Raw genomic sequence first — 57671 nt, forward strand, 5'->3', positions numbered from 1 at the left:
TACGTTTTGGACGATCATCACCACCGCCGAACGCTGGACGCTCACCACGTGGTTTATCATCGAAGCTACGACGCGGACGGTCTTCACCACCAAAGCTACGTTTTGGACGATCATCACCACCGCCGAACGCTGGACGCTCACCACGTGGTTTGTCATCAAAACTACGACGCGGACGATCTTCACCACCGAAGCTACGTTTTGGACGGTCACCAAAACCACTTTCGCGACGTGGTTTATAATCTACACGATTACCACGGTTGTCATCATTCGAGTCAAAACGCGGTTTATCATTGAAACCACCTTCACGACGTGGACGATCTGAACCGAACTCACGACGTGGACGATCTTCAAAACCACCTTCACGACGTGGACGGTCTGAATTGAACTCGCGACGCGGACGATCTTCACCGCCAAACGCTGGACGTTCACCACGTGGTTTATCATCGAAGCTACGACGTGGACGGTCATCACGACCACCTTCACGGCGTTTGAAGTTACTTTCGCCTTCAAAACGACGACCGCCACCGAAACCACCGCCACTACGACGACCATCACGGCTACCGCCATTACCACCACGACCACGACCACCGCCATCACGACCTGAACGAGCAGGAGGTGGAGATGGCTCTAAGCCTTCAATTTCAGAAACACTTAAACGCGCTTCTAAATATTCTTCAAGTGCACGAATCTTACCGCGTTCACGATAAGTCGCTAAAGTAATTGCTTGACCAGTACGACCAGCACGACCAGTACGACCAATACGGTGTACATAATCTTCATGCTTCATCGGAAGACCGAAGTTAATTACGTGAGAAATAGTCGGTACGTCAAGACCACGAGCAGCAACGTCAGTTGCAACTAAGATTTTTGCACGACCTTCACGAATACTACGTAAACGACGGTTACGAACCGTTTGTGGCATTGCACCATGAAGCGCAACTACAGAATGACCTGCTTCAGCAAGTTCTTCTGCCAACATATCTGTATCTTCTTGCGTGCTAGCAAAAACAACAGCTTGATCTAAGTTTTCATCACTTAACCAATGGGTAAGTAATTTTTTCTTATGTTCAAAGCCATCAGTCCAATGCAATGTTTGCGTAATATCTGTATTGGTTGAATGACCTGTTTCAATTGCGATACGCATAGGATCTTTCATCATGCATGATGCAAGACGAATGATACGATCAGCAAATGTTGCAGAGAACATTAATGTTTGTTTACGGTTAGCCGCTAATTCGCTAATTGCTTCTAAGTCTTCAGAGAAACCTAGGTCAAGCATACGGTCCGCTTCATCAACGATTAAAGCATCTACTTGATCTAATTTAATTTGACGACGATTCACCAAGTCAAGTAAACGACCAGGTGTCGCAACAACAACTTGCGCGCCTTTTAATTGTTGAATTTGTTTTGCAAATGGCATACCGCCCATAATGGCAGCAATACGAACACCTTTCATGTGACGTACAAGTGCAATTGCGTCTTGGCTTACTTGCTGTGCCAATTCACGAGTTGGTGAAATTACCAAGATATTCGGTTGAGTCACTGCTTTCATACGGTCTTTGAACGGTACGACAGTCTCTTGACCAGCTAAAGCATTTAATGTTGGGAGTAAGAATGCAGCAGTTTTACCAGAGCCAGTTTGGCTTGATACGAGAAGGTCTTTACCTTCTAAAGCAGCAGGAATTGCTTGTTCTTGCACAGGAGTCGGGGCAGTAAAACCTAAACCTTCAAGCGCTTGTTGTAAGGTTTCATGCAAAGAAAATTCGGCAAAAGTTTTGCTCATAGAGAGTTTCACCCTTGTGGGTGCTCCATTTTTAATAAATACAAAAAAATAGACATCGGCAAAAAGCGGCAAAGCAAAATTAGCTGAAACGTTTTTTCAGCAGCAATCCGAGTAACGACGATGTGGACTAAACGCACGCTTGATTACGGCCGAACCTGAAGAATCGCTGAGCGATTGGGGCGCAAGTAATGGTCCTCTCTATGGACAGCGTGCGCTTACAATGAATAGAACAGAATGTTCAGGTAATGAACGGAAATTTAAGTGCGTTGGCGGATTATAGCAGAAATAATTTAAAAGTCACCTATTTTAATCAACTTTGTTTATATTTCTTAAATTAATTTAATTTACTCTTTACTTAAAACACAAAACCCTCTGATTAAAGAGGGTTTTATTTATATATAATAAGCTAAATTATTTTGCAGCTTTGTCCCAAGCCGGAACAACAGTTTGCATTAATGGTTTTAGCAGTTTAAGTGAACATGCGAGTACTTGACCATTTTCAAGTGAGTTATTACCACCACGCGCATCAACCACTACACCGCCTGCTTCTTTAAGAATAAGTTCACCAGCAGCGATATCCCATGGTTTTAAACCAAGCTCAAAGAAACCATCAAAACGACCAGCAGCTACATATGCTAAATCTAGAGCAGCTGAACCGCCACGACGAATTTGTGCTCCAGCTTGAGTAACTGCTAATAATGATGCGAAGTGCTGCTCTGCATAAGATACGATTTCACCAGCACGTTTGGCACGGTAAGGATGGCCTACAGCCAAGAATGTATTCTCTAAAGTATCTTTTACATTAGCACGGATACGGCGTTGATTCATAACTGCACCGCGACCACGGCTAGCAGAGAATAACTCATCACGTACTGGATCGTAGATTACGCCGTGTTGAGTAACACCTTTGTGTTGAACTGCAATAGAAATACAGAAATGAGGAAAACCATTAATAAAGTTTTGTGTGCCATCAAGCGGGTCAATTACCCAGCACCACTCTGCATCATGGCCTTTGCCTTCTTGCAGACCAAATTCTTCACCTAAGAAGCTATGGTTCTTATAACTTTTACGTAACGTATCAATCGCTAATTGTTCTAAATAACGATCTACACGTGTTACCGGGCCATCAATGCCTTTCTCTTCAACTTGTAAATCGAGTTTATGACGATTTTGATGCGCTTTTAAAAGCTCTTGACCAACTGTTTGAGCCGCACGCGCAGCCATAACCACCATAGGTTCCATTGAACACCCACTAGACAAATTTGAAGATTTTGACAAAGAATAATGCATAAAAGCGCAGATATTTTAGCAAATATCTGCGCTTTTAGGGGGAAAATGTTTCAAAAATTTTATTGAGGCTTAAACGACCTGATTTAACTTGAGCCAAGCTCGCTCAATTGAGTTCAAAATACCTTTAGCATCTAACCCACAATCTTGTAGCATTTGTCCGTGTGAGGCCTGTTGTAAAAACAAATCTGGCAAGCCTAAGTTAATAATAGGCTTCACAATTTGTTCTTGTGCCATAAATTCATTAACAGCACTGCCTGCCCCGCCCATTACAGCATGTTCTTCAACAGTGACAAATAAATGAGTGTGCTCGGCCAGATCACGAATAATTTTTTCATCTAGCGGTTTCACAAAACGCATATTTACAACACGCACGCCCACATCATGTTTTTGTGCAAATTGTTCAGCAGCTTCTATGGCAACCATAACACGACTACCAAACGCTAAAATTGTAATCTGCTCTTCACAGCCCGTCTTTATTTCAGCAACGATTTCAGCTTTCCCTAATTCAATAGCAGTCAACTCTTGCTGAATTTCAACACCTACACCTGCACCACGTGGGTAACGTACCGCAGCTGGTCCATTATAGGCATAGGCTGTATGAAGCATCTGACGGCATTCATTTTCATCTTTTGGCGCCATAATGACGATGTTTGGAACTGTACGCATGTATGCATAATCATATGCACCTGCATGCGTTGGGCCATCTTCACCCACCAAACCTGCACGGTCAATCCCGAAAGTCACATCAAGGTTTTGTAATGCAACATCATGAATAAGCTGATCGTAGCCACGCTGCAAGAAGGTCGAATAAATTGCAACAACAGGTTTTAAACCTTCACAAGCCATTCCTGCTGCAAGTGTCACAGCATGCTGTTCAGCAATTGCAACATCGAAGAATCTGTGTGGAAATTCTTTAGCAAACTGAACCATGCCTGAACCTTCACACATCGCAGGTGTAATCGCGAGTAGACGCTCATCTTGGGTCGCCTCATCACATAACCACTGACCAAATACATCAGAGTATTTAGGTGGTGTTTTACCAGCTGAGGTTGCATTAATTTTGCTAATTGCATGATAGGTAATCGGATCTGCTTCTGCAGGAATAAAACCTTTACCTTTTTTAGTATAGACGTGTACTAAACGTGGACCTTTACGCTTTTTCAGAGCGTTAAATACTTGAGCCAATTGATTTACGTCATGTCCGTCGAAGGGACCAAAGTAATCAAAACCAATTGCTTTAAATAAGTTATCGGCTGCATCAGTTGCTGATTGATGCAAACGAGAGTTATACGTCCATTTTGGATGTGGCTGTATATACGCTTCGCCATCTTCATTAAGGTTAACTAAATGGCCTTTTTCCCAGATTGCAGCCAAATGCTTAGCAAAGCCACCTGTACTACAAGAAATCGACATGTCATTGTCATTGAGCACAACAATTAAGTCAGCATTATGTGCCACAGCATCGTTCATGGCTTCAAATGCCATACCCGCTGTCATTGCACCATCACCGACAATACAAACCACTTCACATGGATCGTTTTGATAACGACGTGCTAATGACATCCCTAAACCAGCCGAAATTGCTGTTGATGAATGCCCTACGCCGAATGTATCGAAAACTGATTCTTCTCTGGCTGGAAATGCTGCTAAACCATTTTTAGAACGAATCGTCGTCATTTGTTCGCGACGACCTGTCAGAACTTTATGCGGATACGCCTGATGGCCCACATCCCAAACTAATCGGTCATTTGGAGTATTAAAGCAATAATGCAGCGCAACCGTCAGCTCAACCACGCCGAGATTAGCACCGAAATGGCCACCACTCTGGCCTGCTGCATATAAAATATATTGACGCAACTCATCAGCCACTTGAACCAATTGGCTATGCTCGAGCTGACGTAATTGTTGAGGATGATCAATTGCATCTAACAATGGCGTAACAGGGCGTTGAGTTGGAATTTCGGTATACAACATATGTGGCAAAGCCTTTATAAGCCTGGCAAATCCTAAGCTGGGTCAAAATGGGTCGATCATACAATCGAATGAAGTCACCTTCAATCAGCCACATTTGCGAACGAGGTCATGCAAAGCAGTCTCTCATACAGTATGGGTATGGTTGGCAGATTATCCTGAATAATCTGACTATTTATCAACTATTATCGTCTTCTTTATACAAAAAAGAAAACCTTCATGCGCAAAATCATTATGACAATTCGACCAATCTCCCAGCATTACGCTATACTTTAAACCGTTTTCGGTTAAAAGATGAGTTAATCTGTGCCTATAGAGTTCATTGCAACATCAAAACTCCCGACCGCTTTTGGTGAATTCAATATTTCTGTGTTTCAAGATCCAGTATCAGGTGAAGAACATGTGGCACTTTCTAAGGGGTTAGAAAATCCACCCACAGGTCCTGTTTTGGTTCGTGTACATTCAGAATGCTTAACAGGTGATGCTTTTGCGTCATTAAAATGCGACTGTGGTCCTCAATTACAGGCAACTCAAAAGCTCATCAACGAGGCAGGACAAGGCGTTATTTTATATTTACGTCAAGAAGGCCGTGGCATTGGACTGACCAACAAAATTCGCGCCTATGCATTACAAGATCAGGGTCATGACACTGTAGATGCTAATTTACTTTTAAATTTACCTGCCGATGCACGTCGTTATGACATGTGTAGCATCATGCTAGATCACTTAGCAGTAAAAGAAGTTAAATTAATTACCAATAATCCTTTGAAAATTCAGGCACTCAAAGATCAGGGGATTAATGTGGTGGGCCGTGTTCCATTAACGGTTGGACGCAACCCTTTTAACGAACAATATTTAAAAACCAAACGTGAACGTATGGATCACCTTTATCAAAAAGATGATTTTTAAGCCAAAATTATAAATTTAAAATCATTGAAAGGGATTTTTGAGACATTTCTTAAAAATCCCTTACTTTTTTTATGGTTTTGTGTTTTGATGTATCTATCTCCTATCTCAATCATCTTTGAGGGTCACTATGCAACATCCGACTTCAACAGATATTCAACGTGTCCGCGAATTTCTCCTCGATTTACAAGCTCGTATATGTGCTGGTTTAGAACAACAAGAAAAAGCTGGCGGTGGTACGAGTGAATTTATTATTGATGATTGGGAACGTCCTGAAGGCGGTGGTGGTCGTTCGCGTGTTTTGCAAAATGGTACGGTAATTGAAAAAGGCGGTGTGATGTTTTCTCACATCAACATTAGTAAATTGCCCGCTTCTGCTACAGAAAGACACCCTCAAATTGCTGGTGCTAAAGCTCAAGCGCTTGGTGTCTCATTAGTCATTCATCCTAAAAACCCCAATATTCCAACTTCTCATGCCAATGTACGTTTATTCGTTGCAGAACGTGAAGGTCAAGATCCGATTTGGTGGTTTGGTGGTGGTTTTGACTTAACTCCATTTTATCCAGATGAACAAGATGTTATCGATTGGCATCAAGCGGCTTACGACCTATGTCAGCCTTTTGGTGACAATGTTTATGCTGAACATAAAAAATGGTGTGATGATTATTTCTATTTAAAACATCGTGATGAGCAACGCGGTGTTGGCGGTTTATTTTTTGATGACCTCAATGGCTGGGATTTCGAAACTTGCTTTAAATATATTCAAGCTGTAGGCAATGGTTATTTAAATGCCATCTTGCCAATTTTTGAAAAACACCGTGAACAGCCTTACACCGAAGCTCAACGCGAATTTCAGCTTTACCGCCGCGGCAGATATGTCGAATACAACTTAGTGTATGACCGCGGAACATTGTTTGGTTTACAAACAGGTGGACGTATTGAATCTATTTTAGTGAGTCTACCGAATCTTGCAGGTTGGTCGTATCGTCCAGAATGGGATGAAGACTCACCAGAGAAACGTTTAACCGACTATTACCTAAAACCTCGTGACTGGTTAAATCTAAAAGAAAAGGTCGCTTAATTTTTTGCTTTTCAGAGATTCTTTGGCTTCCACCCTAAAGAATCTCCTTTTTATTTTCATTTTTCTGTACCTCATTCAAATATTTTTTCTTATTCCAATTTGGCTTATAGTGAGGCCTGCTGAATATTCAGCACACGTTTTTAACTGCTTCATGCCATTTTAAAATTTTGGATATAAGAATGACCAAACAGTTTGCAGTAATTGGCAACCCGATCGAACAATCACGCTCTCCTGAATTGCATCATGCTTTCGCTCAAAAAACAGGTGTTGATCTCGACTATCAAAAACGTCTTGCCCCACTCGACGGTTTTGAGTCAAGCATGCGTAGTTTCTTTGCAAATGGCGGAAGTGGCATGAACGTTACCGTGCCGTTTAAAGAACAAGCTTTTGCTTTATGTGATGTGTTAACCGAACGTGCCCAGATTGCGAAAGCAGTGAATACGTTATGGATGGAAAATGGCAAATTGCACGGTGATAATACTGATGGCCAAGGCTTAGTAGCTGCAATTCAAGCTTTGGATTGGAAGCTAGAAAATACAAATATTTTAATTTTGGGGGCTGGTGGTGCGACTCGTGGTGTTATTTACCCGCTTGTACAGACTGGTGCAAAAAAAATTGTGATTGCAAACCGAACTCTCGCTCGTGCTGAACAACTTGTAGATGACTTAAAAGCAGCAGTTCCACAAGCTCAATTACAAGCAATTTCTCTAAATGCATTAGAAGGGAATTTTGACCTTGTCATTAATGCAACATCTGCAAGTCTTTCAGGAGATGCTCTACAACTCCCTGAAAAACTACAATTCAAACATGCTTATGAGATGGCTTATGGCAAGCCATCTAGCTTCCTTGATCAAGCTAAACAGCGCGATATCCCTTATGCGGAAGGTTTTGGCATGCTAGTTGGCCAAGCCATTGAAGCCTTCTATATCTGGAATGGCGTAAAGCCAGAATTAAAAGATTTTCTATAAGTCAAAAAAGAACCTACACGAAGTAGGTTCTTTTTTTATCTCATCTATTATTTTTTAGCTGTAACCATCTGCTTATAAACATCTCGGAAAATCTCATAATCAATAAATTCATTATGTTCAGGTTTTAAATTCTGAATTGTTTTTTCCGTAAGCTGCTGTTTACGTGCAGCAGCATAAGCCTTCCCTAAAATATCAGCTGTTTCTGACAACAATGGTTTTTCTTCAGCAGAAGCACCATTTTGTTGTTCAAATTTTAATTGATATTGTTTTGAGAAGAGTTGCTCAGGTTGCTTATATTGTTTCTGTAATTTTTGCCATTCTTCACGCCCTGCTTTACTTTGTATTGTTGTAATCACAATATGGTCCACAGCTCGGCCTAAATCATTATCAAATTGGTCTTCTTGTTCAAGATGATGCTTTTTCTGCAATGCCTCAATACGCTCTAAAGCCTTACCTTGAGGGTTATAGGTTTCTTCTTCAGAGAACCAATAAGCATAAACTTCAGCAATTTCTTGCAACTGTTGAACTGAATAATAATGAATATATGACGGTTTTTCGGCAGTCAATTTTGCAATAAACACAGCCTTATACGTTTTATCGTAGGCACTTGTTGCATCATAAGTTTTATCAGCCAATAACGCTAAATTCGAATCTAGATCTTGTATATCGCTATGTAAGCCAACTGGATGTTCAGAAATATCACTCTGCCCAAGTTTTTCACTAAAGCCTTTTACGAAGTTTTCAAATAGCGAACCCTTACTTGCCTCTGCAACTGATTTAGCTTGTTTAAGTTGCTGCTGGTCAATTGAAGTTGCTTTACCATAATTTAAAATTTGCATATCTGCTTTAATATTAAAGCGATGGTTAAATTCAGCTGGTGTATATGCAACATCGTAATCAGCATTGACTAGACGGCCTTTTTCATCAAGTCCCACATCAATCGTAATTGGATTTCTTTGTTTTGGTAAAGCTTGTTCAATCTCTGCTTTATGTTTTAACCATAAAGCTTTGAATGCATCCTCATTAATGAACTGATTCTGATCATAAGCTGCAAAAGTTTGTTTTAGTGCAGCTCGACGAGCTTTAATTTGAGTTTTTTCAGTATTTACAGCGCTCCGATCAAGCACATCAATACCGTAAATTTGACAGTAATTGATATCACCTAACGCGACTGGTTTCTTAAAAGACTGCAATTCAACACACTGATCTTCTGTAAGTGTGGCCACTTCTTCATCTTGTGTAGTTGGTTCAGCATCTGCTACAGCAACGTCTTCTGCTTGAGCTGAATCAGTAGCCTCATCTGCTGCTGTTTCTTGTTCTGCACTCGCTTGTTCTTCATCACCTTCCAAAGCAAATGTATTGCCAAAATGAGCATTAATGAGTGAATAAAGTTGCTGGCTGACTGCCGCTGCATCTTCAGAAGAAACCTTCTGTCCCTCAGTACCATTCGCCTTCTTCTTAGCTTCAGAAGCAGCAAGTTCAGTTGCTATAGTTTCGGCAATCTTTTGGTCATCAACCCCTAAAACATTTTTTTGCAAATATTTTTCATTGACTTGACCATAGAGTTCCGATTGCAGCAATAACCCTTCAACCGTATCTTTTAAACGAATTTTTTCTACAATTCCGGCTTTACGGTCAGCATCGGTAACTAGTAACCGCTGTAAATTTTGTGGTTCAGCTAAACGATAAGATACCGCACTAGAAGCCTTCGCATATTCAACAAACTTCTTCATATCGACGTTTGTAAACAGATTTTTATATTTTGAAAAATCGACATACGCCAAGTTATTTTGATTATCTTTATTCACCAAATAAGGCATTAATCCGAAATAGTTAACGTAAAATTTATAGTCTTTCAGATCAAGCACCATTGGCAATTTTGCCTGCACCAAAAGCGTTGGTTTCTCATATCTTGCAGTGAGGTTTAAAGACCCCATTTTTTGACGGTAATGAACTGAACCATCGTAACTAAATTGGAGATCATTTAATAAATTAATTAATACGGCATTTACTTTTTCTGAACGTGATTCGTCAGATACACCCGAAATAGATTGCTCATTTGCAATTGCGGCATAAAGCGCCTGCTTCTGTTTTTTATTCAAATTAGTTTTTTGTTCACGTAAATATTGATCTACTTTTTTTTGCACTTCAGCATCAAGCTGAACCGTTTTCTCTACAGCGCCTGTTTTCTTGGGCTGATTTGGATCAACATTAACTTTAAAATGCCCACGGTAGTCATAGCTTGGGTACTCATACATTGCATTCATACCCTGAATGACTTTTTGATCTAAGTTGGCAGATCCTACTGATGGACGTAGGTTATGCTGCGCACATGCGGTCAAACCCAAACTAAATAAACATAAACTGAGATATTTTAAATGCATAACCTTTTTTAAAACCTTATAGCTTTATCTTTTTAACAAAACTTGCTAAAAATAAGAAAATAGTTGTTTTTTCACATAAAAGTATAAGTCCTGAATGTAGCAGAAAATGTATTTTCAGGTGTATTTATTTTCGACAAAATTCGCTTTTCTGACATTTCTTTCGGATGTGATTATCATTGTATTTTTATCAAGTGAGTGAATAATCAAATCATCGATTCAGATAATCCCACAATGATTCAAAATTAGGATTAAAGCCATGCCAGCATATAAAGCTCCGCTACATGATATTCGTTTCTTAATGAATGAAGTATTAGATTACCCTGCTCACTATAAAACTTTATCAAATGGTGAAAATGCAGATCCAGATACAGTTGATATGATTCTTGAAGGTGCGGCAGATTATTGTGAAAACGTGTTGTCGCCACTTAACCAATCTGGTGATGAAGAAGGTTGCCATTTTGACAACGGTGAAGTAACCACACCTAAAGGCTTTAAAGAAGCTTATGACCAATTCGTAATGGGCGGTTGGCAAGGTCTTTCTTATCCAGAAGAATTTGGTGGTCAAGGCCTACCAATGTCATTAAACCTGATTAAATCGGAAATGATGGGTACTGCAAACTGGTCATTTACGATGTACCCAGGCTTAAGTTCGGGTTGTATGAATACCATTTTGCAATTCGGTACTGATGAGCAAAAACAAACGTATATGCCTAAGCTTGTGGAAGGAACTTGGAGCGGCACAATGTGCTTAACCGAACCTCAATGTGGTACAGACTTGGGACAAGTTAAAACTAAAGCTGAACCTCAAGCAGATGGCACTTATAAAATCACTGGTACAAAAATCTTCATTTCTGCTGGTGAACATGATTTAACTGAAAATATTATTCATATTGTTCTTGCTCGTCTTCCAGATGCACCTGCTGGTACTCGTGGTATTTCATTATTCATCGTACCTAAGTTCATGCCTACAGCCGAAGGTGGTGTCGGTGAACGTAATACAGTGACTTGTGGTTCAATCGAACACAAAATGGGAATCCGTGCTTCTGCAACTGCTGTCTTAAACTTTGATAATGCAACTGGTTATTTAATTGGTGAAGTTAACAAAGGTCTACATGCGATGTTTACCTTCATGAATACAGCACGTATTGGTACTGCTGTTCAAGGTATTGCACATGCCGAGTTATCTTTCCAAGGCGCATTACCTTATGCCAAAGATCGTATGTCAATGCGTGCACTTTCTGGTAAAAAAGATCCAGATAAAGTTGCTGATGCCATCATTCATCATGCAGACGTACGTCGTATGCTATTAACTCAAAAAGCAATCGCTGAAGGCGGTCGCTCAATGATTTACTACGCTGCTCAAATCGCTGACAAAATGACAGATGCATTAGCACGTGGTGACCAAGCTGCTTACGAAGACTATGATGATAAACTTGGTTTCTATACGCCAATTTTAAAAGGTTTCTTAACTGAACTTGGTTTAGAAGCTGCTAACCATGGTATGCAAGTTTACGGCGGCCATGGTTATATTAAAGAATGGGGCATGGAACAAATCGCACGTGATGCACGTATTGCGACTTTATACGAGGGAACAACTGGTGTTCAGGCACTCGACTTAATCGGCCGTAAAGTGTTGTTAAGCTCAAAAGGTAAAGTCGTTCGTGAATACACTGCTGAAATCTTAAAATTCTGCGCTACACATGCACGTAATAAATACTTACGCCGTTTCGCTTGGGACTTAACTAAGCTTTGCGCACAATGGAACACTTTAACAGTTCGTATTATGCTTGCTGCGCGTAAAGACCGTGACATCGTATCTTCTGCTTCTGTAGATTTCTTGATGTTCTCAGGCTACGTGATGATGGCTTATTTCTGGGCTCAACAAGCTGTGGTTGCTTCTGAGAAATTAGAAGCGGGTAATGGTCAAGAAACTGCTGAATTCTATAAAGCAAAAATCAAAGTTGCTGATTTCTACTTTGACCGTTTATTACCACGTGCCCAAGGCCATGCAGAATCAATGGTGACAACTTCACGCACATTAACTTCGTTACCGGTTGAACACTTTAGCTTCGATTACTAATAATTTTTAAATAGTAATGTGAAAAGAGCGCAATTTATATTGCGCTCTTTTTTATTCCAGTAAAATTTAATATTTATTCTTTAGTTAAAACATAAGGCTGGTTTGGAACAAAATAATTTTGCTCTAAAAATTCACGATTTTTACCATAGTCCCTATAAAAAAGTTTTTCCAGATTTACGACCAATCTTTTGTTTGAATCAAAATTAAAATAAAAATTAACGTTAGATAAAGGACATTGAATGGTTAACTCATGCTCTTTTTCATCTACCGTCCAATTTAAAGAAGGACACAATTCATTTACAGCGGCACTTTTTGCCCCATCTTTGCTTCCCACACGGCCAAAATGTACAACATTCCAATAAGCCGATCCATTAGGTAATAAATTTAAAATGTATTCCGCTTCTCCCGACTCACAATCAGCAAAAGCATCCTCACATGAAATTCGGGTGTGATACCGCCCTACATATTGCAATGAGGTTCCACTTAATTTTTTGGTTTGATCTACATTTTCTTCAGGTAAAAAAGTACGTCCTGCTACATAATCTAATGTTTTTGTAGATGTGCTAGTTTTTATTAAATTTTCTTCATGTGCGGAATTAGAACTTGCACTAGAGTGTTCTTTTGAGTTGGTATGGTTTATGTCGCAAGCACTCAGTGACAGGCACATAATAGCACCTACAACCAAATGCTTAACTAAAAACCCAGACCGTTTCAAAGACATATACATGATTCACAGATAACAGCAACAGCCACATTTATATTCATTTCAGGCACTGACCAATTACTGCCATAAACCTTTAAGCCCTGAAAAGGTGCATTTTAGTTGATGTTGGATTCGTTCATTCCAATCCTTTACATATTTTAACCATTTTACTTTTAAGAGGACTTTAAACCCTTTATTTCGTCTCCATATTTTTATTAAGCAAGAGAGCAATAGCTTCTTGTAACTTTTTATCTTTAAGGAGAATTAGATGGCCAGTTCTGGTTTATATCGCTCGAACCGACATAGCATGATCGCCGGTGTAATGGGTGGTATTGCTGAACGTTTTGGTTGGAACGTGACTTTATTACGCATCATTTTTGTTGTTATCTCCGTTATGAGTGCGGCCTTTCCAGGAATTTTAGTTTACTTAGTTTTATGGTTAGTCATTCCGAAAAAACAGCCAGAACATATTGAAGGCTATAGCTCCTCCGTTCGAACAGTAAATGAAGAACAAGTACGTTAATTAATAACTTTGGTCGCTACGGTTGCATCCCCCTAATCAACCGTAGCTTTTTTTTATTCTTAAAATTCTAACTTACGATTTAACTGTTGCTGTAACGCAGCAATCATATCTGCACGGCTAATCATTCCAATTAGCTTACGCTCTTCAACCACAGGAATATAGTTAAAAGACTTTTCAACAAAGTATGGCACCAGATCTTGAATAGGTTGGGTAGGCAGTACTGTAACCACTCGACGGCTCATAATTTGCTTTACATAGTGCTGCCAAGAGTTTCTTGGGTCAGCTGCACCTTTAAACCATTCAACAACCTCATATAAAGCTAAAGTGCCCACCAAATGATTTTCAGCATTGACCACAGGTAAGCTCATTAAGTTCACTTGTTTAAATTTATCTAATGCCTGATGAATATCATCATCTTCATGTAACTTGATTACATCACGGCTCATAATATCCTGACAGGTATATTGATTCACCATACGTTCATTGGCATGCTCTTGAGCTTCTAAAATGATTTTTTCTAAGTCGTATTGACTGATATCTAATAGTTCTGTGTGATGTCCTAATGCGTATTCAATATCTTTCGGCTGAATGGATACTTTTTGAGTTGGTGTAGGGTCTTTACTCCGCTCATTAAGATGTGCAGTAACTGGATAATGTCTACCAATTAATCTATTAAAAAAGACGGCGAAACCGAGTAAGAGTAAAGAGTTAAGTAAAACTGGATAAAAAATGAAATAAAAGCCTAATTTATGAATTGCTGCCCCACCCAAAACAGCCGTAATGGCTACAGCACCACTCGGTGGATGAAGGGAGTCTGTGGTCATCATCAAAAATATGGCAAAACCCACCGCAACACTAAAAGCCGTGGTTAAATCAGGAATCCACTGTGCGCAGGCAACCCCAATAATTCCGGCTAAAGTATTACCAACAATGACATTCCATGGTTGAGCCAAAGGACTGGTTGGCACAGCAAATAATAAAACAGATGAGGCACCCATGGGTGCAATGTACCAAGCATTAATTCCGCCTAGAACATACCAGCTAATTAAGGAAGAAATTGCTAAACCACACAGTGCTCCAATACCGCAAAGCAACCGCTCTTTTAAAGGTAAAACCTTAAAATTTGGTTTTAAAATCTGTAACCATTCTCGCTGTATAACACTCACAGTACACCTTTGGGGATATGCCGTCATTTATAACGGGCAAAAGTATACGCCCAAAGCCACATAAAGTGCATTTAAATTATATCTTTGAACAATAAGAAAACCTGCTGAACTATTTTTTATGAATTTAAAACTTTAATATTCCATCAATTTTTCATTTAAATAGCGCCAGTAACGTTTTGGTAAATATTGCACGTGAAGTTTTATATTTTGGCGTTCAGTAATATTTACGCTGTTAAAATAATCCTTCCAAAGTTGGTCATACAAAACTTCTTGCTCATCTAACTCAAGCTGAAAGCTTTGACTCATTCCATTTTTTAAATTACGGTCAACCTCGGAAGCTTCGAGTGAAACTTCATGTATTTCTTGCAAATCATAATACAGCCCGAACTTACGTTTCTCATCATAAATTAGCCAACGTTGATCTTGATACCGTCTTTTAAAATGGGGCTGAATAAGTGGTAAAACATTAAAATCGGGACGAACTAAACTTAAAAAAAGCTCATCTTTGGTTTTCTTAAAACGAATAAAAGCCTCCATCCGATGCTTCTCTCGCCCGACCTTTTTCGTCCACTGCGCAATCGCCAAAACACTAGGATTTGAATAATCTTTTTCTACGGAAAAATGGCTAGTAAACACATAAATACAGTAATTAAATAAATGCTGATAGGCATCTAAAGACTCAGATAAAGAGGCAAAATAAAATTGTCTTAACGAAGAAGATGACAGCTTTTTTTGTAGCGCAGACCAAACACGCTCGGCATGATGCTCGTTATTTGAAATCTCAATTTTATCGGCAAATAACCCATGTTGAGCTGCATCATATAAACAGAGTTTGACCTGTAATTCTTTAAATTGAAATGCGCGAAAAACACAGCTCAGCAGCCCAACCATTGAACCATCAAAATAGTAAGCCACCTCATCATTAAACATGACTAAAACCCAAGGCTTAATTGTGGCGAAAGCTGCTGCACATATTTCGATGAACCCTGCATTAAAATCTGCTGCCGAATAAAACTTGAAGATAATTCTTTTTGAAATTTTGGGCTGTCTTCACAGCGAATAAAGAACCTTGCACGCTGATAGGCCACGCCGAGTTTTTTAAGTAAATCGATATGGATTTTTCCAAAACGTCGAGCTTGCACAATTTTTTTAGCCGATTTCACTCCAATACCTGGTACACGCAAAATCATTTGATAATCGGCACGATTTAAATCTACCGGAAACTGCTCAGGATGCCTTAAAGCCCAGCTTAATTTGGGGTCTACATCAAGATCTAAGTTTGGGTGTTTTTCATTGACGATTTCATTGACCTGAAAGCCATAAAAACGCATCAACCAATCGCTTTGATAGAGACGATTTTCACGAAGTAATGGCGGTGCAGAACCTACTGCGGGTAAGTAATTATTTTCGGTATTAATTGGGATATAACCCGAAAAATAGACGCGTTTGAGCTTAAATTCTTTGTAGTGCTTGTCTGCCATAAACAAGACATCTTGGTCTGACTCTTGATGAGCACCTACCACCATTTGCGTAGTCTGCCCCGCTGGTACATATTTCGGCACATGCTTAATGATTTGTCGCTCATCTTTAAGCTGAATGAGCCTGTCGCGAACCAAACCTAAATCTTTTTGTACTTCCTGATGTGATTTTTCTGGTGCAAAAGTTTTTAGCCCAATCTCAGTTGGCATCTCTAAATTAATACTCATTCGGTCAGCATATAAACCTGCTTCATGAATCAGTTCAGGCGATGCTCCCGGAATGGTTTTTAAATGAATATAGCCATTAAAGTTTTCTTCAAGACGCAGCTTCTTCACAACTTGAAGCATACGTTCCATCGTGTGATCGGCCGATTTAAAAATGCCTGAGCTTAAAAATAAGCCTTCAATATAATTACGGCGGTAAAAATTAATGGTTAAGTCTACGACTTCTTGCACTGTAAATGCTGCACGCTGAACGTCATTAGAACGGCGTGAAACACAGTAAGCGCAGTCAAAAATACAAACATTACTAAATAGAATTTTTAAGAGAGATACACAGCGGCCATCTTCGGTATAGCTATGGCAAATTCCTGAATGACTGGCATCACCTAGACCTTTGTCTTTATTTTTACGGTCACTGCCACTTGATGAACAAGACACATCATATTTAGCAGCATCGGCAAGAATCTGTAGTTTTTCTCGAATGCGATCAGACATATCAAACGACTCATTTATGGCATCGTTTAAAAAATATCATTTTGCATGCTTAAATTTAATCTAGTGAAGTACGCTCGGCGTCATGAGGTGACGTTTAAAATAATCCGTCTTAATTAACGTATTCTTCTAGCTGCTTTACACGCGCTGCATACTCTTGCATTGGGCAATATGAATACATCGGTGAGCCAATATATGAGCCTGCATTATTACATTCCTGATCTACATAAGCTTTCCAAAGTCGCTGAGATTTTAAAATATCTTGATAACGTTCTGGTTGTTTGTATTCTTCGCTTTGTGTTCGAATTTGATCAATGAGAGCAACAATTTTTTCTTCATAAGTCTTTTTAGCTTGTTCAGAACAACTATGTACGACCATGTTATTAATGCTTTCAAGCTGCATTTCCTTAATGGTCTGATCTACACATTGATTATATTCATCTTGCTGATCAGCATCGGTCTGTGCATAAAGCCATGTACTACAAAAAAGGCTGGATAAAACAATGAGCTTGCAGCAAAATTTCAGCATAATTTATTCTCGATTCTATAATTTTTAATATGCCTCAATATAACAAAAAAACGATTATTCGCGCACTTGCGCTTGCTCCAATCCCTTTGCTGAGTTTATCTGCCTTAGGGGTAATGATATTAAATGCAGAATTTAGCCTTTATTCGATTGGAGTTATTTTTCTAGCCCACTTCTTATTTTATTTACTTTTTTATGGCCTTCTGGTTATTCCTTTTGTATATATCATTGCCTATTTTCTCGCCCGTAAAAATCGTTTAAATCTGATGAGTATTTTCATCAGCGCAACTGCGATCTGGATTTTGATAAGCCCTATTGCACGCTTATTTTTTGTCGGATCATTCCCTTCTCCTTGGTGGCATATTTATAAGATTTACAGTTTTTATCTGATGATTTTATTTACCAGCTTTTGCTATTGGCTAGGCTTGAAATGGCTGAGTCGAAAACAAATAGGCTAATCACACATTCCTATGATTAAGCCTTTGCCACTCCCCCACAAAATCCTTATACTTAGGGGCAATTTTTCTCATAAATTCGTGGATGCTACATGAGTCGCGCCATCTCGCACATTGATACATTTCAGGGCTTAATTCTTGCCCTACAAAACTATTGGGCCGAACAAGGCTGCGTCGTATTACAACCTTACGACATGGAAATGGGCGCTGGAACATTCCACACCGCAACATTCTTACGTGCTTTAGGGCCTGAGACTTGGAACGCGGCATACGTTCAACCTTCACGTCGTCCAAAAGATGGCCGCTATGGTGAAAACCCGAACCGTTTGCAACACTACTACCAGTTCCAAGTGGTACTTAAGCCAAACCCAGATAACATCCAACAGCTTTATCTTGATTCTTTAAAAGCAATCGGGATTGATACACTTACTCACGACATCCGTTTCGTAGAAGACAACTGGGAGTCTCCAACTCTCGGTGCTTGGGGCTTAGGTTGGGAAGTTTGGCTTAATGGTATGGAAGTGACTCAGTTCACTTACTTCCAACAAGTCGGTGGTGTTGAATGTTACCCAGTAACAGGTGAAATCACTTACGGTTTAGAACGTCTTGCAATGTACCTTCAAGGCGTTGACTCGGTTTATGACCTTGTTTGGACCAAAGGCCAATTCGGTACTGTAACTTATGGCGACGTATTCCATCAAAATGAAGTTGAGCAATCGACTTATAACTTTGAATACGCTCCAGTTGAAAAATTATTTGAACTCTTTGACTTCTATGAATCAGAAGCAAACCGTTTAATTGAAGCAAAACTTTCTCTTCCTGCTTATGAGCAAGTGGTTAAAGCGTCTCATACCTTTAACTTGCTTGATGCACGTGGCGCAATTTCTGTAACTGAGCGTCAACGCTACATTTTACGTGTACGTACTTTAGCGCGTGCTATTGCACAAAGTTATGTACAAGCACGTGCAGAGCTTGGCTTCCCAATGGCAGAACCACACTTACGTGATGAAGTATTGGCACAGCTAAAAGCACAAGCTGAAAGTGAAGCAGCAAAGGCGGAGAAAAACTAATGAGCAAACATACTGTTTTATTCGAACTTGGCTGTGAAGAGCTTCCACCAAAAAGCTTAAAAACGTTACGTGATGCTTTACAAGCAGAAACGGTAAAAGGCTTAAAAGATGCGGGCTTAAACTTCGCATCAATCGAAGCTTATGCTGCTCCACGTCGTTTAGCGCTTAAAATTGTAGATATCGATGCTGCGCAAGCTGATACACAAAAACGTTTTGACGGCCCTGCTGTTCAAGCGGCTTACGATGCAGAAGGCAAACCGACTAAAGCACTTGAAGGCTTTATGCGTGGTCAAGGCATTACAGTTGATCAGCTTTCTACTTTCCAAGCTGGTAAAGTTGAAAAAGTTTGCTATTTAAAAGATGTAAAAGGTCAAAGCCTTGACGCTTTACTTCCACAGATTTTACAAACTGCGTTAGACAACTTACCAATTGCTAAGCGTATGCGCTCTGCTGCAAGCCGTACCGAATTTGTACGTCCTGTGAAATGGGTTCTTTTACTCAAAGACGACCAAATTGTTGATGCGACTATTCAAGATCATAAAGCTGGTAATGTGACTTATGGTCACCGTTTCCATGCACCTGAAGCTGTGACTTTAGCCCATGCAAATGACTATTTAGCGGCTTTAGAAAAAGCTTACGTCGTTGCTAACTTTGAAAAACGTCAAGCAACCATTCAAGAACAAGTAAAGAAATTGGCTGATGAAGTTAACGCGACTGCCATCGTTCCAGCGGATTTACTTGATGAAGTAACAAGTCTGGTTGAATGGCCTGTGGCTTTACGTGCAAATTTTGAAGAGCGCTTCCTTGCCGTTCCTCAAGAAGCACTCATTACGACGATGCAAGACAACCAGAAGTATTTCTGCTTGATTAATAGCGAAGGTAAATTACAACCTTACTTTATTACTGTTTCAAATATTGAGTCTAAAGATCCGATTCAAATTATTGAAGGTAACGAAAAAGTTGTTCGTCCTCGTTTATCAGATGCCGAATTCTTCTTCTTACAAGATCAAAAGCAACCGCTTGCATCTCGTAAAGAAAAACTAGCAAACATGGTGTTCCAAGCACAACTTGGTACGCTTTGGGACAAATCAACGCGTATTGCAAAACTTGCTGTTGCATTATCTGCAATCACTGGTGCAAACCCAGCCGATGCTGAAAAAGCTGCATTACTTGCTAAATGCGACTTAACCTCAGAGCTTGTAGGTGAATTCCCAGAGCTCCAAGGTATTGCGGGTACTTACTATGCACGTATTGAAGGTGAAAACACTGAAGTTTCAGAAGCTTTAGGTGAGCAATATTTACCAAAATTTGCTGGTGATGTTTTACCAAAAACCAAAACAGGTACAACGATTGCCCTTGCTGACCGTTTAGATACGCTTGTTGGTATTTTCGGTATTGGACAAGCGCCTACAGGTTCTAAAGACCCGTTTGCTCTTCGTCGTTCAGCAATTGGTATCTTACGTTTAATCATTGAAAATGAATTAGATGTAACCATTGAAGAGTTAGTGAATCTTGCACTTCAAGGTTATGGCAACATCGTTAAAGACCATGACAAAACTCGCGCTGATGCTGTTGCATTCTTGGAAGGTCGTTACCGTGCTAAGTATGAAGACCAAGGTGTTGCTGTTGACGTACTTCAAGCTGTTCAAGCACTTGCACCGAAGTCTCCACTTGATTTTGACAAGCGCGTAAATGCAGTTAATCACTTCCGCACATTACCTGAAGCTGCTGCACTTGCTGCTGCAAACAAACGTGTTGCTAATATTCTTGCAAAAGAAGCGGCACCAGAAGGTTCTGTGGTTGAAGCAAACTTGGTTGAAGATGCTGAAAAAGCATTATTTACTGAGCTTCAAGCAGTTACACCTGTGGTTGAACCATTACTCGCAGCAAAAGACTACACTGCTGCCCTTTCTAAGCTTGCAGCACTTCGCGCGCCGATTGATGCATTCTTTGATGGTGTAATGGTTATGGCAGATGACGCTGACCTGAAAGCAAACCGTTTACGCTTATTGGCTCAGTTACGTAACTTGTTTACTGCTGTGGCTGATGTGAGTGTATTGCAGGGTTAAGCTCTGTAATTCATTGAAATAACTTAAAAACCCTGCTAATAATAGTGGGGTTTTCTTTTTAAACAGATCTACTCAAGTATGTCTAAGTTATCACAAACGCAAAAAGTCGCAGAATTCTTAAAAACGTATCCAAATAAAAAATTTAATGCCCGAGAGATTGCCGAATCCATCATTCAAAAATATCCAGAAGATTATGACCAAAAAAGGAAAAACAATCGTTTTGAATCAGAAGCAGACTTCTTACAACAAATTGTCCGTGAAATTAGTAGTGGAGCAAAAACCAATATTCTAAAAGTATCCCCTCATATTCACATACAAGATCAACCCCGTCCAAGACAATTCTGGTTTGATCCCCACACCATTTATGAAGCAAACCATAATATAAATTCAGATATTAACGAATCTCTTTTAGATAGTTTAGAACCTGAAATTAATTTGCCAATTATAAAGTCTGGGAATTTATCTGAGCATGATTTATACCCGATTCTTACCGAATTTCTAAAATCAGAACTCAATTTATATTGCCTCAGAATAGATGAAAAACGATCTAAAAATTCTCGAGGACAAAATGGTAATCAATGGTTGCATCCCGATATTGTTGCCATGCAACCTTTAGACAAACACTGGAATGAACTAGTTAAAAGTTGCGTTAAACACGGTTCTGGACAAAATGTTCGCTTATGGTCATTTGAAGTAAAAAAAGAACTCAATAGCACAAATATTCGTAGTAGCTTCTTTCAAGCTGTAAGTAACTCAAGCTGGGCAAATGAAGGATATTTAGTTGCAACCTCGATTTCTACAAGTGATGTTGAAGATGAACTCCGTATGTTATCTGCATTACACGGTATTGGTGTCATTTTATTAACACCAGAAAACCCAACTGAAAGTGAAATTTTATTGCCCGCACGCAGACGAACAGAAGTTGATTGGCAATCTATTAATCGTATTGTGAATGAAAATGCTGACTTCAAAAATTTTATTGAGCTTGTATCTATCTATTATCAAACTGGCCGTATTCGTACACAGGATTGGAACCATTAATAAGAAAGGAGAAGGGTTCCCATCACCCCCCTTTCTTTCGCCCCCAATTCATCCACACCAAACTCCCCACAATAATTACTCCACCCAGCAGCACAATTATTGTGGGTTTTTCATTTAAGAAAACAACAGCCAAACTCATTGCGACAATAGGTGAGCAATACAAAAAATTCGATGCTATCGTTAACGGCATATTTTTAAGTACATAACCCCACAGCACATAAGCCATCGCACTTGGGAAAATACCCAATAAGACAACTGACGTATTGGCTTGCCAAGTAGCATGTAAAATCTCATCAGGCAAATGAGCGTTATAAAAAAGTAAAGGAATTGTTCCGAACCAAATGATGTAGCACATCATGCTCAAAGCATCATAATTTAAAGCAAACTTTTTATATAAATTAAAATAAAGTCCCCATGCAATTGCGGCTAAAACAATCAACAGGCTATAGGGGCTCGGCACACCAAAACCATGGTCGCCACTAACCACCAATACGGCGCCACAAAGTCCCAGCAAAATACATAACCATTGTTTAAAACGGATTTGTTCCTTAAAAAGCAAAGCCGAAATAATAAAGGTAAATAGTGGAATGGATTGGCTCAAAATACTGGATGCAACCGCACTCACATATTGCTGTCCGGTATTTATAAGTAAGTGATGTAGCGTTACAGAGAAAAATCCTAATACAGCAAGCGCAGGAACATCTTTCCACTTTAAAGGCTGAATTCCTTTTTTCATAATCAGTAAAAATAAGAAAACAGATGCAATTAAAAAACGGAGCAAGGCAATATGCTGCGGCGTATATGAATGCAGAGCACTATGTACGCCAATAGGTGAATAGCCCCAACAAAAGACGGTCACGGCAATACATAAATAGAGCTTAAATGCCAGAGGCTGAGTTTCGGCAGCAAGAGAAATTGCCATGTTAAATCTACACTAATGAAATGGAACTCTTTCATCATATGCGCATAGATAGTTGAATAAAATTAACTTATATTGAGTCAAATATTCATTAAAAGTGAATGATAAAACATGGATATCGCACAGTTAAAAATGTTTCAGACAGTGGTTGAATGCGGAACAATGGCCAGGGCATCACTGCAACTACATTGCGTACCATCCAACGTTACGACACGTATTAAGCAACTTGAAGAAGAACTGGGTTCACCTTTGTTTTATCGTGAAGGGAAAATTTTAAAACTCACTTCATCCGGTGAGATCTTTCTTAATTATTGTCATAAAATTTTAGCGCTGTGTGATGAAGCAAAACGTAGTATTCACCCTGATGCTCCCCCCTCTGGTCCATTAAAAATTGGGGCTATTGAATCTTCTGCCACAACTCGTTTGCCTAATTTACTTGCGAAATATCATCAACGTTTTCCCGAGGTTTCCATTCAAATTATTACAGGCACATGGAAACAGCTATTAGTCGATATTTCTCAGCACAAACTTGATGGTGCAATTGTCGCGGGTAATATCGAGTTTCCTATGTTAAATAAACTGAGTATTTATCAAGAAGACATGGTCTTGATTGCATCTCATTCTTTGGGAGAAATTAATTGCCAAGAAGGCCTGATTGGTAAAGAAATTTTTATGTGGACTGAAGGTTGTCCTTACCGCGCAGCCCTCGAAGAATGGCTTAAGCTCAAAAATATCTCTCTTCCTATCACCAGCATTACTAGTTATGCAACCATTATTGGCTGTGTCAGTGCAGGTTCTGGTGTGGCTTTAGTACCTAAAAGTATTTATGAACAATATAAAAATTTAGCCCATATTCAGAGTTATAAATTTGAACACCTTGCCTTTATGCAAAATCATTTTTTCTGGCATAAAAATGTGAGTAACCATAAAGCTCGAGATATGTTTTTAGAATTGATGAAATCTGAATTTTGCTTATGAGTAATCGGGATAATTACTTTATTGCGATCAAGTGATGATTTATCGTAATCAAATCGTATGGGTTTTATCTCATTGCGGTACAAGCTTTATTTTTAACAGTAAGATCACCACTTCATCTTTTGATTCTGGTCGGGGAGATTTATCCAAAATGAAAACCATACACATTTTATGTATTGCGACCTCTATGTTGGCTTCATCAACCTTATTTGCAGAAACAACGCAACCACAACAAGTGGGTGAAACAACTTCTAAAGCACAACCTTATGGTGATAACCCAAGTTTAGGCCGTGTATTGTTATATAAAACAGGAAAAGGTATACAAAATTTAGGAGATTCTATTCAAGGAGCTTCTGAAAAAACATCAAATAAAATTAGTGAAAAATGGCAAAATACTAAAGAATTTACGGCTGAAAAAGCAGAAGTTGTTCAACAAAAAGCAGATACAGCCAAAGCTTTTACAGAAAATAAAATAGATCAGGCAAAGCAAAATATTACCAGTAGCCGAAATGGTGAAAACATTCCGATTGAGCAAGGTGAGTTAAGTAAATCAAGCACAACAACGAACTAATTTTTTGGATAGCGCGAGAACTTCGCGCTTTAATACAAACACTGATACTCATCTACAAATAATGTTCATTAACTATAAAGAGCTAGGAATCTGCCTTATGAATAGTCAAAAACTTCTCTTTTCAACACTATGCTGCTTGGCATTAACTGCATGTGCAACATCAGCACCTCTGTCTGCTTATTCTCAGGCACAAGTTCTAGAGCAAGATACGAATATTGAAGCTTATCCATCAACTACAGGTAATGTAGCCAAACTCATTAAACAAGATAAGCAAGCTTGTATGGTTGAATTTACAGGATATTTAGGCGGCGGACACGTTACTGAACATTGGGTATTTAATGATAAAGGTCTAATTTCAGCCACATCATTCACCCAACAATATCCTGATGAGTCTGGCATATTAAATCAGGCAACTAACTCTACAACCAAAAGCTCGACCACTTTTAATATTCAAGATCCAGAAATTCAAAATAATTTCAAAAAACTCCAAAGCAACTTTAATCCAGCTAATTTAGCAAAGTGTCATTAATACTTATCCATAAAAAAACCCGTTGCAGAAGCTATCTTTTGCAACGGGCTATAGCTATTTTAAAATTTCTTGGACCAAATTTAAAAAATTATAAATAAGCTATTTAGTTAGCGATCAAACCATTGGTTGCTGCCAGTAAATCAATACGCGGGAAAACCAAGCCCGTTCTTGAGTCCGTAATTGGTTTACCTGTCGTTTTTAAACGGCTAATGGTTTGATCTATACTTTCAGTCGGAGTCACACTATTCGCTCGTAATAAAGCAATCGCGCCAGCCACATGCGGTGTCGCTTGAGATGTACCTCCCATGGTGTAACCACCCGCAGTAATCATTGCTCCCGGTGCCAATAAAGTCACAAGGCTACCACCATTACTAAAGCAAGCTACCTTGTCTGCTGCGGTTGTCGGGTCAGAACATTTCACCGGATTACCCCATGACACGCCGCCAATATTACTGTCATAAACAGCGCCGACTCTTACAGCACCAGCAACACAGGCAGGTGATGAAATCCCATCTGAAAATGCATCATTACCTGAAGCGACTACTGGAACCACACCCGCAGCTCTGGCATTGGCAAAGGCGGTTGCATAACTGCTATTACTACACTCTGAAGTGTATTTAACACCTGGCACGCCAAGGCTTAAATTAACCGCTTTGATGTTATAAGTCTGAGCATTATTCACAGTCCAATTTAAAGCCGCCAGAATATCACTATCATAGGCAGTACTCCCCCACTGACCATTCACCCGAACACGTCGAAAGGTATCAATACCAATAATTTTAGTCTTAGATGCAACTTTAGACACAATGCCTGAAACATTACTACCATGCCCATCATCATCTAAAGTGCCATCATCTGGTGCACTATCAAATGAGTAAACCACCCGACATGTGTTTGAGGGTGTGTTTATTGCCGTACAACCAAAATCAGAGTGGAGGTAATTCACCCCTGTATCAATCACTGCCACACTAGAACCTTCACCCGTAAAACCATTGGTATTTGCTTGTGGTTGATTGATTAAAGGTAAACTTTCATTGGTCGTGGTTTGATTAATACGATTTGGATAAACCGCTTTAACATTCGGATCATTTAATAAAGAGACCAAAGCTTCGCGGTTACTAATCCGATAAAAAGCTAAAGGTAAATTATTGTAGTCTCGCAGTACTTGCACACCGCCTGCCCGATTAAACCTTGCCTGTATATTCTTTTTATTTGTTGCAATATAACTCCGCCGTTCTAAACCGGAAGGTGCACTCGCCGAAGGAATGTTGTATTCAACAATTAAATCATTCGAATCATTCGTTACCAAGGCATCTAGATTGATTTTACCTTGAAATACTTTTTGTTTTGCTGCCTGATTTAACCGCTGTTTAGCACCATTAGAATCTAAAGGAAGAGCTGATGCAGTGGTACTTAATATCGTACATAGACCTAATAGAAATAACGTTTTACTTTGCATTATTTTTCTCCGTAGTTTTTCAACTAACAATTTGCTTATTTCGCTTTTATTTCATTTGCTGGATCTTTTTCTGGATCAATCGGTTGAATAGAAAGATCACTTTTTGTGTCATAAAAAGGAACGGTATCAACTGATACCGATTGAAGATGAGTTGAATGCTGAGATAAATTTTTAGGTTGAGTAGGCTCCTTAAGTTTAGAAAGAAAAGACGATGTGTTTAGTTGCGGCGAATTCGACTCATGTAAAGCAGAATTGAACACATCAGATGCACCACTTGTGGGCTTAAAATAGATAACAACGGCGACTAAGCCGACCAGTACAAGAAAGGAAGCAATAATTTTCATCTTTAAAGATCTCTGTTTTTTTGTTTATAGATATCTATTTTTATTTTTGATTATTTGAAATAAAGCGGTATTTCTTAATATCCATTTCATGTGAAAAGTCTATTTAATGAAATACATAACCACTAAAAAAAAGTTAAAATAACTTTATCCCGAATAAGCAAAAATATTGTTCTGCCCTATACATTTATATTTCTGGCAGAAGATGGTTCAAAAAAGTGCTAGAAAAACACCCTATTCTCATAATAAGCAATTAGCATGCCGCTTCCTCTAATAAATAATGAGATTTACATCACATTTAAAGATATAGAGGAAAAAGTAGAGAAATTGAGATAGAAAAAATTAAAGGATGATTTTTAAGAAGTAAAAGATAAACGTGGGATATACTTAATTAGAATATCTAATAAATAAATGTTCTTTTTCACTTTATTATTAATTTTTATTAATCTCCACAATTTATCCCTAATGTGTTTACTCAACGTAACACTGTTGTAACATTTTGATGAAGTCAGTTCACAAGCCCATATCACCTTGGCTATGATTCGTTTGCGTTTATGAAATACCTCACTAAAAGGGTATATTCTTTGAAGGATATCGCAATGAAAATGATGAAAACAGCTATCGTTACTGCAAGTGTTCTTGCTTCTGCCTCTATTTTTGCACAAAGTGCGGGCGTTAATGCAGGTGCTTCTGCTCAAGTAAATGTACAACCGGGTGGTCTTGTGAGTGGCGTAGCCAATACAGTCAAAAATACTGCACACACTGTAGGGAACACAGCAAAACACGCAGGTCATGTAGCTGCTGACACTACGGTTAAAGCAACTAAAAAAACAACAGGAAAAGTGACTGAACTTTCTTCTAAAGCTGCAAATGGTACAAAACACTTAGCTACTGAAGCTGCGACCGGTACTAAAAACTTTGCGACCGAAGCTGCAACAGGTACTAAAAATGTAGCAACTAAAGCTGCAAATGGTACTAAGCATTTTGCTACCGAAGCAGTAACAGGTACTAAAGATGTAGCAACAAAAGCTGTAAACGGTACTAAAAATCTAGCAGTTGAAGCTAAAGCTGATACTAAAGCACGTGTTGATGCTGTAAAAACTAAAGTTGCTGAAAAACAAGCAGACCAAAAAGAATTTACTGCTGAAAAACAAGCTAATGCGCAAGCGCATGTAGATGCAGTAAAAACTCGTATAGCTCAAAACCAAGCTGAGCAAAAAGAATTTGTAGCTGACACTAAAGCTGATGCTCAAGCGCAGTTAAATACTGCTCAACCAGCACATGCAATTAATGCACAAACAGGCGTGAATGTTGGTGTTAACGTTGGTCCTGTTGGAGTTAACACAAACGCAAATGTAAATACTGGTGCTCAAACTTCTACACAAAAAGCTGAAAAGAAATCTTGGGTTAAAGGTCTTTTCGGTACTAACTAATACGTGATGCATAAAAAAGGGCGATTAATCGCCCTTTTTTATTTATTTGAAATCAGCTATTCAGCTCGTTTTAGTTAAAACTAAACCTGCACGTAAACCAATTTTTACATTAGGGTTCGGAAATAAAATCCAGACCTGACCTTGCCCTACAACATAATTACCAGAGGCTTGTGTCGCAATGATCTCATCTTTCGTAAAAGTCGAAAAATTCGGAGCTTCAGCAGATAAGTTCATCTGAAAATCTTCATCTTTTTTAATTAAAGAGTCCGATACTTTAAACACCTGAATTTTCGCTTTCTTGCGTGTTGGCAGTGCTTGCCCAGAAACCACATGACGAATGACTTCATCAATTGCTGCAAACTGGCTTAAGTCATTTTGTCCAAATGGCAAGGCTTTGCCTAATTCTAAGGTTGCACTCGCAGCTTTAAAATTTTCACTGGTAAAATGTGTAAAGGTTTTACCGACCGCATTGTGATAAACCAAAGCATCTAAATCAGCCGCTTCAAGGCTCGCTGTCAAATCAGCATCATAGGCATGCGTTTGGTAAGGAAACAAAGCAAAAGTTGGTAATAATGAAGCCCGAATTGCTGTGTGCAAATCATAGTGATAACGTTTTGCTTCGCTCGAACTTTCTCGAAAGAAAGTTGTGACAACCTGCTCTAAAACCTCAGCTCGCTTTGATTCCTCAGTTAGGGGTAGATTTTTATATCCACCACAAAACATTCGGTTTACATCATCATGCACATAGCGTTTGCCTTGACGCATTGCATATGGATTACCTAATACAAGCAACAACCTCACAGCAAGGTTTAAACGCCCCGCAAATAAGTCCGTGCAAAGATGAGACAACAATTCAATTGGTGCTGTTTCATTACCATGTACTCCAGCTGACAGTACGACGGCTTTGTCGTACTGTGCATTTGGCGTACATTCAAGAAGTCCTTCACCTAACCAACGCCAAGAAAAATTATCTTGTTTTCCTTCACGTGTTGCTGGCTGCTCACCTTGTAAGGTTAATGCTAGAAAATCTTGCATGTCACCTCCTCATTATTTTTGGAAAGGATAAACCGAACCTAAACCTAAAATTTTGGTCAGTTCATCGAGTGCCATACGGCTTTCCATCAATAAATGTGGATCAGCCAAATCTTCTTGTGCTAAACGATCACGATAGTGTTTATCTACCCATTGATTGAGTGTGCCAAACAATTGATCGTTCATGAGAACTTTTGGATTTACAGCATTTAACTCAGTTTCGTTTAAAGCTACGCGTAAACGTAAACACGCCGGACCACCACCATTACGCATACTTTCACGTAAGTCATATACCTGAATAGCATCAATTGGTGTACCCATCTGAACCATATCGTTCAAATAACCCCAAACTGCCTTATTCTGGCGAGACTCTTCTGGCACAACAATGGTCATTCCACCATCTGGACGAGTTAAAATCTGGCTATTAAATAAATAAGTTGCTACGGCATCATCAACAGTAACGCGGTTTTCAGGAACTTCAATCGAGATAAAGTCTTCACCGATGCTTGCCATTTTCTGACGAATTTCAGCAAAAGCTTGATCTTGATTTAAGAATGCATGTTGATGATGGAATAAAACCTGTTGGTTACTTACCGCGATAACATCATTATGAAATACACCCTGATCAATTACATCCGGATTTTGTTGAACAAAAACTGTATATGCGTCATCTAAACGGTGCAAACGTGCAATTGCTTCACTTGCCTCACGCGTTTGACGAGCCGGATAGCGTTTTGGTCCCGGTAAGCCATTATTTAAATGTTGTTGGCCATAAACAAAAACTTGAACACCGCGCTTAGCATAATCACCACCTAAACGATTGTGATTCGCTGCGCCTTCATCACCAAACAAAGCCACTTGTGGCAATGCTTCGTGGTGTACAAAATGACGTTCATTTTTAAAAATCGCTTGAAGGACCTGACTTGTAGTTTCAGCTTCAATTGAACGGTGAAACTTATTATTCAAGTTCGCTGCGGTAAAATGCACGCGTTCATCTTGGCTATCTGCCGAAGGTGAAACTGTTGCTGCATTTGCGGTCCACATTGGCGAAGCTGAACTTAGCGATGATAATAGTTCAGGTGAATGACGCATTGCTTGAGCAACTACGCTGATGTCATCTCCTGTAAAACCTAAACGGCGTAACATTGGAACATGTGGGCGCTCATGCGGAACAAGCACACCTTGTTTCATGCCCATGTCAGCCAAGGCTTTCATCTTTAGCAAACCCTGTTTGGCTGCTAATTTTGGATTCGAGGCGTTATTACGATTTTTTGTCGATGCTTCATTCCCAAACGACAAACCCGCATAGTGATGTGTTGGCCCCACTAAACCATCGAAATTTACTTCATATCCTTTCATTTTTCTTTCCCTAGTGTTTAAGGCAACACAATCCCTGGAGATAATTTTTCTGGTAAGGTTAAGCTGTCACTTTCAAGTGAAGCCATTGGCCAAGCACAATAATCAGCTGCATAAAAGGCACTTGCGCGGTGGTTACCAGATGCCCCTACACCACCAAATGGTGCAGCACTTGAAGCACCTGTTAATGGCTTATTCCAGTTCACAATACCAGCACGCGCTTCAATAAGTACTTGATCAAATAGTTCACGTTTTGGTGAAACTAGACCAACAGACAAGCCAAAGCGAGTTGCATTCGCAATTTTTAATGCTTCATCAAAGTTGTCATAACGTTGAATCGTCGTAAGCGGACCAAAATATTCTTCATCTGGAATATCTGTGACGCCTGTTACATCAACAATGCCTGGAGTAAGTAACGAACTATCTTCTTGCGGACGTGTCATTGGCAACAAGCTTTTTGCACCAAGCTCAAGTAATTTTTGCTGAGCAAGCATCATATTTGATGCAGCAACTGACGAGATAACGCCACCCATAAATGGTTGTTGTTCATCGTTCCAACGACCAACTTTTAGGTTTTTAGCAACTTCAACGAAACGTTGAATAAATGCATCACCTTCTGCACCATTTTTTACCAAGATACGGCGTGCACATGTACAACGCTGACCTGCCGAAACAAAAGCAGATTGAATAGTGAGATTAACCACAGCATCAATATCGATAATTTCATCAATAATCAATGCATTATTGCCGCCCATTTCAAGCGCAAGGATTTTCTCAGGCGCGCCCGCCATTTGCTTATGCAAGTGATAACCAGTGTTCGCACTTCCGGTAAACAATAAACCATCAATTTCATGTGAGGCAGCTAGCGCTTCACCAGTGGTACGACCACCTTGCACTAAATTCATCACACCATTTGGTAAACCAGCTTGCTGCCAAAGTTTTACAGTTTCTTCAGCAGTCCAAGGTGTTAATTCACTTGGTTTAAATACCACAGTATTGCCTGCTAATAATGCAGGAACAATATGTCCATTTGGTAAATGGCCCGGGAAGTTATATGGACCGAAAACTGCAAGCACACCATGCGGACGATGACGTAAAGATGCTACACCATCAGCCATTTCAGTTGAGCTTTCGCCTGTACGCTGGTGGTAAGCACGAATCGAAATCGCAACTTTGCCAATCATTGATTGAACTTCAGTTAATGTTTCCCAAAATGGCTTACTGGTTTCTTGGCTAATGACTTCTGCTAAATGCTTTTTATTTTCTTCAAGCAAAGCTGCAAATTTTTCAATAATCGCTACACGCTCTGCAAAAGGTAAACGTGCCCATGCTGGAAATGCAGTACGCGCAGCTTGGCAAGCTTGCTCTACATCAGCCGCAGTTGCCTCAGCACCGGACCATACAATTTGGTTATCGACCGGATTTGTTTTTTCAAATGTTGTGCCGCTGCCTTGTAACCAGACACCGTTTATAAATAAAGAGTTTGACATCAGGATACTTCCATTGGATTTAGTGATAACACACGAACAACGTGACCTTCTTGTACACCGAGTTTTTCAGCTTGTTCGTGGGTTAAATTTATAGTGTTATCAACAAGATCAAGCTTCATCAACATTGCCTTATAGTCATGATAGTTATCATTGGCAACGAGATACTGAGTCTTACCGACCACAGCTTCGCTTGTAATTTTGACGTTTAAAAACTGACTTTCTTTTACTGCGCGCAATTCATCAATATTGGCTTCAATCGTTGGACCCGCATCAAAAATATCGACATATCCTTGATAACGTAAGCCTTCCGACTCAAGCACATGATAAGCAGGCAACGTTTGTGGATGCATTTTTCCAATCACCTCTTGCGCATCTTTTGGCAAGAGATCTACATAGACTGGAAAACGAGGCATAAGCTCTGCAATAAATACTTTTTGCCCAATTCCACTCAAATAGTCTGCTGTTGAAAAATCCATATTAAAGAAATGGTGACCAATCGCATCCCAAAATGGAGAACATCCATTTTCGTCTGAGAAACCACGCATTTCAGCAATTAACTTTTTCTCGAAATATTGCTTAAAGGCAGCGATAAACATAAAACGGATTTTCGATAAGAACTTACCGTTTTGGTTTTCACGACGTTCTGGATCTAAAAATAATGTACAGAGTTCGCTACTCCCCGTTCTGTCATTACTTAAAAATAAGGTAGGTAGTGACTTATAAACGTTTAATGCTTTTGAAGCGTGTACTTGAGTACCAACGTGAAAGTTGTACCAAGGTTCAATGAGCCCTACAGCAACTTCAATTGCGCTTAAACCAATAACACGTTGAGCTTCTGTATCTTCGAGAACAAACAGATAGCCTTGTTCACTTTTATGGACATTGCCATTTAAAGTATTGCGAGTACGTGAAATTCGAGCCGAAAGTGTATCCATATTTTGTGGCAAGGAAGTCAGGCCTACACCCGACTTACCCGCTAATTTATAAATATCTTCAAGGTCTCGAAACTCGGCATGACGGACGATCATCATGGCTAGCTTTCCTTTTTTTTATTTAGCCAACTTTGCTAATGCTCTTTTTAAACGAGCAATCCCTTCATCAATATCTTGTTCAGGAATGATAAGCGACGGAGTAAAACGAACCACATTCGGACCTGCAATTAAAGCAAGTAAACCTTCTTCACCCGCCCAAGTCGTAATATCTTTAGCTTTCCCTGCATACTCAGCTTTTAATTCACAGCCAATCAATAAACCTTGACCACGAATTTCTTCAAAAATCTGATGTTCAGCGTTTAATGCATTTAGTGCATCGAGGAAATATTGATGACGATGCTTCACACCTTCGAGTACTTCAGGCGTATTAATAAACTCAAATACTGCACCAGCAACTGCACTTGCCAATGGATTACCACCATAAGTCGTACCATGTGTACCCACTGAAAAATGTGGAGCAAATTTATCAGTTGTTAACATTGCACCCACTGGGAAACCGCCGCCCAATGCTTTTGCAGTGGTTAATACGTCTGGAATCACACCAGAGTTCATGTAGGCATAAAGTGCACCTGTACGACCTACACCAGTTTGCACTTCATCAAAAATAAGTAAGGCGCCAAACTCATCACACAGTGCACGTAAACCTTTTAAAAATTCGAGATCAGCAGGAATAACGCCGCCTTCACCTTGGATCGGCTCAACAATAACGGCACATGTTTGCTCATTAATTACTGCTTTGGCAGCTTCTAAATCGTTAAAAGCAACGTGGTTAATGCCATTTGGAAGTGGCGCAAAGTCTTGTGAATATTTAGGTTGACCACCCGCTGAAACAGTAAATAAAGTACGGCCATGGAAAGCATTATTAAATGCCACAATGCCACTTTTGCCAGCAACGCCGCTGTCTAGACCAACTTTACGAGCCAGTTTTAAAGCAGCTTCGTTCGCTTCAGCACCTGAGTTACAGAAGAACACTTTATCTGCAAATGTATTTTCGGTGAGTTGTTTTGCAAGGCGTAGAACGGGTTCATTTGTATAACCGTTACCGACATGCCAAAGTTTTGTTGCTTGTTCTGTTAAAGCATTTACTGCCACTGGATGCGCATGACCTAATACATTTACTGCAATCCCGCCTGCAAAATCAATATATTCTTTATTTTCTTGATCCCAAATACGTGAACCTTCGCCACGTACCGGAATGAAATTTGCCGGTGCAAAAACTGGAACCATCCAGTCGTTAAAGTTGCTTCGAGTTACAGAAATTGGCTGTTCCATGCTTACCTCAGTATTTATTTAATATATTCGATAACACTTAAATTTGAATCATTCAGAAAAAGGGGCTGAACAAATAACCCTATAACATCCTTAATATTTGCTCAGACCACTTTTCCTAAAAGTAATTTCCGCAGATTAGCCTGGGAAAATACCACGCTCTTTACGAGCTTTTAAAATACGCTCACATGCCAAGATGTAAGCTGCTGTACGTAAAGTACAAGCGTTGCTATTCGCTGTGTTCCAAACGTCATCCATAGCTTGAACCATCAATTTGTCTAAACGCTCATTGATTTCTTCTTCAGTCCAGAAGTAGCTCGCCATGTCTTGAACCCATTCGAAGTAACTTACAGTTACACCGCCGGCGTTACATACCACGTCAGGTACTACAACAATGCCACGCTCAACGAGTACGTCTTCAGCTTTAGGATAAGTCGGGCCGTTTGCGCCTTCTAAAATCAACTTAGCTTTAAGTTTTTGAGCACGCTCAACAGTGATTTGACCTTCCAATGCAGCAGGAACAATAATGTCAACTTCTGCTGTCCAGAAATCTTCATCAGCAATTGATTGCGCGCCAGCGAAGCCGCCAATACCGCCTTGATTTGCATTTACGTGATCACGTAAAGCTTCAAGATCAATACCATCAGCATTGAAAATAGTGCCTGTATGGTCTTGAACGTGTGTAACTTTTGCTTTTGATTCAACAAACAAGAAAGCAGCTTCACTACCTACGTTACCAAAACCTTGAATCGCGATTTTCGCACCTTCAATTGGTAAGTTGATTTTTGCAGCTACTTCACGACCTGTAACGAATACACCACGACCAGTCGCTTTTACACGACCTAAAGAACCACCTAAGTGAACTGGTTTACCAGTTACAACACCAGTTACCGTGTAACCTTGGCTAGTAGAATAAGTATCCATCATCCAACCCATGATATTGGCATTTGTACCAACGTCTGGAGCAGGGATATCTTTTTGAGGCCCGATAATGTGACCGATTTCAGTCGTATAACGACGAGTCAAACGCTCTAATTCACGATTTGACAATTTACGCGGGTCAACACGAATACCACCTTTTGCACCGCCAAATGGCAAGTTCAAAACAGCAGTTTTAATTGTCATCCATGCAGACAACGCCATAACTTCGTTCAAATCAACATTTGGATGGTAACGAACACCGCCTTTACCAGGACCACGAGACAAGTTGTGTTGTACGCGGTAACCTTCAAAGTGCTGGATAGAACCGTCGTCCATTACAATTGGCACATCTACAATAAGTGCACGTTTTGGACGTTTTAAAGTGTCGATAAACTCAGCTAAGTGGTCTAAGTACGGAGCAACACGGTCAATTTGTGCCAAGTAAGTTTGCCATGCATCGCTGTGTTCGTTTACGTATGAAAGATCTGACATCTTTTTTCCTATATACCTTCATAGATTCAGATTTGATAAATCTGTAATCTTTATTATTTAGCAACTAAAACTCTGAAATAACAGTGCCTTAGTTTATTTACTAAATCTTTTGCTCTTCTAAAGCATCAGATTTTTTAAATTCCATTTGTTGATACTAAAAGTACGATCTACTTTTACATATCGATATCTTTTACAAGTTTTCTTTTGTCTAAATTGCTGTTTACAAAGAGAGCTTTATAAAAGCAAAAAACTAACCACAACCCACTAAAACCAGCCGGCTGAAATATAAATACAAAAGAAGTGACATAACCGTTTGGGAGTTAAAAAGAACTATGATTCACAAAAATCATGAGTCCATAAAATTATTTTTGACTAATCGATAGATCCCTCCATTAGTCTTTTTAAAAATAAACTTTGTTCAATAATCCTACAGATTAATTATTTCTACACATACTGCTTAAAATTAAGCCGCAACATAGATATAAAATCTTCCAATAAATATAGCATAGAGCACACTCATTTAGAACATTTTAAAATAAATAAGCAGAGAAAAAATAATCAAATCGAACTAGATTTTATAATAAAAAAACAACAAATATTAAAAAACCCTTAACTCTAATAAAAAAAACTTATAGGAAATAAATATTCATAAATATAAAAAATGTAAATATTTTAAATGTTATATAACAGTAAGTTAACGTGCCTAATCTTTTAAAATAACATCAAAAAATTATCTAATCTCCACAATAAATCCATATAAAGTCTATTCTACTCTTCTATTCTAAAAAACCAGAAACAGCTCTTTATTAAATAACAAGACCAAACATAGACTTAATTAAATATTTATAATAAATAAATATTAATAAAATCCGATAAAAGGTGAATTCATAAAACAACATTTGTTTCTATGATTAAAAATAAAAATTCATTTTTAAAAAAAATATATAAAATCTAACCTTTTTTAATTTTCTTTAGACCATAAAAAAGGCCCCAAATGGGACCTTTTGACTACGCCTGTGAAAGCTTACATTGCTTAGCTCTGCGCCACATTTTTCTTGTGATAGAAGATGAAATAGCTCGCATAGCATAAAATAATAAAAACAATACAACAGATAAAGCCCACTTGCATCGAAGGATCAAACACCATACTAATACAGGTAATAGCACAAAACAGACCGCCCACAATTGGAGTCAAAGGAAATAAAGGAGCGGCAAAACGTAAATCTTTTGCAGTTTTTCCAGATTTATACCACTGTCTACGGAAATTGAATTGAGAGACGCAAATTGCAATCCACACCACAACCATCGTAAAAGCAGCCACCCCCAATAAATTCTTAAAAATCGTTTCAGGTGCAAATTGCTCTGAAAGTAAACCTGGTATAGCACCCAGCATTGTGACCACAATAGCTACAATAGGTGTTCCTGAAGGTGTAAGTTTAGAAAAGATTTTTGGTAATTGGTTTTTTGCAGAAAGCGACCACATCATACGTGAAGCAGCAAACAAACCAGAATTTGCAGCAGAGAGTAAAGCCGTAATAATTACAAAGCGAATAATATCTTCGGCATATGGAATACCAATATAATTAAACACAGTCACAAATGGACTATTACTCACTTCATTACCACTCAAACCAGCAAGCTGGAATGGTAACAATGAACTAATTACAACAATTGTGCCGACAAAGAAAATCAGTAGTCGCCAAATAGCAGCATTGATTGCTTTAGGAACTGTCTGTGCTGGGTTCTCTGCTTCCCCAGCTGCCACACCAATTAATTCTGTACCCGAAAAAGCAAAATTAACAATTAGCATGGTTGTAAAAATTGGAAATAACCCGTGAGGGAACCAGCCTTGGGCAGTTAAATTACTAAACAACGGCGCAGTTTCGTGTCCGTGATAAGGAATAAAGCCAAAAATCGCCAACAAACCCAAGCCAATAAAACAAATAATCGTGATAACTTTCACAAGTGCCAACCAAAACTCTGATTCGGCAAATAATCGTGTTGAACTAATATTAATGAAAAAAACTAAGGCGCCAAAACATAATGTCCAAGCCCAAACAGACGTAGAAGGAAACCACTCACGAACCAGTAAAGCTGCGGCAGTAAACTCTGTACCTAAAGTCGCTGTCCAAGTTAACCAATAGAGCCAAGTAATCATATAACCTGTGCCTGGACCAATATAGCGACGAGCGTACTCACCGAATGATCCTGATTCTGGTACATGTACCGCAAGCTCACCAAGACATAACATTACGGTATAGGCAATTAAACCGCCTAAAAAATAAGAAATAATTGCGCCAATTGGGCCAGCTTGGGAAATTACATCACCCGACCCTAAAAAAAGACCTGTACCTATGGCACCGCCAAGGGAGATCATCACCAAATGTCGAGTACTCATTGCTCGTTTCAAAGGTGCAGAACTTCCATGTTGCGATGCATCATTATTCCGATAATTTAATGATTGCATATAAAAAACTGTAACGACAATTTAGTAAAAAATCATTTTAGGAGAAAAAAATAAATATGCAATTATCTTTGAATAGTGAACTTATTTTAAGCAACCCATTCCCGTTTAAATAAAATAAATAACAAAAACAAAATCTTATAAAAAATATTCATTATTTATGTATTTTAATTAACCTTATACCATTTCTTTAATTTATATATTAATAAAACCCATTTATTTTTAAACATAGCATTTATAAGTGCAACTGGTTGTATCAACTTTTAATAAGGCAAATGTTCATATAACCCATACACTATTTATTTAAATAATGAATTTCAAATTAATATACAAATAATTTTATGAAAAAATATTTTTTAAGCAAAAAATAAAGCCCAAACCTAAAGGCCTGAGCTTTATTTAACCACTATAAAATTTTAATAGCTGATTGAGACTAGTTGTTCAGTCGGCTGGATTGAACCTTCTATAAACTCACACACCCCTTGTTCATCACAAGATAGATTTAATTGCTTATAGCTGATTGCAAAAAAGTCGGAATATTTTTTGATTACAAATGGGCTCATGTCGGACGTTAAAGGCTCTTCACGCTTGAACAATTTAATGATTTTGCGATCATTCATCCCTAACAAATAAGTTTCATTATTTAATTCAATATGAACTACACCAGTGTGTTCAGCCACAATTGGAATTAAATAAGACTTATTTGCCAGCAGAACATCTAGAGCATAACTCTCAAACTTTGAATTGATGAGGTTGAACACCAAAATTGAGCTAAAGCTATTTTGTAACCCCTCTTTATAGCTCACCTCTTGCTGAGTGTGTTGTATCTTAATACCCAGTTTTTGAAAGTCTAACTCAGTTGCCTGCTTTGCTTTCATGAGGCTACGAGTAATAGCCTGTTTAAGAGGGTTATCAAAATAACGCTCATCAAGCTGAAAATCATTTTGGCGTAATATTTTTAACAACATGTCATCATGATGCGAAAGTACATGTGCAAGTACATTACGGAAATAAAATTTACTTTGTTTTTTGACCTTACGAACCTGTTGATAAAAATAGATTTCATCGAAGTCATGTTCAATAAAATCATGTAATAAACTTGAGCTTGCCAATACAGATAATGCTTCATGACCAGTAAATGGCAAATGAATCGTATGTAAGTTTGGCAAAAGCTCTTTTATTTTTAAATAATGTTCACGGTCAGTCGAAAAATAAGGGTCATAAACAATGATATATTCACGCCCCGCATCCACATCTTGCAGCTGAATCTGCATATCTTTGTTTGCTTCAGCATCGAAAAACTCAGCATAGCGTCGATCTTCAACTTGATCAGGATCAATTGAATATTGAGGCACAAATGCAATCACACGATTCATATTCAATAAATTAGAATATTTAATTGCTGCATAGCCGCCCATTGAACCGCCATAACCTACAATATTTTTAAAACCCTGAAGAACAGGCGAAAGTGTTTTCGCCAGCTCAATCATGCTCGCTTGAGGAAACCATGATTTTTGTTTTGGCATTATTCCAATAACATTGTATTGGTATTTAATTAGGGACTTTTCAGCATTGATAGATAAGCCACTCGCTCGGGTAATCAAATCGCCAAAAGAGAGAACCAATGTATTAGAATCGCCGGGTAAAAAAATGGCTCTAATGTGTTCGTCTTCAAAAATAATTTGCTTATCCATGCTCACACCGAAAGAAAATTTACTCCCACATACAACGTCAAAAATGAAACAAAATAGGTGTTTTGCCAATTTATGATTGCGGAGTATCTTATTTTATAGATGCCAGTCAGATTAAAAAGCGCAAAATATGACACAATCCTTACATCCTGCCGCTCAAAAAGGCTTCAGCTCAGCTGCTGAACTATATCAGCAAGTTAGACCCAATTATCCCGCAGAAATAGTAAGTTGGCTGCAAAATTGCCTACAAATACAGGAAAATTCTACTGTTATCGATCTTGGATCGGGTACTGGCAAATTCTTACCCTACTTAAAACAAACACATGCAGATGTTATTGCAGTTGAGCCAATTGGCGAGATGTTACAGCAGCTTCAACAAGTTTATCCTGATATCAAAACATTACAGGCTTTTAGCAATTCAATTCCTATAGCAGACCATGAAATTGATGCCATTATTTGTGCTCAATCTTTTCACTGGTTTGATAACCTCGATACCCTAACAGAAATGCACAGAATCTTAAAACCACAAGGACATTTAGGGTTGGTTTGGAATCAACGCGATGAGCGTACAGATTGGGTCAAAGCTTTAGCTGATTTTCTACTTCCCCTTGAAGGGGACACGCCTCGTTATCATAGTGAAAAGTGGAAACGTGTGTTTGAAGATCAGAATTTATTTGTATTTGATAGCCTCCAAACATTTATACAGTCACAACGCGGCTCTGTTGAACAAGTGGTGAGTAAACGTTTACTCTCTACAAGTTTTATTGCTGCAATGACTGAAAAAGATCAGTTACAACTCAAAGCACAGTTTGAAAAAATTGTTTATGATTTTACCGGACTGGGTCCTCAAGATCAGATTGATTTTCCATATGTCACATATGCATATCACTTTCAAAAAAGTACGTTACCCGTTAAATAATTAGTGAATAGGTTTGGTTGAAAGTTATGAAGAAAAAAACACCCCAGGTCATATTAATGTCTTTGCTTTGCTCTAGCCTATTACTTACTGCTTGTAAAAAAGCGGATGAGCCGGCAAAAACCGAGCAACACTCGGCGACATCCTCTACCGATCAGGTCTTAGAAAAACTGAATGAAAGACCTGTCAAGACGTTCCCTGCCACTGCTGATGATGCACACGATATTGCGCTTTTAGAAGACTATGACCGCCGCTTTACAGAAATGAGCGACGAGATGGAAAGTGAATTAGCAAAAATGCATGAAGCTGGAACCCTCACTACAGAGTTTGAGCAACAGCGTACTCTTGATAATGTGCGCTCTGCACTGACCATGTTAAAAGACTTAGATTTAAAAACTGAACAAGGCCGTTATATACAAGGTCTAATTTATCAATATTGGGAAAATCAAGAAAAACACTATAGTGATAAGCACGCTAATAAAGATGAGCAGATCAATGATCTGGCTGACTACTTACAAGCGCAAAATCAATTAAAATATTGGAAAGCATCGCAACAGAAGTAATTTCGAAAGACCAATAAAAAAGCCTTCAAATTTATGAAGGCTTTTTTCAAATTATATATTTTGCTTTTCAACCCAATGAATTGCCTGAACGCGGAATAATTCACATGCACCATCGCCCGTATCGGTTGGCGTAAGTGAAGATTTCCAGACTAGGTTTTTATCCTTAATCTCGACAAGGTCACCTTTAAGATAAACTAAATCACCACGTTTAACCTGTTTAATCTGCTGAGCAATTTCAGGGTTTGCAGGAATGATGTGCATGTTAGACACCATCTGCATTGCTTGCTCTGCCGGAACAGGTAATTTAGGAATTTTCCAGTTTAAATAACGGTCATACTGTTTTACTGAAATATGGCGTGCAATTTCAGGTTGTGCGAACAATCCCCAACTTACAGCATAGTCAATAGGTGAAAATTTAGCTTGCTCATCACTGTGATATATTTTTGAACCCAATATTCTGAAATTCCCCTGAAAAGGTTGCAATACAGAAATTGACTGGTCTTTTTCAACAGGGTTCAGTCCTTTGGCAATATTATATTCACTTGAGGTCGATGCAAATGCTGAACTCATGCCAATAGCAGCCAACAAGCACATCATTAAACGTTGTTTTTTCATCGCGTTATACCTCGAATATTGCTAGATCAAATTAAAAAGATCTTCAATTTATAGTAGTCTTAAGCCATGAAAAAAATATCGGAATTTAGTAACAATACAGCTTAATTTCGTCTATTTTTGTGCATTCAAATTTTTGTTTAATCTTCCAACTGAATTCTTAAAGTTTCAAAACGAACATTGCCTTGCTGAACAGCTTGCGCAATTGCTTGTTGGCCTTTAGTGAGTCTTGCACCCCCACTTTTTACATCCAGTAAAATAATATTAATGTCTTCTGCCGTACCATCCCCATCCCGAAAATCGGTATATCCGTCAAAGATAATATAATCCACCGGGTCACCCATGAATTTTGCATCGCTAGGTAAATACTGAAATTCTGGCAAAATTGGGGCGAATTGTTCTGCCATCTTTCCTTTCAACACAGCACGGCTTGTATTTACACTTCTCTTTTGTGCTTGAGTAAGAGCTTGTTGATGCTCGAATTCAAGTTCAGCAATGTATTGCTCATATTCAGCCTTAATTCGGCCATTACGGGTGTTTGATAAAATAAGAGTAGTGATAATGATGCCAATTCCAGCACCAATAAGCATGGCAAGCCATACAGACATAAATTTTCCTTAAAAAGCGCGAATCAAGATTACAGATCTAATCATATCTAAAATCACGATACAGCTTAAACTTTTGTCAAATGCGGTCATCTCCTTCACATAAAAAGATGCTAAGGTATAAAACATAAACAAATGTGCTGCTGAAAATAATTGGATTTATGAAAACGATACTTATTGCAAATCAAAAGGGCGGATGCGGAAAAACCATGACGGCCATTACGTTGGCAACAGCATTGGCACAAAAAGGATATAAAGTAGCATTAGCAGATTCGGACAATCAAAAATCGGCTTTACAGTGGTTAAAACAGCGCCCCAATAGCGTCACAAAGATTCAAAGCCTCGACTGGCGTCACGAAAAATCAATTGGTGATGCGCCTAAAAATCTGGATTATTTAATTATTGATGCGCCTGGTGCACTTTCAGGTGAGCATGCCGAGCAACTTATTAGTGAAGCTCATGCCATTATTACTCCACTTCAGCCTTCATTTTTTGATATAGACAGTACGCGTCGCTTTTTAAAGCATTTACAAGATATTAAGCGTATTCGTAAAGGCAAAGTACAGATTTTACTTCTTGCAAATCGTGTAAAACCGAACAGCGCCAGCTCAAAGGATATTCAACAATTCTTTGAAAAAATTGAACAGGAACCAGTTGCATGGATTGCTGAACGTAGTGCTTATGGTAGCTTAGCGATGCAAGGTTTAAGCGTTTTTGATAAACCTCAAAAAAACTTTATTAGTATCCAAAACCAATGGCAACCAGTTCTAAATAAATTAATTGAAGATAAAGCAGAGTGGTTCTAAATGACTTTAGCCACTTAAAAGAGATGTATAAGGTTTTTTACAATGTGCCCTTAAAATTTGCCTCATATTATTTTTCAGTTAATATGACTTTATTCTATTTAGAAAATTAGAGAAATATTTTTCGTGCATCCATACGCTCCTAATTTACAGCGCGTTTTATTATTTGGGCTGTTTTTTATTTTGATTTTTTTAGGATTTAATATCCTGAAATACTTTATTGTACCTGTACTTTGGGCTGCCATCATTGCTTATATGACTTGGCCTATTTATTTAAGAATTCAGCGTTTTTTTGGAGAAACCCGTAATACATTAAATGCAACTCTAATGATTAGTTTGGTCATTTTGGTTGTTGGTGTTCCTTTTACATGCGCTATTTTTATTTTGCAGCATGAAGGCCGCAATTTATATTTTGACTTACAACGTCAGGTTTTTTCAGGTCATTTAAGTGTTCCTGATTTTATACGAGAGCTTCCTTTTGTTGGAAAAGAGATTTCTCGCACACTCAATGAGTTAAATAACGACCCTAATAGCACCATTCAGAACATTGCAGCTTGGGTACAAAGTCATTTAAGTTATGGGCGTGTACTGCTCGGTGAAATTAGTAAAAATATTGTCAAACTTGGCTTTGCCGTATTTAGCCTATTTTTCTTTTACCGTGATGGTCAAATGATTTTATCTCAGGTGAGTAAAGCCTTAGAAATGGTTATAGGCCCTCGTATTCATCATTATCTTGATACCATTTCTGAAACGACTCGTGCTGTAGTCTATGGCGTGGGTTTAACTGCAATTGCTCAAGCTGTTTTAGCTGGATTAAGTTATTTCGTAGCAGGTGTCCCAAACCCAATGGTACTTACCATTGCTACTTTCTTATTGGCTTTAATTCCATTTGGTACACCAATTTCCTATTTAGGTGTCGGTCTATGGTTATTCTCTCAGGGACAAACTATGGAAGCAATTGGTGTAGTAGTTTGGGGTGTAGTGATTGTGAGTAGCTCAGATAATGTGATTCGACCACTTGTGATTTCTGGCGCCACAAAAATTCCATTCCTATTAATTATGTTTGGTGTGTTAGGCGGTATTGCGAGCTTCGGATTGGTAGGTTTATTTATTGGACCTGTAATTCTAGCTATTTTACTGGCAATTTGGCGTGAATGGTTACATGAAACGATCGAACCTGAACCTATGCCAAAAACAACTATGATTTATGATTCTGAAAGTGAATCTTCGAGCAATAAAGAGTGACATATTTATTTAATTTAAAAATGTTTCAAGATACAAAGTGACTATTTAAATTAACTTGTAGGCTAGGCCTTCCTTTGTTTGAATCAAACGATCATATATATTTATAAGGACATCCAATCATGCAGATGTTTAATAAAATTGGCGCAGTCTGTGCGCTTACAGCTTTTTTTACGGTTGGCTGTAGTTCAGTCACAAAAACTGTGTCTGATACAGCTCAAGCATTAACGACAATGCATACGAAAAAAGTGGTCGATGTAAATGAAGTGACTGCCGCTGGTATTGGTAAAAAATTAGGTACGATTAGCTTTCAAGATAGCGACAAAGGTTTAATTATTACGCCTGCTCTAGCAGACTTACCAAGCGGTACACGCGGCTTCCATATTCATGAAAATGCCTCTTGTGAACCAGCTGTAAAAGATGGAAAAGCTGGTGCTGCTTTAGCTGCTGGTAGTCACTACAACCCGAATCAAGCCCCTCATCACGGTACTCCAACAACTGGCCACTTAGGCGATTTACCTGCTTTAGTAGTCGATAATACTGGTGTTGCAACGACTGCTGTAATCGCACCTCGATTGAAACTTGCTGATATTCAAGGCCGAGCTATCATGATTCATGCGGGTGGCGACAATTATTCAGATTCACCTCTTCCTCTTGGCGGTGGTGGAGCACGAATTGCATGTGGTGTAATTAAATAATTTATGTCTTTTTCAAATTGTGGGTATCTAAAAAGATATCCACAATTTTGTTAATTTATTGACCGTTACAACTTCGTTTCACCCTAATAAAACCTTAAAAAGTGACTGACTTTTGTAGATAAAAAGAATAATATTTTTGAAGTAATAAAAATTTAAAGTTACATACTGCTTTCTCACGTATTCTCTAATTTAGAACAAAAGCCGTGAATTATCTGACCCAAATATTTAATAGTTTTAAGACAAACTCCATTTTAATTTATTGCCTGCAAATTTTGATTGTACTCACAGGTACAACTTTAGGTTTGCTTTGGCTAGGCCATAACGAACTCATCGTTCCCGTAACTTTAGGTGCGATTGCAGCAGCATTAACCGACTTTGATGATCGCTTAAGTATTCGATTACGAAACTTGATTTACGTCTGCCTCCTATTCTTTACAGTCAGTACTATTCTTGGCTTTTTAGCCCCTTACAAAATTTTCTTTATTTTATATCTTTCTCTTTCGAGCGCTTTTTTCATTTTATTAGGGGCTTTAGGGCAACGTTATGCCACGATTTCTTTTGGCACGATTCTGCTTTCCATTTATAGCATGTTCGGTTTGGGCGAATATGCTCATTGGTATCAGCAGCCCACCTATTTTGTTTATGGAGCTCTGTGGTACGGTTTCACTTCTATTTTATTTTTTATTATTAAACCGACACTTCCCTTACAAGATAAACTCTCACAAATTTTTAAAGAAATTTCTGTTTTACTTCAAGCAAAAGCACGTTTGTTTGATCCCGATAATAAAGAGAATGTTGAACAGCTTTTATATGAATTATCCCTACAAAATACACAAGTTGCTCAAAGCCTCAATCAGATACGTAGCTCCCTACTCACTCGGCTCAAGGCTTCACGTGTTAGTAATAAAAGTATTTATTGGTTAAATCTGTATTTTTTTGCGCGAGACATTCACGAACAAGCAACCTCTAATTATTTACATTACGAACGTATTCAACAGAACTTTAGCCGTAGCGATCTTATTTTCCGTTTCCAGAAAAACCTGCGCCTACAGGCACAAGCATGCCAAGATCTAGCACAGTGTATTTTACATAATCGACCATATCAGCCTTCACAAGAAAGCCAAACCGTACTAAATCATTTAGAAAGTTCTTTAAAGGACTGGATACAGCAGCATCCACAAAATTTTGAAGTTAAAAACTTAAAACTTATTTTTGATAATTTAAAAGGAATGCATGAACAGTTTGAACAACTACAATATGCACAGCCCTTCCCTGAAAATAATACCCAAACAAGACAGGAACACTTAAATTTACTTGATGATGATATTCAAGGATTTTCAGATCTGATTTTGAAACTTCGGCAGCAACTTACGCCGCAGTCAGCCCTATTTAGGCATGCCATACGAATTGCTGTCGTTTTCGCAGCAGGTTATGCGATTTCATTATTACCTTTTGCACAGCATGGTTATTGGATTTTACTGACTAGCTTATTTGTCTGTCAGATCACTTATTTTGCGACTAAAAGCCGTCTTAAACTAAGAACTATTGGCACCTTACTCGGGGTTTTATTAGGAATACCTATTTTATATTTTGTACCGAGTATTGAAGGCCAACTCATTCTTACCATTATTTGTGGAGTTAGCTTTTTCTACTTACGCCAGAAGAAATATGCCCTAGCAACACTGATGGCCACCCTCATGGTGCTATTAATTTTTAACTTAAAAGGTGCAGGTTACAGCATTATTTTACCTCGCCTAATCGATACCTTATTAGGCTGCTTGATTGCATGGCTTGCCGTAAACTTTATTTGGCCCGACTGGAACTTCCGCAATATTCCTAACAATATTAAGAAAAGTAGCAAAGCGACGCTAGATTATTTCAATGTGATTGCTCAGCAATATCAGTATGGTAAAAATCAGGATATAGAATACCGTCGAATTCGTCGTGCTGCCCATAATGCTCAAATCGAACTATCCAACATGATCTCGAGTTTAAGTGCTGAGCCGAATCCCAACCCTCAACTCATTCATTACGCTTTTCGCTATTTGGTTTATAGCCACAGCCAGCTAAGTTATGTGGCAGCGTTAGGTAGCCAACGTCAGAAAATTGATGAAGAGCAGGTTTTACAGTTATTACTACGTTGCCAAGAAATTTTGAGCCAAAGCGTACTTGAGCAAACCCGACCCGACCAGATGCTTATTTCTCAAATATTAAAAGAAATTCAAGACTTAACGGCTCAGGAACAATTAGCTGAGAAATACACTTTGGTCTTGAAACAAATCAGTTTATTGTTAGAAACATTACCAGAATTGCTCATGCTTAAAGACAAACTTTTAGAGCAAGAAATTACCTAATATTAAAAAAATACCGGAATATCGATTCCGGTATTTTTAATTTAGTCATTTCCTTCGAGCTTTCTTTCTTGCATTTCCTGCTTTAAAGCACTTCGTGGTTGAGTAAACCAAAGAGCAATAAAGGTAAATGCAGATAAGACAAAGGCCCATAAATGAAATTGCGTGTAGAGATAACGTACAAGTTCAATCATTGCAAAGAAACTCATCATCAGTAACATCGAAACTGCTGCGGCAACCGTTCCTTTTGATACCTCAGATGACATGAGTGCAAAGCGATATAAGACTGAAAAGCTAATTCCTTCACCAAAACAGATGAGCGTCATGCCTGTAAGCAAACAAGGAATTAAATAAGTTTGCCAAACTATACCTAATATTAAAATAACTGTACCGAGGAGCATAATCGGTAAACCAATCAGGATGGTTTTACCTAAAGCGAGACGGTCAATAATTTTAATTAAAACGATGTTGCCTACAATCAAACCTAGAAATACTGGAAATTGAGCCAAGCCATATTGCACACTGGTCAGCTTTAACTCATCAACCAAAATGATTGGAGATAAAGCAATCCACAGCATTAAAGGCATGCCCACTAACGGTAAGGCGAGACTTAAACCTAAAAAACGGCGGTTAGTGAACACCTTTTTAAAATCATCAAAAAGATAACTAAAAGGTTGCCGAGTTACACTGACCTGCTGACTTGGCATTTGTTTTTTCAAACCTATCCAACTGAGTAATGCCAATACAGCGATACCTACAAATCCCCAATGCCAAGACACATAATCAATTAAAAAGGCGCCAAGTACAGGTCCGAGCAAGGGCGCAAGCAGAGAAATATTTGCCATGAGCGCCATAACTTTAATTGCATCACGCTCAGCAAAGCTCTCTTGAATGGCAGCATAACCTACTGCGGAGATTACAGTTAAACCAATTCCCTGCAAAAATCTTAATGCCAGAAATTGTTCTATTTGCCGCGTTAGTAAAATTAAAAAGCAGCATAGAGCAAAGAATAAAACCCCTGCTAACAATACTTTTTTACGTCCGAGACGATCCGACAACGGCCCAAGTAACCATGCAACCGTAGCACCGCCTAATAAATAAAATGACATTGAAGACGGTGCCCAAGTAGCACTTACACCAAAATCTTCAGTAATTGCCAACATCGCTGGCTGAATAAGGTCATTACCAATATAAACCGCAAATTCAAATAGCACTAAGGCCAAAGGAAACATCAACGTTGTACGGTTCAACGTTGCCGTTTGAATATTTTTCATGAGTTGGACACTTCAAAATAGCGGCCATATGTCCTCTATGACTACATATTAAATAGGATGTAGTCATGATGATGACAGTATGGTCAATCAATCTTTAGATAAGTTTTTATATGCCGTGAGAGTGCATGTTTAGAATGTGAAACACCGTATTCACAAGGTGTTTAAGAAAAGAAAAATATGATATGAGATTCGGTAGTTCTTACCAATTGGCACAATTGCCGAGCGCAACAATAGCACTTTTTAAATTGCTCATCAATCATGCAATTTCAAGAATCTCAAATTTCAGTTTTTTGCTCTAAGAAACCTACAAATTTCTGTTGTGTACAAACTCAAAGTTATCCACATATTCGATAAAAAATTAAGCATCAAGGACAAGGGTTAACTTGAAAGTCTGAGGTTTCCTCTCCTTTTGTACATTGATAGCTTTGCTTTTTATTCACAATTTTCCAGACTTGCTGGTCTCGCTTTAATAAATATTCTGTACGGACTTTTGTTATTGCATCATCGCTAGGCTCTGTCTGTAAAATAGTGACTTGAGCATTAGAGGGATCATCGGCAGCATTCATTTGCTGTGAAATATCCAAATTGTTTGCAGCATTTAAAAGATCGGGTTGATCAAGTAATACTGCTTGGATCGGGCTATCAGCAAGTTGAGCAGAAGAATTTTTAGCTGGTGTACAAGCCGTTAGTGTTGCTAGGCTAAAAGCAATCAGCAAACTCATTTTTCTCATACGTGATCTCTCCGGTTTACCCAAATTTAATGCTAAAGTCTACAAACAATTTATTCCGTTCAACATTGTAACCGTGTTTATAAATATAAAGCTTTTCTTCAAAGCACATAACTCATTGTGAGCTAGCAAGCCAATATTACTGACTTTTAGTCAACAATATTTTTCCAATTCATGCATTTTTCAACAAGAGTAAATCCCTTAGAGTACACATCAATTTAGGAATTTAATTAGAGTGACTCCCATGAGTAAGATTTTAGTGATTAATGGTGCCAAACAATTTGCACATTCAAATGGTGAATTAAATGACACATTAACCACGCTCGCAACCACCCATCTCAAGGAACTTGGACATGACGTTCAAGTGACGCGCGCAGATAGCGATTACGATGCAGAAAATGAAGTTGAAAAATTCTTATGGGCAGATGTCGTTATTTACCAAATGCCAGGTTGGTGGATGGGTGCCCCTTGGACTGTAAAAAAATATATTGATGATGTATTTACTGTAGGCCACGGTTCACTTTATGCAAATGATGGTCGTAGCCGTTCTGATGCATCAAAAAAATATGGTTCAGGTGGTTTAATTCATGGCAAAAAATATATGCTGTCATTGACTTGGAATGCACCAATGGAAGCATTTGAAGATGCAGATCAATTTTTCCATGGCGTGGGTGTAGATGGTGTTTATTTACCATTTCATAAAGCAAATCAATTTTTAGGTATGAGTACATTACCGACTTTTATTGTTAATGACGTGATTAAAATGCCTGACGTTGATAGTTATGTTGAAGAATATAAAGCACACTTAAATAGTGTATTTGCAGCAGCTTAATAAGGAGAAATCCATGCTAACCATTATTGCAGAAATTCGCACCAAATCAGCTGGACAGCATCGTCAAAACGTACTGGATGCTTTTCAAAAAATTATTCCAACGGTTTTAGCAGAAGATGGTTGCCATGGCTATGAGCCTTTGATTGATCATAAGTCAAATGCGAGCTTCCAGACTCAAGAACCTGACACAATTGTGATGTTAGAAAAATGGGCAAGCGTTGCCCATCTTGAAGCACATTTGGCTACACCTCATATGCAAGCCCATCATGCAGCAGTTAAAGATGATGTCATTGATGTCAAAATTAAAATTTTAGAAAGCGGCGTATAATTTAGCCCATAAAAAAAGACGATATATTTATCGTCTTTTTTTTGTTTTTATGAGCAAAGCTGTGTTTGGAATCCTCTAGAGCCTTTCCCTCTCGCACACTGATAGCTTTTTTGCTTATTTTGTAATTGCCATTTTTCATCGACTAATTTAAATGCATATTCTGTTCGAATGGCAGAGACGGAGTCATCCATTAAACCGGTTTGAATGACAACAATACGGGAAACCGTTGGAGATTCTACTCGGTTAAACACTTGCTGAACTGAGGTGTTATTGTGCTCTTTTACAATCTCAGGTTGAGCTTTAAGTACTTGTTGCATTGGGGTCTCGGAGCCCACAAAAGGAATTAATTTACTGGTCGTTGCACACCCAGTGAAAAGTCCAGCACAGAGCGCTGAAATTAAAAATAAACGTTGCATTTTTATCACCAAAAACAAAAGGCATAGCTTTATGATGCTATGCCTTTGCTGGTTACTCTGTAGAAACTATGTAGTTCTAAAGATTGCTGCTCTGTTACAGATCAAATAATTTGCCTGGGTTCATAATCCCGTTCGGGTCAAACGTCAACTTCAATGCCTTCATATATTCAATTTCTTCAGCTGAACGTGAATATTCCAAATATGGTTTTTTCGTCATGCCTACACCATGTTCAGCAGAGATTGAACCGTCGTATTTTTTAACGGTATCGAACACATATTTATTGACGACCTGACATTTCGCAAAGAACTCATCTTTAGTTAAGTTTTCAGGTTTTAAAATATTTAAGTGCAAGTTACCGTCACCAATATGACCGAACCAGCAAATTTCAAAATCAGGATAGTTCTCTTGAACAATGGCATCAATCTCGCGAATAAATGCAGGTACGTGAGTAATTAATACTGAAATATCGTTTTTATATGGAGTGAACGGCGCGATTGATTCAGAGATATCTTCGCGTAAACGCCATAAACTTTCGACTTGGTCAAGGCTCTGGCTCATTACGCCATCAAGTACCCAACCCTGCTCCATACAATGCTCAAAAATCTCCATCGCTTTATCGATAATCGGCTCATACGGCGCTTCAAACTCAAGCAATACATAGAATGGACATTCAGTTTCAAATGGACGTTGTACATGACCATTGTTTAAAACTTTTTGCATTGCAAGTTCACCAAAGAACTCAAACGCAGTTAAATCAATATCTTTTTGGAAAGCATGTAGTACAGGCATTACTGCATCAAAATCAGGAACACCTAAAACTAAAACTTGTAAGTTTTGTGGTTGACGCTCAAGTTTAATTTCTGCTTCAGTCACTAAACCTAATGTACCTTCACCACCAATAAACAAATGCTGTAATGCATAACCAGTTGCATTTTTAACCATGCCTTTGTTTAAACGTAAAATATCACCTTTACCAGTAACAACGGTTAAACCAAGTACCCAGTTACGTGTCATGCCATATTTAATGACTTTAATACCACCCGCATTGGTTCCTATATTACCGCCAATCTGGCTAGAACCCGCTGACGCGAAGTCAACCGGATAATACATCCCTTGTTCTTCTGCATAATTTTGCAATTGTTCAGTCACAACACCAGCTTGAACACGTACCATACGGTCTGCTGGGAAGAACTCAAGAATCTGGTTCATTTTGTCCATGCTAATGACAATTTCACCATTGGTTGCTACAGCACCAGCAGAGAGACCAGTACGACCACCTGATGGTGTAATCGCAATATTAAACTGGTTCGCAAGCTTCACAACAGCTTGTACTTGCTCAGTAGTCGATGGAAAAACGATGACCGATGGGTTCGGATTAAAATGCTTGGTATGATCTTTACCCCAGTTTTCGAGACTATCAGCATCGGTTTTAATACGGTTTTCACCGACGATTGCTGTTAATTGGGTAAGTAACTCAGGTGTTAAAGCGACTGGAGCATTCATCGTTTGCAGACCTAGCAAGAAGTAAACTGTGGTGGGACTATGACCTCATATTTCTCAAAGTTTTCACCTGAGCAAAGCCATAATGTTCATTTGAACATTTGAACAGCTATATTCTACATGTAACTACACAAGCGATAAAGTTCAGAATAGAGATACTGTCACTACAAAACATGTTTAACGTTCATAAATAGCGTTTTATAAAGCCGCCAAATAACAATCTTTCAGAAGTTATATGACAAGCATATTTTCAAAAGATCGACAAGCCATAAACAGAAGTGATTAGCCATAGATAAAATTGCCATAAGACGAGGGCGCAAACGAAATATCTATAGCACCGCCCAGTATGTTATTATACCGCCACCAAATTTGGCCTTTGTAGCGGAGCCGTAATGAGCCAACATCTTTCACTACCTAAAGATAAAATCCGTTTCCTTTTGTTAGAAGGCGTTCACCAAAACGCAGTCGATACTCTAAACGCTGCGGGTTACACCAATATTGACTATCGCAAAACTGCTCTTGAAGGCGAAGCGCTAAAAGAAGCTGTTAAAGATGCTCACTTTATTGGTATTCGTTCGCGTACCCAATTGACTGAAGAAGTTTTCGAAGCTGCAAATAAATTGATCGCTGTAGGTTGTTTCTGTATCGGAACAAACCAAGTTGATCTTAAAGCAGCAATGGCACGTGGTATTCCTGTATTTAACGCACCGTATTCAAATACGCGTTCGGTAGCAGAACTTGTACTTGCTGAAACGATTCTTCTTCTTCGCCGTGTTCCTGAAAAATCGGCGGCTTGTCATCGTGGTGGTTGGGATAAGTCTGCTGTCGGTTCTTTCGAAACTCGTGGGAAAACTTTAGGTATTGTAGGTTACGGTTCCATCGGTTCTCAGCTTTCTGTTCTTGCTGAAAGCTTAGGTATGCATGTTATTTATTACGATGCAGTGACTAAATTACCAATGGGTAATGCTCGCCAAGTGGGTTCATTAGATGAACTTTTAGCGACTGCTGATGTCGTTACATTACATGTGCCTGATGTTCCATCTACACGCAACTTCTTCACTAAAGCACAATTTGCAAAAATGAAAGAAGGCGCAATCTTCCTAAATGCTGCACGTGGTACATGTGTAGTCATTGAAGATTTAGCAGATGCAATCAAGTCTGGTCATATTGCTGGTGCAGCGGTTGACGTATTCCCTAAAGAACCAAAAGCAAATGGTGAAGAGTTTGTTTCTCCACTTCGCGGCTTAGACAATGTGATTTTGACTCCTCACGTTGGTGGTTCAACCATGGAAGCGCAAGCAAACATCGGTTTAGAAGTTGCAGAGAAATTTGTTGCTTACTCTGACAAGGGTATGACGCTTTCTGCGGTGAACTTCCCAGAAATCGCTTTACCATTGACTGCTGGCCAACATCGTTTATTGCACATCCACAAAAACGTACCGGGCGTATTGTCTAAAATCAACAACTTGTTTGCTGAGCAAGGCATCAACATTTCTGGTCAATCACTTATGACTAAAGGTGACATCGGTTACCTCGTAATGGACGTTGACGCTTCTGCTTCTCATGAAGCTTTAGATATGTTGCATGAAGTTGAAGGTACAATTCGCGTGCGCGTATTGTTCTAATACGAACTGTAAATTTAAAAGCCACAGCATTGTCTGTGGCTTTTTTATGGGTATTTACATTATCATGTGAAAAGTATACCAATTGATCAAATAATAAAATGTCCAGTTCGAACCAGAAATCTCAGCTACATGCTCTGGGCTTTCTTATTCTCGCTATGCTGAGCGTACAAAGCAGTGCTTCTTTAGCTAAATTTCTGTTCCAGAGCTTTCCTACCCTTACCGTTTCAGCAATGCGCTTATGCTTAGGTGCAATTATTCTTGCCTTTATTTTTAGAATTTGGCGAATTAATTTTAGTCAGGTCCGTTGGAAAGCTATTTTAGCGTATGGCTTTGCTCTTGCAGGAATGAACGCACTTTTTTATCTGTCAATTGAGCGATTACCAATTGGTATTGCAGTTGCTTTTGAATTTATTGGACCCTTAAGTGTAGCCTTATATCACGCACGCCAAAAATATGACTTCATTTGGGTCAGTTTAGCGATTGTTGGCCTCATTTTACTTTTCCCTTTCAATCAGGCTCATAGTCTGGATTGGATCGGAGTATTATTTGCGGTTAGTGCGGGTGCATGTTGGGCACTTTATATTATCGCTGGACAGAAACCTTCAGGTATATCAGGCAATCACACAGTGTGTTTAGGAATGAGTGTGGGCGCATGCATACTATTACCCATTACTTTTTTCTCAGGCTCAATAGGGCAAGTGATAGAGCTCCCTTATATTTTTTATTTTATTGGTTTAGCAATTTTAGCCAGCGCATTACCATTCTCTTTAGAAATGCTAGCACTACGTAATTTAACACCTTTAAGTTTCGGGACATTGATGAGCCTAGAACCTGCGGTTGCCGCACTTTCTGGTTTTATCTTTTTAGGTGAATATTTGTTATGGAATCAATGGCTGGCACTCGCAACAATTATTGCAGCTTCGGTCGGTTGTACCATAACCACCCAAAAAGCACGTCTAGAACGTGAAAAAACAGTAAGTTAAAACGGCTAAAACTGCGAGTTAAAACGTGGCATTCGCTATAATTGACCATTGTTAGTTTTAAATAATATTAGATGAGGCCCTACGGTATTTCCATGCAGAATCTTCCCATTATTGCTGTGCTATATATGATTCTGTCGATGGTTTCATATCAAATTAGTGCTTCATTTGCTAAGCAGCTCATTGCAACATTAGATCCTCTCACCGTTACAATTTTAAGGCTGAGCTTTGCAACATTTATTGTCGCTATCATGTTCCGCTCATGGAAAATCTGGTCACGCTTACCTTATTTAAAATGGCGTGATTTATTGATGTATTGCGCGTCTCTAGGCCTCATGAATATTTTATTTTATACGTCGCTTGGAAAGTTACCTCAAGGAATTGCAGTGGGTTTAGAGTTTATTGGCCCGTTAGGACTTGCTCTACTTTCCATTAAACAAAAGAGTGACTACATTTGGGTGGCACTTGCGATGCTAGGTATTGCACTCATGGTTCCTTGGCAAGATCCAACTCAACATCACTTTTCATATGTGGGCGCTGCCTGTGCACTAGGCGCGGGGCTTTGCTGGGCTTTTTATATTTATTTTGGTCAAAAAGTCGTGACCCAAAATATCGGGATGCATGCGTTAACTATCGGAATTGGATTATCCGCACTAACCTTATTACCAATCGGGATCTGGCATAATGCTCCTGCATTACTTGAGACAGAGTACTGGGGTAAAGCTTTAATTATTGCGGTTTTAGCAACCGCTATACCATATGCACTTGATTTGATGGCGCTCAAACAACTCACTAAATTAACTTACGGCACCTTGTCGAGTTTAGCACCAGCATTAGCAGCATTAACGGGTTTCTTATTACTTCATGAAGAAATCAGCATGCTGCAATGGGTAGCTTTAGCTTGCGTAATGCTCGCCTCTATTGGTGTTACTTTAAGAAGTACTAAAAAAGTAGCGTAGTTAAATACTATTGCTGTTTTTTATACTTTTTATATTCCTTTAAATATTTATTACCGAGCGTTTCTTTTTCACTATCTTTAAGAATTTTTCCCGCCTGTTGGAAAAACTTATGCTCTTCTTCTTTTAAATGGTGATGGACTTTTTCACTCAACTGTTTGGCGGTTGCTAACCAGCTTGGGCTACTCATATCAGTTTTTTCGAGCTGTTCGACCAACTCATCCATTTCATGATGCTCAGATAAAGCATGTCTTGTAATATCTAAACCGACATCATCAAACATTAAAGGGATGTATAAATAACGGTCTTCAGCAACAGAATGCGCATACAGTTCATTTTTTAATGCATCAAATAATTCTTTTCTTTCTTCGGTTAAACCATGTGTCTGAACGAGTTGTTCAGAAAGGTTGCGTTGATTTTCGTGGCTTTCTCTTAATGCTTCGAAAATATTCATTCTCTTCCTCATTTTTTAGCTAAAAAATCTTTTTTATTTCAAGGATTATCATACGTTGAAATTTATATTGTCTAAGTAGCTTAAAATGAGACTATTTTTTACACAGTTTTATTTCTAGTAAACTTCTGTAATGATTTTTATATTTCTAATTTTAAATGATACATAAAAGTATGAACTGCATTTTAGGAACAGCTCATACTTTTTAATCTTATTTAACCCGTAACAAACATTTGATAGCCCAAACGGCAAATCAGAATACTCACTAAAATTAAAAAGATAATACGGACAAAACCACTACCGTATTTAAGCGCGGTACGTACCCCAACAACAGAACCAAGCACGTTTGCAACAGCCATCATTAAACCAATATGCAAAATAGCGTGACCAGTTGGAATGAGGAAACTCAAGGCAGCTAAGTTCGTCATAAAGTTACCGATTTTTGACAACGCTGAAGCATGCAAGAAATCAACTTGTAAAAAACGGATAAAGAAGAAGATAAAGAAACTACCTGTACCCGGCCCAAAAATACCGTCATAAAAACCGATCGCCAAACTACCAATAGCCGCTAAAATTAGCATCTTATTGGTAATTTTTTGCTCAGTATGAACCTGTCCGAAGTTCTTTTTAACTAGCGTATAAACTGCA

General features: G+C 38.7%; 52 protein-coding genes (1 of these 52 running past the window's edge). 24 read left to right on the top strand and 28 right to left on the bottom strand.

What is annotated here, in order from left to right; genetic code table 11:
* From OD757_RS10960 to dxs, 3 genes are all read right to left on the bottom strand, one after another.
* The coding region (locus tag OD757_RS10960) for a DEAD/DEAH box helicase (protein ID WP_263031883.1) at positions 1 to 1783 on the bottom strand (1783 nt) is incomplete at its 3' end.
* A gap of 411 nt (positions 1784 to 2194) precedes the next feature.
* Positions 2195 to 3025: an inositol monophosphatase family protein gene (locus tag OD757_RS10965; RefSeq protein WP_009388022.1), complete on the bottom strand. Its 831-nt coding sequence runs from the start codon at positions 3023 to 3025 to the stop codon at positions 2195 to 2197.
* Positions 3026 to 3142: 117 nt separating this feature from the next.
* A complete protein-coding gene (dxs, locus tag OD757_RS10970) occupies positions 3143 to 5047 on the bottom strand; it encodes a 1-deoxy-D-xylulose-5-phosphate synthase (RefSeq protein ID WP_263031884.1) in 1905 nt (634 codons plus the stop codon).
* A 303-nt stretch (positions 5048 to 5350) separates the two neighbouring features.
* Between dxs and ribA the strand changes: the two genes are divergently transcribed.
* The 3 genes from ribA to aroE all read left to right on the top strand — a co-directional run bounded on the left by ribA (position 5351) and on the right by aroE (position 7999).
* Complete coding sequence (gene ribA / locus OD757_RS10975; protein WP_009387992.1) at positions 5351 to 5953, top strand: GTP cyclohydrolase II; 603 nt, start codon at positions 5351 to 5353, stop codon at positions 5951 to 5953.
* Positions 5954 to 6080: 127 nt separating this feature from the next.
* Positions 6081 to 7031, top strand: a complete 951-nt coding sequence (gene hemF / locus OD757_RS10980; protein WP_009388020.1) for an oxygen-dependent coproporphyrinogen oxidase — start codon at positions 6081 to 6083, stop codon at positions 7029 to 7031.
* A 179-nt stretch (positions 7032 to 7210) separates the two neighbouring features.
* A complete protein-coding gene (aroE, locus tag OD757_RS10985; protein WP_263031885.1) occupies positions 7211 to 7999 on the top strand; it encodes a shikimate dehydrogenase in 789 nt (262 codons plus the stop codon).
* Between the two features lie 47 nt (positions 8000 to 8046).
* On the opposite strand, the gene OD757_RS10990 is transcribed toward aroE, so the two are convergent.
* Positions 8047 to 10383, bottom strand: coding sequence for a hypothetical protein (locus tag OD757_RS10990; protein ID WP_263031886.1), 2337 nt, complete (start codon positions 10381 to 10383; stop codon positions 8047 to 8049).
* Between the two features lie 256 nt (positions 10384 to 10639).
* Between OD757_RS10990 and OD757_RS10995 the strand changes: the two genes are divergently transcribed.
* Positions 10640 to 12463 carry an acyl-CoA dehydrogenase C-terminal domain-containing protein gene (locus OD757_RS10995; RefSeq protein WP_009388005.1) on the top strand — a complete coding sequence of 608 codons (1824 nt, stop codon included), beginning with the start codon at positions 10640 to 10642 and terminating at the stop codon, positions 12461 to 12463.
* A gap of 73 nt (positions 12464 to 12536) precedes the next feature.
* Here OD757_RS10995 and OD757_RS11000 read toward each other — a convergent pair whose 3' ends face one another.
* Entirely contained in the window at positions 12537 to 13184 is a 648-nt protein-coding gene (locus OD757_RS11000) for a hypothetical protein (protein WP_263031887.1), read from the bottom strand.
* A 250-nt stretch (positions 13185 to 13434) separates the two neighbouring features.
* Between OD757_RS11000 and OD757_RS11005 the strand changes: the two genes are divergently transcribed.
* Positions 13435 to 13689, top strand: coding sequence for a PspC domain-containing protein (locus OD757_RS11005; RefSeq protein ID WP_263031888.1), 255 nt, complete (start codon positions 13435 to 13437; stop codon positions 13687 to 13689).
* 59 nt (positions 13690 to 13748) lie between these two features.
* Here the strand turns inward: OD757_RS11005 and OD757_RS11010 are convergent, their stop codons facing one another.
* The 4 genes from OD757_RS11010 to OD757_RS11025 form a co-directional block, all read right to left on the bottom strand.
* Positions 13749 to 14855, bottom strand: coding sequence for an HPP family protein (locus OD757_RS11010; protein ID WP_263031889.1), 1107 nt, complete (start codon positions 14853 to 14855; stop codon positions 13749 to 13751).
* Between the two features lie 132 nt (positions 14856 to 14987).
* Positions 14988 to 15785 (bottom strand): TIGR03915 family putative DNA repair protein, encoded by a 798-nt coding sequence (locus tag OD757_RS11015; RefSeq protein WP_263031890.1) that lies wholly within the window; start codon positions 15783 to 15785, stop codon positions 14988 to 14990.
* Between the two features lie 2 nt (positions 15786 to 15787).
* A complete protein-coding gene (locus OD757_RS11020) occupies positions 15788 to 17050 on the bottom strand; it encodes a putative DNA modification/repair radical SAM protein (RefSeq protein WP_263031891.1) in 1263 nt (420 codons plus the stop codon).
* A gap of 109 nt (positions 17051 to 17159) precedes the next feature.
* Complete coding sequence (locus OD757_RS11025; protein ID WP_009387994.1) at positions 17160 to 17576, bottom strand: lysozyme inhibitor LprI family protein; 417 nt, start codon at positions 17574 to 17576, stop codon at positions 17160 to 17162.
* Positions 17577 to 17605: 29 nt separating this feature from the next.
* Here OD757_RS11025 and OD757_RS11030 point away from each other — a divergent pair, with 29 nt between their 5' ends.
* From OD757_RS11030 to OD757_RS11045, 4 genes are all read left to right on the top strand, one after another.
* A complete protein-coding gene (locus tag OD757_RS11030) occupies positions 17606 to 18031 on the top strand; it encodes a hypothetical protein (protein WP_263031892.1) in 426 nt (141 codons plus the stop codon).
* Positions 18032 to 18120: 89 nt separating this feature from the next.
* A complete protein-coding gene (gene glyQ / locus OD757_RS11035) occupies positions 18121 to 19098 on the top strand; it encodes a glycine--tRNA ligase subunit alpha (RefSeq protein WP_002044989.1) in 978 nt (325 codons plus the stop codon).
* Positions 19098 to 21167 (top strand): glycine--tRNA ligase subunit beta, encoded by a 2070-nt coding sequence (glyS, locus tag OD757_RS11040; protein WP_263031893.1) that lies wholly within the window; start codon positions 19098 to 19100, stop codon positions 21165 to 21167. Before glyQ ends, glyS begins: the two co-directional genes overlap by 1 nt.
* Positions 21168 to 21245: 78 nt before the next feature.
* Positions 21246 to 22208 carry a COG2958 family protein gene (locus OD757_RS11045; protein WP_263031894.1) on the top strand — a complete coding sequence of 321 codons (963 nt, stop codon included), beginning with the start codon at positions 21246 to 21248 and terminating at the stop codon, positions 22206 to 22208.
* A gap of 22 nt (positions 22209 to 22230) precedes the next feature.
* On the opposite strand, the gene OD757_RS11050 is transcribed toward OD757_RS11045, so the two are convergent.
* Positions 22231 to 23130: a DMT family transporter gene (locus OD757_RS11050; RefSeq protein WP_263031895.1), complete on the bottom strand. Its 900-nt coding sequence runs from the start codon at positions 23128 to 23130 to the stop codon at positions 22231 to 22233.
* Between the two features lie 108 nt (positions 23131 to 23238).
* Here OD757_RS11050 and OD757_RS11055 point away from each other — a divergent pair, with 108 nt between their 5' ends.
* The 3 genes from OD757_RS11055 to OD757_RS11065 all read left to right on the top strand — a co-directional run bounded on the left by OD757_RS11055 (position 23239) and on the right by OD757_RS11065 (position 25202).
* Complete coding sequence (locus tag OD757_RS11055; RefSeq protein ID WP_263031896.1) at positions 23239 to 24105, top strand: LysR family transcriptional regulator; 867 nt, start codon at positions 23239 to 23241, stop codon at positions 24103 to 24105.
* A gap of 148 nt (positions 24106 to 24253) precedes the next feature.
* Positions 24254 to 24673, top strand: a complete 420-nt coding sequence (locus OD757_RS11060) for a hypothetical protein (RefSeq protein ID WP_263031897.1) — start codon at positions 24254 to 24256, stop codon at positions 24671 to 24673.
* Between the two features lie 97 nt (positions 24674 to 24770).
* Complete coding sequence (locus OD757_RS11065) at positions 24771 to 25202, top strand: hypothetical protein (RefSeq protein ID WP_263031898.1); 432 nt, start codon at positions 24771 to 24773, stop codon at positions 25200 to 25202.
* 103 nt (positions 25203 to 25305) lie between these two features.
* Here the strand turns inward: OD757_RS11065 and OD757_RS11070 are convergent, their stop codons facing one another.
* Both OD757_RS11070 and OD757_RS11075 read right to left on the bottom strand, forming a co-directional pair.
* The gene (locus OD757_RS11070; protein WP_263031899.1) at positions 25306 to 26661 is read right to left on the bottom strand and encodes a S8 family peptidase; all 1356 of its coding nucleotides are present in this window, start codon (positions 26659 to 26661) and stop codon (positions 25306 to 25308) included.
* Positions 26662 to 26696: 35 nt separating this feature from the next.
* The gene (locus OD757_RS11075) at positions 26697 to 27005 is read right to left on the bottom strand and encodes a hypothetical protein (protein ID WP_263031900.1); all 309 of its coding nucleotides are present in this window, start codon (positions 27003 to 27005) and stop codon (positions 26697 to 26699) included.
* 596 nt (positions 27006 to 27601) lie between these two features.
* Here OD757_RS11075 and OD757_RS11080 point away from each other — a divergent pair.
* On the top strand, positions 27602 to 28435 hold the full coding sequence (locus tag OD757_RS11080; protein WP_263031901.1) for a hypothetical protein: 834 nt from the start codon (positions 27602 to 27604) through the stop codon (positions 28433 to 28435).
* Between the two features lie 60 nt (positions 28436 to 28495).
* On the opposite strand, the gene astE is transcribed toward OD757_RS11080, so the two are convergent.
* The 8 genes from astE to OD757_RS11120 form a co-directional block, all read right to left on the bottom strand.
* Entirely contained in the window at positions 28496 to 29470 is a 975-nt protein-coding gene (gene astE, locus OD757_RS11085; RefSeq protein WP_263031902.1) for a succinylglutamate desuccinylase, read from the bottom strand.
* A 12-nt stretch (positions 29471 to 29482) separates the two neighbouring features.
* Positions 29483 to 30826, bottom strand: a complete 1344-nt coding sequence (gene astB, locus OD757_RS11090; protein WP_263031903.1) for an N-succinylarginine dihydrolase — start codon at positions 30824 to 30826, stop codon at positions 29483 to 29485.
* A 17-nt stretch (positions 30827 to 30843) separates the two neighbouring features.
* Positions 30844 to 32313: a succinylglutamate-semialdehyde dehydrogenase gene (gene astD, locus OD757_RS11095; protein WP_263031904.1), complete on the bottom strand. Its 1470-nt coding sequence runs from the start codon at positions 32311 to 32313 to the stop codon at positions 30844 to 30846.
* Positions 32313 to 33344, bottom strand: a complete 1032-nt coding sequence (gene astA, locus OD757_RS11100) for an arginine N-succinyltransferase (RefSeq protein WP_009388049.1) — start codon at positions 33342 to 33344, stop codon at positions 32313 to 32315. Before astA ends, astD begins: the two co-directional genes overlap by 1 nt.
* An 18-nt stretch (positions 33345 to 33362) precedes the next feature.
* Entirely contained in the window at positions 33363 to 34577 is a 1215-nt protein-coding gene (locus OD757_RS11105) for an aspartate aminotransferase family protein (RefSeq protein ID WP_263031905.1), read from the bottom strand.
* Positions 34578 to 34712: 135 nt separating this feature from the next.
* A complete protein-coding gene (locus OD757_RS11110) occupies positions 34713 to 35987 on the bottom strand; it encodes a Glu/Leu/Phe/Val family dehydrogenase (protein WP_004789729.1) in 1275 nt (424 codons plus the stop codon).
* A 1033-nt stretch (positions 35988 to 37020) separates the two neighbouring features.
* The gene (locus OD757_RS11115; RefSeq protein WP_263031906.1) at positions 37021 to 38454 is read right to left on the bottom strand and encodes an amino acid permease; all 1434 of its coding nucleotides are present in this window, start codon (positions 38452 to 38454) and stop codon (positions 37021 to 37023) included.
* A gap of 413 nt (positions 38455 to 38867) precedes the next feature.
* Complete coding sequence (locus OD757_RS11120) at positions 38868 to 40145, bottom strand: hypothetical protein (RefSeq protein WP_263031907.1); 1278 nt, start codon at positions 40143 to 40145, stop codon at positions 38868 to 38870.
* A gap of 127 nt (positions 40146 to 40272) precedes the next feature.
* Here OD757_RS11120 and OD757_RS11125 point away from each other — a divergent pair, with 127 nt between their 5' ends.
* Entirely contained in the window at positions 40273 to 41061 is a 789-nt protein-coding gene (locus tag OD757_RS11125; protein ID WP_263031908.1) for a class I SAM-dependent methyltransferase, read from the top strand.
* Positions 41062 to 41087: 26 nt separating this feature from the next.
* Positions 41088 to 41621 (top strand): hypothetical protein, encoded by a 534-nt coding sequence (locus OD757_RS11130; protein ID WP_263031909.1) that lies wholly within the window; start codon positions 41088 to 41090, stop codon positions 41619 to 41621.
* 51 nt (positions 41622 to 41672) lie between these two features.
* Here OD757_RS11130 and OD757_RS11135 read toward each other — a convergent pair whose 3' ends face one another.
* Positions 41673 to 42236, bottom strand: coding sequence for a hypothetical protein (locus OD757_RS11135; RefSeq protein ID WP_263031910.1), 564 nt, complete (start codon positions 42234 to 42236; stop codon positions 41673 to 41675).
* A gap of 137 nt (positions 42237 to 42373) precedes the next feature.
* Positions 42374 to 42841: a Holliday junction resolvase-like protein gene (locus tag OD757_RS11140; RefSeq protein WP_263031911.1), complete on the bottom strand. Its 468-nt coding sequence runs from the start codon at positions 42839 to 42841 to the stop codon at positions 42374 to 42376.
* Between the two features lie 158 nt (positions 42842 to 42999).
* On the opposite strand from OD757_RS11140, the gene OD757_RS11145 reads away from it, so the two are divergent.
* The 4 genes from OD757_RS11145 (at position 43000) to yccS (ending at position 47935) form a co-directional block, all read left to right on the top strand.
* On the top strand, positions 43000 to 43644 hold the full coding sequence (locus OD757_RS11145) for a ParA family protein (protein ID WP_263031912.1): 645 nt from the start codon (positions 43000 to 43002) through the stop codon (positions 43642 to 43644).
* A 123-nt stretch (positions 43645 to 43767) separates the two neighbouring features.
* Positions 43768 to 44886 (top strand): AI-2E family transporter, encoded by a 1119-nt coding sequence (locus OD757_RS11150; RefSeq protein ID WP_263031913.1) that lies wholly within the window; start codon positions 43768 to 43770, stop codon positions 44884 to 44886.
* A 125-nt stretch (positions 44887 to 45011) separates the two neighbouring features.
* A complete protein-coding gene (gene sodC / locus OD757_RS11155; RefSeq protein WP_263032110.1) occupies positions 45012 to 45581 on the top strand; it encodes a superoxide dismutase [Cu-Zn] SodC in 570 nt (189 codons plus the stop codon).
* Between the two features lie 203 nt (positions 45582 to 45784).
* Positions 45785 to 47935 carry a YccS family putative transporter gene (gene yccS, locus OD757_RS11160; RefSeq protein WP_263031914.1) on the top strand — a complete coding sequence of 717 codons (2151 nt, stop codon included), beginning with the start codon at positions 45785 to 45787 and terminating at the stop codon, positions 47933 to 47935.
* Between the two features lie 41 nt (positions 47936 to 47976).
* Here the strand turns inward: yccS and OD757_RS11165 are convergent, their stop codons facing one another.
* A complete protein-coding gene (locus OD757_RS11165; RefSeq protein ID WP_263031915.1) occupies positions 47977 to 49206 on the bottom strand; it encodes an MFS transporter in 1230 nt (409 codons plus the stop codon).
* A gap of 365 nt (positions 49207 to 49571) precedes the next feature.
* Positions 49572 to 49937: a hypothetical protein gene (locus OD757_RS11170; protein WP_263031916.1), complete on the bottom strand. Its 366-nt coding sequence runs from the start codon at positions 49935 to 49937 to the stop codon at positions 49572 to 49574.
* 241 nt (positions 49938 to 50178) lie between these two features.
* Between OD757_RS11170 and OD757_RS11175 the strand changes: the two genes are divergently transcribed.
* On the top strand, positions 50179 to 50766 hold the full coding sequence (locus OD757_RS11175; RefSeq protein ID WP_034678647.1) for an NAD(P)H-dependent oxidoreductase: 588 nt from the start codon (positions 50179 to 50181) through the stop codon (positions 50764 to 50766).
* Positions 50767 to 50779: 13 nt separating this feature from the next.
* Positions 50780 to 51094, top strand: coding sequence for a putative quinol monooxygenase (locus tag OD757_RS11180; protein ID WP_263031917.1), 315 nt, complete (start codon positions 50780 to 50782; stop codon positions 51092 to 51094).
* Positions 51095 to 51141: 47 nt separating this feature from the next.
* Here the strand turns inward: OD757_RS11180 and OD757_RS11185 are convergent, their stop codons facing one another.
* On the bottom strand, positions 51142 to 51510 hold the full coding sequence (locus tag OD757_RS11185; RefSeq protein ID WP_004789750.1) for a hypothetical protein: 369 nt from the start codon (positions 51508 to 51510) through the stop codon (positions 51142 to 51144).
* 94 nt (positions 51511 to 51604) lie between these two features.
* Entirely contained in the window at positions 51605 to 53014 is a 1410-nt protein-coding gene (locus tag OD757_RS11190; protein ID WP_009392035.1) for an FAD-binding oxidoreductase, read from the bottom strand.
* 389 nt (positions 53015 to 53403) lie between these two features.
* Here OD757_RS11190 and serA point away from each other — a divergent pair, with 389 nt between their 5' ends.
* From serA to OD757_RS11205, 3 genes are all read left to right on the top strand, one after another.
* Positions 53404 to 54636 carry a phosphoglycerate dehydrogenase gene (gene serA, locus OD757_RS11195; protein WP_004789759.1) on the top strand — a complete coding sequence of 411 codons (1233 nt, stop codon included), beginning with the start codon at positions 53404 to 53406 and terminating at the stop codon, positions 54634 to 54636.
* 98 nt (positions 54637 to 54734) lie between these two features.
* On the top strand, positions 54735 to 55619 hold the full coding sequence (locus OD757_RS11200) for an EamA family transporter (RefSeq protein WP_263031918.1): 885 nt from the start codon (positions 54735 to 54737) through the stop codon (positions 55617 to 55619).
* 92 nt (positions 55620 to 55711) lie between these two features.
* Positions 55712 to 56575 (top strand): EamA family transporter, encoded by an 864-nt coding sequence (locus OD757_RS11205; RefSeq protein ID WP_263031919.1) that lies wholly within the window; start codon positions 55712 to 55714, stop codon positions 56573 to 56575.
* A gap of 7 nt (positions 56576 to 56582) precedes the next feature.
* Here the strand turns inward: OD757_RS11205 and OD757_RS11210 are convergent, their stop codons facing one another.
* Both OD757_RS11210 and OD757_RS11215 read right to left on the bottom strand, forming a co-directional pair.
* Entirely contained in the window at positions 56583 to 57026 is a 444-nt protein-coding gene (locus OD757_RS11210; RefSeq protein ID WP_003653765.1) for a hemerythrin domain-containing protein, read from the bottom strand.
* A gap of 212 nt (positions 57027 to 57238) precedes the next feature.
* Positions 57239 to 57671, bottom strand: the 3' portion of a protein-coding gene (locus OD757_RS11215) for a sulfite exporter TauE/SafE family protein (RefSeq protein ID WP_005301047.1). Its footprint extends 344 nt past the window's final position; 433 of the gene's 777 nt are visible here — the last part of the coding sequence; the start codon falls outside the window, past its right edge; it ends in the stop codon at positions 57239 to 57241.

This window comes from Acinetobacter sp. AYS6 (assembly GCF_025630795.1).
Taxonomy (GTDB): Bacteria; Pseudomonadota; Gammaproteobacteria; order Pseudomonadales; family Moraxellaceae; genus Acinetobacter.

Bases quoted from the DNA above. Each gene is read 5' to 3' on its own strand.
- OD757_RS10965 (WP_009388022.1), bottom strand. From the start codon at position 3,025: ATGGAACCTATGGTGGTTATGGCTGCGCGTGCGGCTCAAACAGTTGGT.
- dxs (WP_263031884.1), bottom strand. From the start codon at position 5,047: ATGTTGTATACCGAAATTCCAACTCAACGCCCTGTTACGCCATTGTTA.
- hemF (WP_009388020.1), top strand. From the start codon at position 6,081: ATGCAACATCCGACTTCAACAGATATTCAACGTGTCCGCGAATTTCTC.
- aroE (WP_263031885.1), top strand. From the start codon at position 7,211: ATGACCAAACAGTTTGCAGTAATTGGCAACCCGATCGAACAATCACGC.
- OD757_RS10990 (WP_263031886.1), bottom strand. From the start codon at position 10,383: ATGCATTTAAAATATCTCAGTTTATGTTTATTTAGTTTGGGTTTGACC.
- OD757_RS10995 (WP_009388005.1), top strand. From the start codon at position 10,640: ATGCCAGCATATAAAGCTCCGCTACATGATATTCGTTTCTTAATGAAT.
- OD757_RS11000 (WP_263031887.1), bottom strand. From the start codon at position 13,184: ATGTCTTTGAAACGGTCTGGGTTTTTAGTTAAGCATTTGGTTGTAGGT.
- OD757_RS11005 (WP_263031888.1), top strand. From the start codon at position 13,435: ATGGCCAGTTCTGGTTTATATCGCTCGAACCGACATAGCATGATCGCC.
- OD757_RS11015 (WP_263031890.1), bottom strand. From the start codon at position 15,785: ATGTTTAATGATGAGGTGGCTTACTATTTTGATGGTTCAATGGTTGGG.
- OD757_RS11020 (WP_263031891.1), bottom strand. From the start codon at position 17,050: ATGTCTGATCGCATTCGAGAAAAACTACAGATTCTTGCCGATGCTGCT.
- OD757_RS11025 (WP_009387994.1), bottom strand. From the start codon at position 17,576: ATGCTGAAATTTTGCTGCAAGCTCATTGTTTTATCCAGCCTTTTTTGT.
- OD757_RS11030 (WP_263031892.1), top strand. From the start codon at position 17,606: ATGCCTCAATATAACAAAAAAACGATTATTCGCGCACTTGCGCTTGCT.
- glyQ (WP_002044989.1), top strand. From the start codon at position 18,121: ATGAGTCGCGCCATCTCGCACATTGATACATTTCAGGGCTTAATTCTT.
- glyS (WP_263031893.1), top strand. From the start codon at position 19,098: ATGAGCAAACATACTGTTTTATTCGAACTTGGCTGTGAAGAGCTTCCA.
- OD757_RS11045 (WP_263031894.1), top strand. From the start codon at position 21,246: ATGTCTAAGTTATCACAAACGCAAAAAGTCGCAGAATTCTTAAAAACG.
- OD757_RS11050 (WP_263031895.1), bottom strand. From the start codon at position 23,130: ATGGCAATTTCTCTTGCTGCCGAAACTCAGCCTCTGGCATTTAAGCTC.
- OD757_RS11055 (WP_263031896.1), top strand. From the start codon at position 23,239: ATGGATATCGCACAGTTAAAAATGTTTCAGACAGTGGTTGAATGCGGA.
- OD757_RS11060 (WP_263031897.1), top strand. From the start codon at position 24,254: ATGAAAACCATACACATTTTATGTATTGCGACCTCTATGTTGGCTTCA.
- OD757_RS11065 (WP_263031898.1), top strand. From the start codon at position 24,771: ATGAATAGTCAAAAACTTCTCTTTTCAACACTATGCTGCTTGGCATTA.
- OD757_RS11070 (WP_263031899.1), bottom strand. From the start codon at position 26,661: ATGCAAAGTAAAACGTTATTTCTATTAGGTCTATGTACGATATTAAGT.
- OD757_RS11075 (WP_263031900.1), bottom strand. From the start codon at position 27,005: ATGAAAATTATTGCTTCCTTTCTTGTACTGGTCGGCTTAGTCGCCGTT.
- OD757_RS11080 (WP_263031901.1), top strand. From the start codon at position 27,602: ATGAAAATGATGAAAACAGCTATCGTTACTGCAAGTGTTCTTGCTTCT.
- astE (WP_263031902.1), bottom strand. From the start codon at position 29,470: ATGCAAGATTTTCTAGCATTAACCTTACAAGGTGAGCAGCCAGCAACA.
- astB (WP_263031903.1), bottom strand. From the start codon at position 30,826: ATGAAAGGATATGAAGTAAATTTCGATGGTTTAGTGGGGCCAACACAT.
- astD (WP_263031904.1), bottom strand. From the start codon at position 32,313: ATGTCAAACTCTTTATTTATAAACGGTGTCTGGTTACAAGGCAGCGGC.
- astA (WP_009388049.1), bottom strand. From the start codon at position 33,344: ATGATGATCGTCCGTCATGCCGAGTTTCGAGACCTTGAAGATATTTAT.
- OD757_RS11105 (WP_263031905.1), bottom strand. From the start codon at position 34,577: ATGGAACAGCCAATTTCTGTAACTCGAAGCAACTTTAACGACTGGATG.
- OD757_RS11110 (WP_004789729.1), bottom strand. From the start codon at position 35,987: ATGTCAGATCTTTCATACGTAAACGAACACAGCGATGCATGGCAAACT.
- OD757_RS11115 (WP_263031906.1), bottom strand. From the start codon at position 38,454: ATGCAATCATTAAATTATCGGAATAATGATGCATCGCAACATGGAAGT.
- OD757_RS11120 (WP_263031907.1), bottom strand. From the start codon at position 40,145: ATGGATAAGCAAATTATTTTTGAAGACGAACACATTAGAGCCATTTTT.
- OD757_RS11125 (WP_263031908.1), top strand. From the start codon at position 40,273: ATGACACAATCCTTACATCCTGCCGCTCAAAAAGGCTTCAGCTCAGCT.
- OD757_RS11130 (WP_263031909.1), top strand. From the start codon at position 41,088: ATGAAGAAAAAAACACCCCAGGTCATATTAATGTCTTTGCTTTGCTCT.
- OD757_RS11135 (WP_263031910.1), bottom strand. From the start codon at position 42,236: ATGAAAAAACAACGTTTAATGATGTGCTTGTTGGCTGCTATTGGCATG.
- OD757_RS11140 (WP_263031911.1), bottom strand. From the start codon at position 42,841: ATGTCTGTATGGCTTGCCATGCTTATTGGTGCTGGAATTGGCATCATT.
- OD757_RS11145 (WP_263031912.1), top strand. From the start codon at position 43,000: ATGAAAACGATACTTATTGCAAATCAAAAGGGCGGATGCGGAAAAACC.
- sodC (WP_263032110.1), top strand. From the start codon at position 45,012: ATGTTTAATAAAATTGGCGCAGTCTGTGCGCTTACAGCTTTTTTTACG.
- OD757_RS11165 (WP_263031915.1), bottom strand. From the start codon at position 49,206: ATGAAAAATATTCAAACGGCAACGTTGAACCGTACAACGTTGATGTTT.
- OD757_RS11170 (WP_263031916.1), bottom strand. From the start codon at position 49,937: ATGAGAAAAATGAGTTTGCTGATTGCTTTTAGCCTAGCAACACTAACG.
- OD757_RS11175 (WP_034678647.1), top strand. From the start codon at position 50,179: ATGAGTAAGATTTTAGTGATTAATGGTGCCAAACAATTTGCACATTCA.
- OD757_RS11180 (WP_263031917.1), top strand. From the start codon at position 50,780: ATGCTAACCATTATTGCAGAAATTCGCACCAAATCAGCTGGACAGCAT.
- OD757_RS11185 (WP_004789750.1), bottom strand. From the start codon at position 51,510: ATGCAACGTTTATTTTTAATTTCAGCGCTCTGTGCTGGACTTTTCACT.
- OD757_RS11190 (WP_009392035.1), bottom strand. From the start codon at position 53,014: ATGAATGCTCCAGTCGCTTTAACACCTGAGTTACTTACCCAATTAACA.
- serA (WP_004789759.1), top strand. From the start codon at position 53,404: ATGAGCCAACATCTTTCACTACCTAAAGATAAAATCCGTTTCCTTTTG.
- OD757_RS11200 (WP_263031918.1), top strand. From the start codon at position 54,735: ATGTCCAGTTCGAACCAGAAATCTCAGCTACATGCTCTGGGCTTTCTT.
- OD757_RS11205 (WP_263031919.1), top strand. From the start codon at position 55,712: ATGCAGAATCTTCCCATTATTGCTGTGCTATATATGATTCTGTCGATG.
- OD757_RS11210 (WP_003653765.1), bottom strand. From the start codon at position 57,026: ATGAATATTTTCGAAGCATTAAGAGAAAGCCACGAAAATCAACGCAAC.